The 57,013-nt window shown below is 56.2% G+C and carries 53 protein-coding genes (2 of these 53 cut by a window edge); 16 read left to right on the top strand and 37 right to left on the bottom strand.

What is annotated here, in order from left to right; translation table 11 throughout:
• Positions 1–1,639: the 3' portion of a DNA mismatch repair protein MutS gene (gene mutS, locus ACNQ0T_RS05390; RefSeq protein WP_048966184.1), read on the top strand. It extends 923 nt beyond the left edge of the window; 1,639 of the gene's 2,562 nt are visible here — the last part of the coding sequence; its start codon lies off the left edge, out of view; it ends in the stop codon at positions 1,637–1,639.
• 138 nt (positions 1,640–1,777) lie between these two features.
• Here mutS and ACNQ0T_RS05385 read toward each other — a convergent pair whose 3' ends face one another.
• The 3 genes from ACNQ0T_RS05385 to ACNQ0T_RS05375 are packed head-to-tail and all read right to left on the bottom strand — an operon-like array spanning position 1,778 to position 4,032.
• Positions 1,778–2,002 carry a non-oxidative hydroxyarylic acid decarboxylases subunit D gene (locus tag ACNQ0T_RS05385; RefSeq protein WP_171932414.1) on the bottom strand — a complete coding sequence of 75 codons (225 nt, stop codon included), beginning with the start codon at positions 2,000–2,002 and terminating at the stop codon, positions 1,778–1,780.
• Between the two features lie 10 nt (positions 2,003–2,012).
• The gene (locus tag ACNQ0T_RS05380; RefSeq protein ID WP_022649178.1) at positions 2,013–3,440 is read right to left on the bottom strand and encodes a non-oxidative hydroxyarylic acid decarboxylases subunit C; all 1,428 of its coding nucleotides are present in this window, start codon (positions 3,438–3,440) and stop codon (positions 2,013–2,015) included.
• On the bottom strand, positions 3,430–4,032 hold the full coding sequence (locus ACNQ0T_RS05375; protein ID WP_003862111.1) for a non-oxidative hydroxyarylic acid decarboxylases subunit B: 603 nt from the start codon (positions 4,030–4,032) through the stop codon (positions 3,430–3,432). Before ACNQ0T_RS05375 ends, ACNQ0T_RS05380 begins: the two co-directional genes overlap by 11 nt.
• A gap of 172 nt (positions 4,033–4,204) precedes the next feature.
• Between ACNQ0T_RS05375 and ACNQ0T_RS05370 the strand changes: the two genes are divergently transcribed.
• On the top strand, positions 4,205–4,612 hold the full coding sequence (locus tag ACNQ0T_RS05370) for a MarR family winged helix-turn-helix transcriptional regulator (protein ID WP_022651767.1): 408 nt from the start codon (positions 4,205–4,207) through the stop codon (positions 4,610–4,612).
• Here ACNQ0T_RS05370 and ACNQ0T_RS05365 read toward each other — a convergent pair.
• Positions 4,609–5,496, bottom strand: coding sequence for a LysR family transcriptional regulator (locus tag ACNQ0T_RS05365; RefSeq protein ID WP_063147453.1), 888 nt, complete (start codon positions 5,494–5,496; stop codon positions 4,609–4,611). The two genes, ACNQ0T_RS05370 and ACNQ0T_RS05365, sit on opposite strands and share 4 nt — an antisense overlap.
• Positions 5,497–5,605: 109 nt before the next feature.
• Between ACNQ0T_RS05365 and ACNQ0T_RS05360 the strand changes: the two genes are divergently transcribed.
• Both ACNQ0T_RS05360 and ACNQ0T_RS05355 read left to right on the top strand, forming a co-directional pair.
• Positions 5,606–6,808 (top strand): MFS transporter, encoded by a 1,203-nt coding sequence (locus tag ACNQ0T_RS05360; RefSeq protein WP_126502699.1) that lies wholly within the window; start codon positions 5,606–5,608, stop codon positions 6,806–6,808.
• Positions 6,805–7,182 (top strand): DUF4440 domain-containing protein, encoded by a 378-nt coding sequence (locus ACNQ0T_RS05355; protein ID WP_126502698.1) that lies wholly within the window; start codon positions 6,805–6,807, stop codon positions 7,180–7,182. Before ACNQ0T_RS05360 ends, ACNQ0T_RS05355 begins: the two co-directional genes overlap by 4 nt.
• A gap of 50 nt (positions 7,183–7,232) precedes the next feature.
• On the opposite strand, the gene rpoS is transcribed toward ACNQ0T_RS05355, so the two are convergent.
• Positions 7,233–8,225 carry an RNA polymerase sigma factor RpoS gene (gene rpoS / locus ACNQ0T_RS05350; RefSeq protein ID WP_417929719.1) on the bottom strand — a complete coding sequence of 331 codons (993 nt, stop codon included), beginning with the start codon at positions 8,223–8,225 and terminating at the stop codon, positions 7,233–7,235.
• Between the two features lie 60 nt (positions 8,226–8,285).
• Positions 8,286–9,359: a murein hydrolase activator NlpD gene (nlpD, locus tag ACNQ0T_RS05345; RefSeq protein WP_306307778.1), complete on the bottom strand. Its 1,074-nt coding sequence runs from the start codon at positions 9,357–9,359 to the stop codon at positions 8,286–8,288.
• Between nlpD and ACNQ0T_RS05340 the strand changes: the two genes are divergently transcribed.
• Positions 9,301–9,432, top strand: coding sequence for a peptidase (locus ACNQ0T_RS05340; protein ID WP_306173474.1), 132 nt, complete (start codon positions 9,301–9,303; stop codon positions 9,430–9,432). The two genes, nlpD and ACNQ0T_RS05340, sit on opposite strands and share 59 nt — an antisense overlap.
• Positions 9,433–9,526: 94 nt before the next feature.
• Here ACNQ0T_RS05340 and ACNQ0T_RS05335 read toward each other — a convergent pair whose 3' ends face one another.
• From ACNQ0T_RS05335 to cysG, 11 genes are all read right to left on the bottom strand, one after another.
• Positions 9,527–10,153 carry a protein-L-isoaspartate(D-aspartate) O-methyltransferase gene (locus tag ACNQ0T_RS05335; protein ID WP_022649184.1) on the bottom strand — a complete coding sequence of 209 codons (627 nt, stop codon included), beginning with the start codon at positions 10,151–10,153 and terminating at the stop codon, positions 9,527–9,529.
• The gene (surE, locus tag ACNQ0T_RS05330; RefSeq protein WP_017382816.1) at positions 10,147–10,908 is read right to left on the bottom strand and encodes a 5'/3'-nucleotidase SurE; all 762 of its coding nucleotides are present in this window, start codon (positions 10,906–10,908) and stop codon (positions 10,147–10,149) included. Before surE ends, ACNQ0T_RS05335 begins: the two co-directional genes overlap by 7 nt.
• Positions 10,889–11,938, bottom strand: coding sequence for a tRNA pseudouridine(13) synthase TruD (truD, locus tag ACNQ0T_RS05325; protein ID WP_417929718.1), 1,050 nt, complete (start codon positions 11,936–11,938; stop codon positions 10,889–10,891). The genes surE and truD overlap by 20 nt, the downstream gene beginning before the upstream one ends.
• Positions 11,935–12,414, bottom strand: a complete 480-nt coding sequence (gene ispF, locus ACNQ0T_RS05320) for a 2-C-methyl-D-erythritol 2,4-cyclodiphosphate synthase (RefSeq protein ID WP_003862097.1) — start codon at positions 12,412–12,414, stop codon at positions 11,935–11,937. The genes truD and ispF overlap by 4 nt, the downstream gene beginning before the upstream one ends.
• The gene (ispD, locus tag ACNQ0T_RS05315; RefSeq protein WP_000741569.1) at positions 12,414–13,124 is read right to left on the bottom strand and encodes a 2-C-methyl-D-erythritol 4-phosphate cytidylyltransferase; all 711 of its coding nucleotides are present in this window, start codon (positions 13,122–13,124) and stop codon (positions 12,414–12,416) included. Before ispD ends, ispF begins: the two co-directional genes overlap by 1 nt.
• Before the next feature lie 19 nt (positions 13,125–13,143).
• Positions 13,144–13,455: a cell division protein FtsB gene (gene ftsB, locus ACNQ0T_RS05310; RefSeq protein WP_003862095.1), complete on the bottom strand. Its 312-nt coding sequence runs from the start codon at positions 13,453–13,455 to the stop codon at positions 13,144–13,146.
• Positions 13,456–13,534: 79 nt separating this feature from the next.
• Positions 13,535–13,861, bottom strand: a complete 327-nt coding sequence (locus ACNQ0T_RS05305) for a DUF3561 family protein (protein ID WP_006811767.1) — start codon at positions 13,859–13,861, stop codon at positions 13,535–13,537.
• Between the two features lie 58 nt (positions 13,862–13,919).
• Positions 13,920–14,525, bottom strand: a complete 606-nt coding sequence (cysC, locus tag ACNQ0T_RS05300) for an adenylyl-sulfate kinase (RefSeq protein ID WP_022649188.1) — start codon at positions 14,523–14,525, stop codon at positions 13,920–13,922.
• On the bottom strand, positions 14,525–15,949 hold the full coding sequence (cysN, locus tag ACNQ0T_RS05295; RefSeq protein WP_417929716.1) for a sulfate adenylyltransferase subunit CysN: 1,425 nt from the start codon (positions 15,947–15,949) through the stop codon (positions 14,525–14,527). The genes cysC and cysN overlap by 1 nt, the downstream gene beginning before the upstream one ends.
• Before the next feature lie 9 nt (positions 15,950–15,958).
• Positions 15,959–16,867 carry a sulfate adenylyltransferase subunit CysD gene (gene cysD, locus ACNQ0T_RS05290; protein ID WP_006811770.1) on the bottom strand — a complete coding sequence of 303 codons (909 nt, stop codon included), beginning with the start codon at positions 16,865–16,867 and terminating at the stop codon, positions 15,959–15,961.
• A 9-nt stretch (positions 16,868–16,876) separates the two neighbouring features.
• Entirely contained in the window at positions 16,877–18,235 is a 1,359-nt protein-coding gene (cysG, locus tag ACNQ0T_RS05285; RefSeq protein ID WP_417929715.1) for a siroheme synthase CysG, read from the bottom strand.
• 237 nt (positions 18,236–18,472) lie between these two features.
• On the opposite strand from cysG, the gene ACNQ0T_RS05280 reads away from it, so the two are divergent.
• Positions 18,473–19,516: an aminopeptidase gene (locus tag ACNQ0T_RS05280; protein WP_023298484.1), complete on the top strand. Its 1,044-nt coding sequence runs from the start codon at positions 18,473–18,475 to the stop codon at positions 19,514–19,516.
• A 93-nt stretch (positions 19,517–19,609) separates the two neighbouring features.
• On the opposite strand, the gene cysH is transcribed toward ACNQ0T_RS05280, so the two are convergent.
• From cysH to cysJ, 3 genes are all read right to left on the bottom strand, one after another.
• On the bottom strand, positions 19,610–20,344 hold the full coding sequence (gene cysH / locus ACNQ0T_RS05275) for a phosphoadenosine phosphosulfate reductase (protein ID WP_063147446.1): 735 nt from the start codon (positions 20,342–20,344) through the stop codon (positions 19,610–19,612).
• 99 nt (positions 20,345–20,443) lie between these two features.
• Entirely contained in the window at positions 20,444–22,156 is a 1,713-nt protein-coding gene (gene cysI, locus ACNQ0T_RS05270; RefSeq protein ID WP_302215780.1) for an assimilatory sulfite reductase (NADPH) hemoprotein subunit, read from the bottom strand.
• Positions 22,156–23,961, bottom strand: coding sequence for an NADPH-dependent assimilatory sulfite reductase flavoprotein subunit (gene cysJ, locus ACNQ0T_RS05265; RefSeq protein WP_417929712.1), 1,806 nt, complete (start codon positions 23,959–23,961; stop codon positions 22,156–22,158). Before cysJ ends, cysI begins: the two co-directional genes overlap by 1 nt.
• A gap of 303 nt (positions 23,962–24,264) precedes the next feature.
• On the opposite strand from cysJ, the gene queD reads away from it, so the two are divergent.
• A complete protein-coding gene (queD, locus tag ACNQ0T_RS05260; protein ID WP_006811776.1) occupies positions 24,265–24,630 on the top strand; it encodes a 6-carboxytetrahydropterin synthase QueD in 366 nt (121 codons plus the stop codon).
• Here the strand turns inward: queD and ACNQ0T_RS05255 are convergent.
• Positions 24,615–26,969: a helix-turn-helix domain-containing protein gene (locus tag ACNQ0T_RS05255; RefSeq protein WP_417929710.1), complete on the bottom strand. Its 2,355-nt coding sequence runs from the start codon at positions 26,967–26,969 to the stop codon at positions 24,615–24,617. The genes queD and ACNQ0T_RS05255 overlap by 16 nt on opposite strands.
• Before the next feature lie 171 nt (positions 26,970–27,140).
• On the opposite strand from ACNQ0T_RS05255, the gene ACNQ0T_RS05250 reads away from it, so the two are divergent.
• Together ACNQ0T_RS05250 and ACNQ0T_RS05245 are read left to right on the top strand one after the other, a co-directional pair.
• Positions 27,141–28,310 carry a M20 aminoacylase family protein gene (locus ACNQ0T_RS05250; RefSeq protein WP_058676752.1) on the top strand — a complete coding sequence of 390 codons (1,170 nt, stop codon included), beginning with the start codon at positions 27,141–27,143 and terminating at the stop codon, positions 28,308–28,310.
• 27 nt (positions 28,311–28,337) lie between these two features.
• Entirely contained in the window at positions 28,338–29,735 is a 1,398-nt protein-coding gene (locus tag ACNQ0T_RS05245) for an MFS transporter (protein ID WP_032626005.1), read from the top strand.
• Positions 29,736–29,752: 17 nt separating this feature from the next.
• Here the strand turns inward: ACNQ0T_RS05245 and queE are convergent, their stop codons facing one another.
• The 3 genes from queE to ACNQ0T_RS05230 are packed head-to-tail and all read right to left on the bottom strand — an operon-like array spanning position 29,753 to position 32,745.
• Positions 29,753–30,424 carry a 7-carboxy-7-deazaguanine synthase QueE gene (queE, locus tag ACNQ0T_RS05240; protein ID WP_006811780.1) on the bottom strand — a complete coding sequence of 224 codons (672 nt, stop codon included), beginning with the start codon at positions 30,422–30,424 and terminating at the stop codon, positions 29,753–29,755.
• 54 nt (positions 30,425–30,478) lie between these two features.
• Positions 30,479–31,186, bottom strand: coding sequence for an N-acetylmannosamine-6-phosphate 2-epimerase (locus ACNQ0T_RS05235; RefSeq protein ID WP_063163539.1), 708 nt, complete (start codon positions 31,184–31,186; stop codon positions 30,479–30,481).
• Positions 31,186–32,745: a maltose/glucose-specific PTS transporter subunit IIC gene (locus ACNQ0T_RS05230; protein WP_126315138.1), complete on the bottom strand. Its 1,560-nt coding sequence runs from the start codon at positions 32,743–32,745 to the stop codon at positions 31,186–31,188. The genes ACNQ0T_RS05235 and ACNQ0T_RS05230 overlap by 1 nt, the downstream gene beginning before the upstream one ends.
• Before the next feature lie 166 nt (positions 32,746–32,911).
• Here ACNQ0T_RS05230 and ACNQ0T_RS05225 point away from each other — a divergent pair, with 166 nt between their 5' ends.
• Positions 32,912–33,736 (top strand): MurR/RpiR family transcriptional regulator, encoded by an 825-nt coding sequence (locus ACNQ0T_RS05225; protein ID WP_015571725.1) that lies wholly within the window; start codon positions 32,912–32,914, stop codon positions 33,734–33,736.
• Between the two features lie 52 nt (positions 33,737–33,788).
• Here the strand turns inward: ACNQ0T_RS05225 and eno are convergent, their stop codons facing one another.
• The 5 genes from eno to rlmD form a co-directional block, all read right to left on the bottom strand.
• A complete protein-coding gene (gene eno / locus ACNQ0T_RS05220) occupies positions 33,789–35,087 on the bottom strand; it encodes a phosphopyruvate hydratase (RefSeq protein ID WP_022649201.1) in 1,299 nt (432 codons plus the stop codon).
• Between the two features lie 82 nt (positions 35,088–35,169).
• Entirely contained in the window at positions 35,170–36,807 is a 1,638-nt protein-coding gene (gene pyrG / locus ACNQ0T_RS05215) for a glutamine hydrolyzing CTP synthase (protein ID WP_417929708.1), read from the bottom strand.
• Positions 36,808–37,030: 223 nt separating this feature from the next.
• Positions 37,031–37,822, bottom strand: coding sequence for a nucleoside triphosphate pyrophosphohydrolase (gene mazG, locus ACNQ0T_RS05210; protein WP_022649203.1), 792 nt, complete (start codon positions 37,820–37,822; stop codon positions 37,031–37,033).
• A gap of 66 nt (positions 37,823–37,888) precedes the next feature.
• Positions 37,889–40,120: a GTP diphosphokinase gene (relA, locus tag ACNQ0T_RS05205; protein ID WP_022649204.1), complete on the bottom strand. Its 2,232-nt coding sequence runs from the start codon at positions 40,118–40,120 to the stop codon at positions 37,889–37,891.
• A gap of 51 nt (positions 40,121–40,171) precedes the next feature.
• Positions 40,172–41,470 (bottom strand): 23S rRNA (uracil(1939)-C(5))-methyltransferase RlmD, encoded by a 1,299-nt coding sequence (gene rlmD, locus ACNQ0T_RS05200; protein WP_193543170.1) that lies wholly within the window; start codon positions 41,468–41,470, stop codon positions 40,172–40,174.
• 57 nt (positions 41,471–41,527) lie between these two features.
• Here rlmD and barA point away from each other — a divergent pair, with 57 nt between their 5' ends.
• A complete protein-coding gene (barA, locus tag ACNQ0T_RS05195) occupies positions 41,528–44,287 on the top strand; it encodes a two-component sensor histidine kinase BarA (RefSeq protein WP_022649206.1) in 2,760 nt (919 codons plus the stop codon).
• A 49-nt stretch (positions 44,288–44,336) separates the two neighbouring features.
• Here the strand turns inward: barA and ACNQ0T_RS05190 are convergent, their stop codons facing one another.
• The 7 genes from ACNQ0T_RS05190 to ACNQ0T_RS05160 form a co-directional block, all read right to left on the bottom strand.
• Positions 44,337–45,482 carry a glycerate kinase gene (locus ACNQ0T_RS05190; RefSeq protein ID WP_045308740.1) on the bottom strand — a complete coding sequence of 382 codons (1,146 nt, stop codon included), beginning with the start codon at positions 45,480–45,482 and terminating at the stop codon, positions 44,337–44,339.
• A gap of 77 nt (positions 45,483–45,559) precedes the next feature.
• The gene (gudD, locus tag ACNQ0T_RS05185; protein ID WP_417929705.1) at positions 45,560–46,897 is read right to left on the bottom strand and encodes a glucarate dehydratase; all 1,338 of its coding nucleotides are present in this window, start codon (positions 46,895–46,897) and stop codon (positions 45,560–45,562) included.
• 15 nt (positions 46,898–46,912) lie between these two features.
• The gene (locus ACNQ0T_RS05180) at positions 46,913–48,253 is read right to left on the bottom strand and encodes an enolase C-terminal domain-like protein (RefSeq protein ID WP_154849505.1); all 1,341 of its coding nucleotides are present in this window, start codon (positions 48,251–48,253) and stop codon (positions 46,913–46,915) included.
• A complete protein-coding gene (gene gudP, locus ACNQ0T_RS05175; RefSeq protein WP_003862734.1) occupies positions 48,253–49,608 on the bottom strand; it encodes a galactarate/glucarate/glycerate transporter GudP in 1,356 nt (451 codons plus the stop codon). The genes ACNQ0T_RS05180 and gudP overlap by 1 nt, the downstream gene beginning before the upstream one ends.
• A 308-nt stretch (positions 49,609–49,916) precedes the next feature.
• A complete protein-coding gene (locus ACNQ0T_RS05170) occupies positions 49,917–50,366 on the bottom strand; it encodes a flavodoxin (RefSeq protein WP_022649212.1) in 450 nt (149 codons plus the stop codon).
• Between the two features lie 15 nt (positions 50,367–50,381).
• Positions 50,382–51,167, bottom strand: coding sequence for a tRNA pseudouridine(65) synthase TruC (gene truC, locus ACNQ0T_RS05165; RefSeq protein ID WP_023298500.1), 786 nt, complete (start codon positions 51,165–51,167; stop codon positions 50,382–50,384).
• The gene (locus tag ACNQ0T_RS05160) at positions 51,164–51,493 is read right to left on the bottom strand and encodes a YqcC family protein (protein ID WP_022649214.1); all 330 of its coding nucleotides are present in this window, start codon (positions 51,491–51,493) and stop codon (positions 51,164–51,166) included. Before ACNQ0T_RS05160 ends, truC begins: the two co-directional genes overlap by 4 nt.
• A 321-nt stretch (positions 51,494–51,814) precedes the next feature.
• On the opposite strand from ACNQ0T_RS05160, the gene ACNQ0T_RS05155 reads away from it, so the two are divergent.
• Positions 51,815–51,991: a hypothetical protein gene (locus ACNQ0T_RS05155; protein WP_154816618.1), complete on the top strand. Its 177-nt coding sequence runs from the start codon at positions 51,815–51,817 to the stop codon at positions 51,989–51,991.
• Between the two features lie 134 nt (positions 51,992–52,125).
• Here the strand turns inward: ACNQ0T_RS05155 and syd are convergent, their stop codons facing one another.
• Positions 52,126–52,671, bottom strand: coding sequence for a SecY-interacting protein (gene syd, locus ACNQ0T_RS05150; protein ID WP_022649215.1), 546 nt, complete (start codon positions 52,669–52,671; stop codon positions 52,126–52,128).
• 69 nt (positions 52,672–52,740) lie between these two features.
• Between syd and queF the strand changes: the two genes are divergently transcribed.
• The 4 genes from queF to ACNQ0T_RS05130 form a co-directional block, all read left to right on the top strand.
• Complete coding sequence (queF, locus tag ACNQ0T_RS05145) at positions 52,741–53,583, top strand: NADPH-dependent 7-cyano-7-deazaguanine reductase QueF (RefSeq protein ID WP_023298501.1); 843 nt, start codon at positions 52,741–52,743, stop codon at positions 53,581–53,583.
• A gap of 116 nt (positions 53,584–53,699) precedes the next feature.
• The gene (ppnN, locus tag ACNQ0T_RS05140) at positions 53,700–55,064 is read left to right on the top strand and encodes a nucleotide 5'-monophosphate nucleosidase PpnN (RefSeq protein ID WP_023298502.1); all 1,365 of its coding nucleotides are present in this window, start codon (positions 53,700–53,702) and stop codon (positions 55,062–55,064) included.
• A 504-nt stretch (positions 55,065–55,568) separates the two neighbouring features.
• Entirely contained in the window at positions 55,569–56,858 is a 1,290-nt protein-coding gene (locus ACNQ0T_RS05135; protein ID WP_022649218.1) for an HAAAP family serine/threonine permease, read from the top strand.
• Between the two features lie 62 nt (positions 56,859–56,920).
• Positions 56,921–57,013, top strand: partial view of an L-serine ammonia-lyase gene (locus ACNQ0T_RS05130; protein WP_250116215.1) — the start only. It continues 1,275 nt past the right edge of the window; only the first 93 of its 1,368 coding nucleotides appear in the window; the start codon lies at positions 56,921–56,923; the stop codon falls past the right edge of the window.

Genomic DNA, 57,013 nt, shown 5'->3' with positions numbered 1-57,013 from the left:
ACGCTGGCTGCATATGCCGATCCGCAACACCGAAACGCTGATTGGCCGTCAGCAAACCATTGCCGCATTGCAGGATCGTTACACCGAATTGCAGCCGGTGCTGCGTCAGGTGGGTGACCTTGAGCGTATCCTGGCGCGCCTGGCATTGCGTACCGCGCGTCCACGCGATCTCGCCCGTATGCGTCACGCTTTCCAGCAGTTGCCGGAACTGCGCGCTCAGCTGGGAGAGATCGACAGCGCGCCAGTGCAAAAGCTGCGCGAAACCATGGGCGAATTTACCGAGCTTCGCGAACTGCTGGAACGCGCCATCATTGATGCGCCGCCTGTTCTGGTGCGGGATGGCGGGGTTATTGCTCCGGGTTATAACGAAGAGCTGGACGAATGGCGTGCGCTGGCCGATGGCGCGACGGATTATCTGGATAAGCTGGAAATCCGCGAGCGTGAACGTCTGGGGCTCGACACCCTGAAAGTCGGCTACAACGCCGTACACGGTTACTATATCCAGATCAGTCGTGGGCAGAGCCACCTGGCACCGATTCACTACGTTCGCCGCCAGACGCTGAAAAATGCCGAGCGCTACATTATTCCCGAGCTGAAAGAGTACGAAGACAAAGTGCTCACGTCGAAAGGTAAAGCGCTGGCGCTGGAGAAACAGCTGTATGACGAGCTGTTCGACATCCTGTTGCCGCATCTGGCTGACCTTCAAATGAGCGCCGCTGCGCTGGCCGAGCTGGATGTGCTGGTAAACCTGGCCGAGCGCGCCGAAACGCTGAACTACACCTGTCCAACCTTTACTGACAAGCCCGGCATTCGCATTACCGAAGGTCGCCATCCGGTGGTTGAGCAGGTGCTGAACGAGCCGTTTATTGCCAACCCGTTGAACCTGTCACCGCAGCGAAGAATGCTGATCATTACCGGCCCCAATATGGGCGGTAAAAGTACCTATATGCGCCAGACAGCCCTTATCGCGCTGCTCGCCTACATCGGCAGCTACGTTCCGGCGCAGAAGGTTGAGATTGGCCCTGTCGACCGTATCTTCACCCGTGTGGGTGCGGCGGACGATCTGGCGAGCGGTCGCTCTACCTTTATGGTCGAGATGACCGAAACCGCCAACATTCTGCATAACGCGACAGAGAACAGTCTGGTGTTGATGGACGAAGTAGGACGCGGTACCTCCACCTATGACGGCCTGTCCCTGGCCTGGGCGTGCGCGGAAAGTCTGGCGAATAAAATCAAGGCGCTGACGCTGTTCGCGACGCACTATTTCGAACTGACACAGCTGCCAGAGAAAATGGAAGGCGTGGCTAACGTCCACCTTGATGCGCTTGAGCACGGCGACACCATCGCCTTTATGCACACGGTGCAGGACGGCGCGGCAAGCAAGAGCTATGGCCTGGCCGTCGCCGCGCTGGCGGGTGTGCCGAAAGAGGTGATTAAGCGCGCGCGTCAGAAATTGCGTGAGCTGGAAAGTTTGTCACCGAATGCGGCAGCTACGCAGATAGATGGTACGCAGATGTCACTGCTGGCGGTGCCGGAAGAGACCTCTCCGGCTGTGGAAGCGCTGGAAAATCTCGATCCGGACTCGCTGACGCCGCGTCAGGCGCTGGAGTGGATTTATCGGTTGAAGAGTCTGGTTTAGTTCTCTGCGGTCTTTTTTGCCGGGTGGCGGCTTCGCCTTACCCGGCCTACAAAACCCGTAGGCCCGGTAAGCGTAGCGCCACCGGGCAAAAGACCGCACAATATTATCGCCCGGTAAGCGCAGCCGCCTCCGGGCTTTTTATAACAGCAGCGGCGGGATCGTCGGCACCTGCGGTGCCTCATCAATATCCTTCTGCGTCATGCGGAACGCTTCCGGGTAATGCTCGCGGCTGGTACGGCGCAGCGGTTCGGTATCGCGCCAGGTATACAGACAGTGCTGACACTGGTATACCGTCCAGACACCTTTCACCGGTGATGTTGCCATCACTTCAATATGTTCATCGGCACAACGTGGACAAATCATTTTTTCCTCCTTATTGACGTGCCGCCAGCATCGCGGTCAGTTTTTCGGCCCAGGCTTTGGTTTCAGGGAGATCCTGTACCGGCTGGCTGTAGTGACCACGGTTGTCCGGAGCGACAGGGGTGGTGGCATCAATGATCAGCTTGTCAGTGATCCCCGCCGGGCTGGAGCCGGGGTCAAGCTCCAGCACAGACATATTCGGTAGCTGCACCAGATCGCCTGCCGGATTGACCTTCGATGACAGCGCCCACATCACCTGCGGCAGGTTAAACGGATCGACGTCCTCATCCACCATAATCACCATTTTCACGTAACCCAGACCGTGTGGCGTGGTCATGGCGCGGAGCCCGACCGCACGGGCAAAACCGCCGTATCGTTTTTTGGTGGAGATAATCGCCAGCAGGCCGTGGGTGTACATGGCGTTTACCGCCTGCACTTCCGGGAATTCCGCCTTCAGCTGCTGATAGAGCGGCACGCAGGTAGCGGGCCCCATCAGATAATCAATCTCGGTCCACGGCATCCCCAGGTAGAGAGATTCGAAAATGGGTTTTGTGCGGTAAGAGACTTTATCAATGCGCACGACCGTCATGTTGCGCCCGCCGGAGTAGTGTCCGGTAAACTCACCGAATGGCCCTTCAATTTCACGTTTTCGGCCTTCAATCACCCCTTCGAGGATCACTTCCGACCCCCACGGCACATCGAAACCGGTCAGCGGAGCCGTCGCAATCGGATACGGGCTTTCGCGTAGCGCACCGGCCATCTCATACTCGGATTGATCGTATTTCAGCGGCGTGGCGCCCATCAGGGTGATGATCGGATCGTTACCCAGCGTAATGGCAATAGGCAGGTCTTCGCCGCGCTCTTCTGCCTTATGCAGATGCAGCGCGATATCATGCATCGGCACCGGTTGCAGGCCGAGCTTACGCTTGCCCTTCACTTCCATACGGTAAATCCCGACGTTCTGCTTGCCGAAGTGTTCGGGGTCGAGCGGATCGCGGGAGACAACGCACGCTTTATCGAGATAAAAGCCCCCGTCACCGTCGTTCAGGCGGAACAGCGGCAGAATGTCGAACAGGTTGATGTCTTCCCCGTCCACCGTGTTCTGCGCCCAGGCCGGATTTGCACGACGCTCTGGCGAGACGGGGAATTTGTCCCAGCGACGAATAAACTCGTCGATCTGTTTTTTCACCGGGGTATTTGCTGGCAGCCCCATCGAAATAGCGTGGTTTTGCCACGAGCCGATAGTGTTCATCACCACACGGGCATCGGTGAAGCCGCGAATATTATCGAACCACAGCGCAGGCGCACCATCGCCAATGCGTCCGGTAGCGTTGGCGGCGGCGGCTAAATCCGGCTCAGCGTTTACCTCTTCCTCAATTTTCAGCAGCTGCCCTTGCTCATCGAGCGCCTGCAAGAAGCTTCTCAAATCATCAAATGCCATCTTTATTCTCCTGTGAAAAATGTTTCGCTGCCTGCAAACCTTCCCAGCGTCGGGCTTTTTTATGCTCCAGACCAAACTGGTCGAGAACGCGGGTCACGATATGCTGGGTTATGTCATCGGCGGTTTGTGGGTGGTTGTAGTACGCAGGCATAGGCGGCACCATCGCCACGCCCATGCGGGAAAGGGCAAGCATGTTCTCAAGATGGATGGTGCTGAGCGGCGTCTCACGCGGAACCAGCACCAGCTTGCGTCCCTCTTTCAGCACCACGTCTGCCGCACGCCCTACCAGCCCTTCGGCGTAGCCCGCGCGGATACCCGCCAGCGTTTTCATGCTGCACGGAATGACGATCATGCCGTCGGTGCGAAACGAGCCGGAGGAGATGGTGGCAGCCTGATCGGCCGGGCTATGGACGACATCCGCCAGTGCAGCAACGTCATGCGCAGTGAAGGGCGTTTCCAGCTCAATCGTGGTTTTTGCCCACTTCGACATCACCAGATGCGTTTCCACCTCCGGCATTTCCCGCAGCGCTTGCAACAACGCCACGCCTAATGGCGCACCCGTCGCGCCCGTCATTCCCACAATCAATCTCATTCAGCACCTCAATTAGTTTGTTCGTATACGAACATATTAACTAAACTACGCCTCGATCCTGCTGCTGACAAGATCGTTCGTATACGATCACACTATTCGCTAAAAACTCTCGCGTTAAAATTCAGCCCGAGAGCGGCTATCATAGAGGGAGTATTTTTCCGTCGGAGTGTCCATGGAGTTAAGACAAGAAGCTTTTCACCTGCTACGTCAGCTTTTTCAACAGCATACCGCCCAGTGGCAACACGCATTGCCCGAACTGACCAAACCACAATATGCGGTGATGCGGTCAATTGCTGAAAATCCTGGCATTGAGCAGGTTGCCCTGACTGAAGTCGCGGTGAGCACCAAAGCGACGCTGGCAGAAATGCTGAGCCGCATGGAAGCACGCGGCCTGGTCAGGCGCGAGCACGATCCGGCGGACAAACGCCGTCGGTTTGTCTTTCTGACGGCCGAAGGTGAGGCCCTGCTTGAGAGCAGTAAACCGATTGGAAATGAGGTGGATGAGGCGTTTTTAGGGCGCCTTAACGGCGCGGAACGAGAGCAATTTTCAGCGCTCATTAAAAAGATGATGCAGGGTTAAGTAACCCTGACGCGCATAAAATCAATAAATGTACGCACTTTCGCGGGCACATGCCGGGCATCGGGATAAACAGCATAGATGCCCTGCTGAGCAAACGTGTACTCCGGTAACAGCGAGACCAGCTTCCCTGTATCCAGTGCGTTACGCACCAGCCACTCCGGCAACAGCGCCACGCCACATCCCGCGAGGGCAAAAGCCATCAACGCCTGGGCACTGTCTGCATACAGGCGCGGCGCTTTTCTGATCTCAAAGGAAACCGGATGCCGATCAACGCCTCTCACCTGCCAGCGCAGCGGCGACGTTAAACGCTCGTGAATGATCCAGTCCGCTTCCGCCAGCTGCTCCAGCGAGTCAACCGGATGGTTTGCCAGCCAGCATGGCGTCGCCACGGGCAGGATGGTGAAGGAGGTCATCAACGCGGCGTGGTAGCGCGAATCTGCAAGCGTGCCGAGCCGGATAGCGACATCGAAGCGCTCGGCGATAAGATCGGCATGCAAAGAGGACGAGACATGCCGCACGCGGAGATCAGGGTGCAGCTGGCTAAACTCAGCCAGCAAAGGCACTACTACCTGCGAGCCATACTCGGGCGTGGTGGTGATCCGCAGTTCTCCCGTCAGCCCGGCGTGGTTGGCGCGAACATCATCCTGCAATCGCTCTGCATCCCGTAACAGCATCACGCTTCGTTGATGAAAGAGCTTCCCCGCTTCGGTCAGCGTCAGGCGTCGGGTGGTTCGCAGCAACAGGGTGACGCCCAGCTCCTCTTCAAGCTGACGAATATGAAAGCTGACCACCGCTTTTGTCAGCCCCATCGCCTCCGCCGCGGCGGTGAAACTGCCGGTGTCCGCTACGGCGATAAACATCGCCGTACGCTGTAAATTAAGCATCGCTTGCCTGGTTAACTGTCAAAATAATGTTGACAGTATATCGTCCTTTGTCGCGTTTATCCGTAACGCGCGGGCCGATACGATACGCCACCTCACCGGAGGAACTTCCATGACGTATCGCAGCAAAATCGCCGTCGTCTTTCTGCTCGGCTTTTTCCTTGATTTGATAAACATGTTTATTGCCAGCGTCGCCTTTCCGGCGATGGCTCACGCATTCAATACCACACCTTCCGCGCTTGCCTGGGTAAGTAACGGATACATTGCCGGGCTGACGTTAGTCATCCCATTCAGCAGTATTCTGACGCGCCGCGTCGGGCCGAAGCGCGTTATTCTGCTCTCACTGCTTCTCTTTAGCGCGGCCTCCGTTGCGGCGGGTCTCTCATCTTCGCTGGAAAGTTTGATTGCCTGGCGCGTCGTGCAGGGCGCCGGAGGGGGTTTACTGATCCCGGTTGGTCAGGCGCTGACCTGGCAACAGTTTAAGCCTCATGAGCGGGCCAGACTTTCCTCGGTGGTGATGCTGGTCGCGCTGCTTGCCCCCGCCTGCTCACCGGCTGTGGGCGGCATGCTGGTTCAGACATTCAGCTGGCGCTGGATATTTTTTGCCACCCTGCCCGTCGCCATTGTCACCTTTGTTTTGGCCTGCGCGTGGCTTAAAACAGAACCGTCACCGATAAACACCACCAGAATAGTAAACCTGTCTTTGCTGACGGATCCGCTGTTGCGCTTATCCATGCTTATCTATGTGTGCGTACCCGGCATCTTTATTGGCGTGAACGTAACGGGCATGTATTACCTTCAGAGCGAGGCCAATATGACGCCCACCGCAACGGGCATGCTTATGCTGCCGTGGTCTGTGGCATCGTTTTTGGCTATCACCGCGACAGGACGCTATTTCAACCGTATCGGCCCGCGGCCGCTGGTGGTCATCGGTTGCCTTTTGCAGGCGACGGGCATTCTGCTTTTAATTAACGTCGGCCCGGCTATGCTGTTACCTGCCTTTGCGTTTGCGTTAATGGGTGCGGGGGGAAGCCTTTGCAGCAGTACGGCTCAGAGCAGCGCGTTTTTGACAATGCGGCGGGAAGATATGCCTGATGCCAGTGCGCTATGGAATCTGAATCGTCAGTTGAGCTTTTTTGCGGGTACCCTGCTGCTGGCGCAGGCGCTGAGCTTCATGCAAGCTTATCTTACGCCGCTGGTCGCCTGGCACGGGATGTTTATTTTTGCCGCAGTTATCACTCTACTGCCCGTACTGTACGTCTACCGTCTTAATAACACGCAGTTACTTGCGCAACTGCAACAGGAGCAACCATGACCCATTTCGAACAAGAGATCCTCGACATCCACGTCGCCCTTGAAAACTGGTTAGGTGCAGGCGAAGGCGATCGGGACGCCCTGCTCGCCCGTTTCCGTCCGGATTTTCTGATGGTTCCACCGAGTGGCACCCATTTAGATCATCACGCTCTGGCCCAATTTTTATATGCGCAGCGGGGAACCCGACCCGGGCTCAGGATCGGCATTGATGCGCTAACGACGCTTCAGACATGGGACAACGGCGCGGTGCTCCATTACCGGGAGACGCAAACCCGGCCTGGCCAGCCCGTCAACGTGCGCTGGTCAACCGCGGTGCTTAATCAGGAAGGGGATAACATCACCTGGCGTTTGCTGCACGAAACGGCGCAATCGTAAGGCATAAAAAAGGCCCGTCTCACGACGGGCCTTTTCTGACGAATGGTTGCTTACTCGCGGAACAGCGCTTCGATATTCAGACCTTGCCCTTGCAGGATTTCACGCAGGCGGCGTAGCCCTTCAACCTGAATCTGACGAACACGTTCACGGGTCAGGCCAATCTCACGGCCGACATCTTCCAGTGTCGCAGCTTCATACCCCAGTAAACCGAAACGACGTGCCAGCACTTCACGCTGTTTGGCGTTCAGTTCGAACAGCCATTTGACGATGCTCTGTTTCATGTCATCGTCCTGCGTGGTGTCTTCCGGGCCGTTGTCTTTTTCATCGGCCAGGATGTCCAGCAGCGCTTTTTCGGAGTCACCACCCAGCGGGGTGTCAACCGAGGTAATGCGCTCGTTGAGACGCAGCATACGGCTTACGTCATCAACCGGTTTGTCGAGTTGCTCTGCGATCTCTTCCGCACTTGGCTCGTGGTCCAGTTTATGGGACAACTCGCGCGCGGTACGCAGATAAACATTCAACTCTTTGACGATGTGGATCGGCAGTCGAATCGTACGGGTCTGGTTCATAATAGCCCGTTCGATGGTCTGACGAATCCACCAGGTCGCGTAGGTTGAGAAACGGAACCCGCGTTCCGGGTCAAACTTCTCAACTGCGCGGATGAGACCTAAGTTGCCCTCTTCAATCAGATCCAGCAGAGCCAGACCACGATTGCCGTAACGGCGGGCAATTTTCACGACCAGTCGCAGGTTACTTTCGATCATGCGACGACGCGAGGCAACATCACCACGCAAAGCACGACGTGCGAAATAGACTTCTTCTTCGGCCGTTAGCAGTGGGGAGTAACCAATCTCCCCAAGGTAAAGCTGAGTCGCGTCCAGCACACGCTGTGTGGCACCCTGCGATAACAGCTCTTCTTCAGCCAAATCGTTATCACTGGGTTCCTCTTCTACTAAGGCTTTTTCGTTAAAAGCCTCTGATCCGTTCTCATCAAATTCCGCGTCTTCATTTAAATCATGAACTTTCAGCGTATTCTGACTCATAAAGGTGGCTCCTACCCGTGATCCCTGGACGAGACACCCTGGCTGGCATGCCCCGTCAATTTATCGCTGCGGTAAATATTGCAGCGGGTTTACGGATTTCCCCTTGTAACGAATTTCAAAATGCAAGCGTGTAGAACTGGTTCCGGTGCTACCCATGGTAGCGATTTTTTGCCCCGCCTTAACTTCTTGTTGTTCCCGGACCAGCATAGTGTCGTTATGGGCGTAGGCACTCAGGTAATCATCGTTATGTTTGATGATAATAAGATTACCGTAACCGCGCAGTGCGTTACCGGCATAGACAACGCGTCCGTCTGCGGTCGCGATGATTGCCTGTCCTTTACTGCCTGCGATATCGATCCCTTTGTTGCCCCCCTCAGAGGTAGCGAAGTTCTCGATAATCTTGCCGTCAGTTGGCCAGCGCCAGGTGGTGATTGACGAGCTGGCATTCTGACTGCTTGCAGTCGGTACAGTAGAGCTAACCACAGGTGCCGTAGTCGGTGCTGTGACAACAGTCGCAGTACCTTTATTATTCGGCAACATTTTGTTAGCACTCTGATCACCTGAATCCTCAGAATACGTAATTACAGGTTGTGAAGCAACCACCGTGGTGGTTTTTTGTGCAGGAGTAACGCTGTTATTTTGTGCAGTTACGTCGGCTGCTGAAACGGTGTTGCCTGGCGTAAGCGGTGTCCCCGTCGCGTTGCCAACCTGAAGCGTTTGCCCGACTTCCAGAGCATACGGGGCCTGGACGTTGTTTCGCTGTGCAAGATCGCGGAAATCGTTCCCGGTGATCCAGGCAATATAGAACAGCGTATCGCCGCGCTTCACGGTATAGGTGCTGCCGCCGGTATAGCTACCTTTCGGAATGTTCCCATACTTACGGTTATACACTATACGGCCATTTTCAGTCTGAACAGGCTGTTCCACTGCCTGAATCTGCGTAGGCTGCGTAACTGGACGCTGAACCGGCTGGATCTGCGGAGTTTGCTGCGCCGTTGAGGTGCCCATTTTAGGCGGAGGGGTGATCAACATTCCGCTGGACGTGTTACCCGAGCCGCTGGTTCCATTAACGGAACTGACGGGCGCAGGCGCGTTATTTGAACTTGTACAGCCTGCCAGCCAGAGCGAAACCAGTGATAATGCCGCAACACGGCTGATGGTGAATTTTGGGCTTCCCGCGCTCATTTATCCCCCAGGAATGTGTTAACTACCAGTGACTTAAAAATAACCGAGATGGCACGAATCTATCGCGCCACACCATACGCTGAATTTGCCTTAATAACCCTGGAAAAATCCGAGTCTCAGGCCAGTTCGCCCTTAACCAGGGGCACAAAGCGCACGGCTTCCACGGTATCGATAATAAACTCGCCGCCGCGTCGACGAACGCGCTTCAAAAGCTGCTGCTCATCGCCGACGGGCAATACAAGAATGCCACCCTCGTCCAGCTGCGAAAGAAGCGCAGTGGGGATTTCAGGTGGCGCTGCCGTGACAATGATGGCGTCAAACGGGGCGCGAGCCTGCCAACCCTGCCATCCATCGCCGTGGCGTGTCGATACATTATGTAAATCAAGCTGTTTCAGGCGACGGCGCGCCTGCCACTGCAACCCTTTAATCCGTTCCACCGAACAGACATGGTGCACAAGGTGAGCCAGGATCGCGGTCTGATACCCTGAACCGGTACCAATTTCCAGCACCCGGGACTCTGGCGTTAACTCCAGAAGCTCCGTCATACGCGCCACCATGTAGGGCTGCGAAATCGTCTGGCCTTGCCCAATGGGCAGCGCCACGTTTTCCCACGCTTTGTGTTCAAACGCCTCATCTACAAACTTCTCACGGGGAACCTGGGCAAGCGCGTTCAGCACCTGCTCGTTGGCGATCCCCTGTGCGCGTAATTGTTCCAGAAGAGTTTGTACACGTTTACTTACCATTGCGCGTTCACTCCGACCCGATCTAACCAGTCCGACACCACATCATGCGCGCTATAAGCGGTTAAATCTACGTGCAACGGCGTAACGGAAACGTAACCCTCATCCACCGCAGCGAAGTCGGTGTCTGGCCCGGCATCGCATTTATCTCCCGGCGGGCCGATCCAGTACAGGGTATTGCCGCGCGGATCCTGCTGGGGAATAACCTGATCGGCAGGATGGCGACTGCCACAGCGCGTCACGCGGATCCCTTTGATCTCGTCCAGCGGGAGGTCCGGCACGTTAATATTGAGGATACGTCCGGTACGCAGCGGCTCGCGGCCAAGCGCACGGAGAATGGAGCAGGTCACCGCGGCGGCTGTGTCATAGTGGGTGTGACCGTTTAACGAGACCGCCAGCGCCGGAAACCCCAGGTGACGCCCTTCCATCGCCGCGGCCACGGTGCCGGAGTAAATCACATCATCGCCAAGATTTGGCCCGGCATTGATGCCGGAGACCACAACGTCCGGCCGCGGGCGCATCAGCGCGTTCACGCCCAGAAATACGCAGTCGGTCGGCGTCCCCATCTGGACGGCAATATCGCCATTCTCAAAGGTAAAGGTGCGAAGTGAAGACTCCAGCGTCAATGAGTTAGACGCGCCACTGCGGTTACGATCGGGAGCCACGACCTGCACATCCGCAAATTCGCGGAGGTGTTTCGCCAGCGTCTGAATACCTGGCGCATGGATCCCGTCATCGTTACTCAGCAATATTCGCATAATCACCCGACGTGTTGATAAGTTCCCTGACAACACTGGTGGCAAAGCTACCTGCCGGCAGCCAGAAGCGTAACTCGACGGTTACGTCATCCCACCAGTTCCAGCTCAGCTGTTGCGGGTAGAGGAGCATCGCACGACGTGCCGCCTCGACCTTTTCCCGCACCAGCAACGATTGTAATTCTGGCGCATCCGCCACCGCTGACTGCTCAGCGGCCAGCGCCTCGCCCTGGGTTCCCCAGTCGCCTGAACCCGGCAAGACGGCGGTAATCATCAGCGTTTTAGCGTCCACGCGCGACTGGACATCGGCCATCTCTTCGGCCGTTGCCACAAACCAGCTTCCGCGTCCCGCTAATTGTAGCGCATCGCCGACAACAACTTGATTCGCGTCCGGTTTTTTCAGCCGCTCGCTCACAATCTGATTAAACAACGCACTGCGGGCCGCCGACAACCAAAAACTGCGTTTATTACGATCGCGCACCGGTGCACCGCTTTGCGCCCAGCGCAGCGCGCCCAGCAGGTTGCTACCACCGATACCAAAGCGCTGAGCGCCGAAATAGTTTGGTACGCCGCGTTCGTTAATGGCCTTCAGGCGTTTTTCAACGTCCTCGCGTTCGGTCACTTCGCGCAACACCAGGGTAAAGGCATTGCCTTTCAGTGCGCCCAGACGCAATTTGCGTTTATGGCGGACATACTCCAGTACCTTACAGCCCTCAAGCTCAAATTTGCTTAAATCGGGCATGGCATTGCCGGGCACGCGGGCGCAAAGCCACTGTTCGGTCACGGCATGTTTATCTTTTTGACCGGCAAAGCTCACTTCGCGGGCGTGAATATTGAGGAATTTTGCCAGCGCGTCCGCCACGAAGCGGGTGTTGCAGCCGTTTTTCAGAATGCGCACCAGGATGTGCTCGCCTTCGCCGTCCGGCTCAAAACCCAGATCTTCCACTACCACGAAATCTTCAGGGTTGGCTTTCAGCAGACCCTTGCCCTGCGGTTTACCGTGCAGATACGTCAGATTGTCGAAATCCGTCATTTGGCCGCCTTCACCAGCAGCGCCACGGCTTCACAGGCAATGCCTTCGCCACGACCGGTAAAGCCCAGCTTCTCCGTGGTGGTCGCTTTGACGTTGACGTCGTCCATATGGCAACCCAGATCTTCAGCAATAAACACGCGCATCTGAGGGATGTGCGGCAGCATCTTCGGTGCCTGAGCAATGATCGTCACATCAACGTTGCCGAGGGTGTAGCCTTTGGCCTGAATACGACGCCAGGCTTCGCGCAGCAGTTCGCGGCTGTCTGCGCCTTTAAAAGCAGGATCGGTGTCCGGGAACAGTTTGCCAATGTCGCCCAGCGCGGCGGCACCCAGCAGCGCGTCGGTCAGCGCATGCAGCGCCACGTCGCCATCAGAATGCGCCAGCAGACCTTTTTCGTAAGGAATGCGCACGCCGCCAATGATAATTGGGCCAACGCCGCCAAAGGCGTGTACATCAAAACCGTGTCCAATACGCATTATGCCTTCTCCTGAGGGGTCGTACGGGTAAGATAAAATTCCGCGAGCTGTAAGTCTTCCGGGCGCGTCACTTTTATATTATCAGCGCGCCCTTCAACAAGCGTGGGGTGGAAACCGCAATACTCCAGCGCCGAGGCTTCGTCCGTAATGGTCGCACCTTCTTTAAGCGCTCGCGTTAAGCAGTCGTGGAGTAATTCGCGGGGAAAAAATTGTGGCGTCAGCGCGTGCCATAGATCGACGCGCTCGACGGTGTGGGCAATCGCTGGTTTACCCGGTTCGGCACGCTTCATGGTGTCACGCACCGGGGCGGCCAGAATGCCGCCCACTTTACTGGTTTCACTCAGGGCCAGCAGACGCGACAGATCGTCGTGATGCAGACAGGGACGCGCGGCATCGTGCACCAGCACCCACTGCGCGTTCCCGGCAGCCTGAATGCCCGCCAGAACGGAGTCAGCCCGCTCTGCGCCGCCGTCAACGACGGTAATCTGAGGATGATTCGCCAGCGGGAGCTGCGCAAAACGTGCATCGCCGGGGCTGATGGCAATAACAACGCGTTTCACCCGGGCATGCGCCAGCAGCGCCGCCACGGCGTGCTCGAGGATCGTTTTATCGCCAATTGAGAGATACTGCTTAGGACATTCTGTCTGCATACGCCGGCCAAAACCTGCGGCCGGCACCACGGCACAGACGTCCGAAAAAGTTGCTGCCATGTCGTAATCCTGGGCCTGATTATCGATTGTTTTGTGCGGAGCCCTGATTGCGTTTAGACGCATCCGGAACCAGGCGATAAAACGTTTCGCCCGGCTTAGTCATACTAAGTTCATTGCGTGCGCGCTCCTCAATCGCCTCCTGGCCGCCATTGAGGTCATCAATTTCAGCAAAAAGTTGATCGTTACGCGCTTTAAGTTTGGCGTTTGTCGCCTGCTGTGCCGCGACGTCATCGCTCACCCGGCTGTAGTCGTGCAGTCCGTTTTTGCCGAACCACAGCGAATATTGCAGCCAGACCAGCAAAGCCAGCAACAGCAGCGTTAGTTTACCCATCCTGCCCCCTGAAAAAACGGCATCATCATCCCATAACTTTCCGCTGGACTCTACTGCGGGGTTTTAATTATGCCGTAAGTTAGCCCATCAGCCATAAAAACAGCAGGCCAAAGATGACCACAACGGTGGCGATAGTGATGAGCGTACTATACAGGAGCTTGCCGTTGAAAAGGGAGTGCAGCGCCACGCCCACCACAACCGCAACGGGCATCAGCGCCAGGAAGAAAGGCCAGGTATAGAGGAAGAAAAAGAGGGTGTTTCCACCGTAGATCAAAAACGGGATACCCAGCGCCAGTAGCCACGACACAAAGCCGACAATCGCCCCAGGGAAGGACCAGGTCGTCTCGTCGTCGGTCGTTAACGGTTCCGACCCGGTGGTAATCATGTAGTTTTCACTGTTGCGCATAGCTAATCCTGTGACCGTGACTCATCGCTCGGGAAGACAGCTCCCGAACGATACCGTCTCAGGATCTGATAATATCGTCCCGTCTGAGCAGGTCTAATAATTGGCTTACTAAATTTGTTACCAATTGTTGACCTTCCAGATGAATCTCAGGGGATTCAGGCGCTTCGTAAACCGAGTCAATACCGGTGAAGTTTCGCAGCTCTCCCGCGCGGGCTTTTTTATACAGCCCTTTCGGATCGCGCGCTTCGCAGATTGCCAGCGGCGTATCCACAAACACTTCAATGAAGCGATTCCGGCCCACGCGCTCACGCACCATCTGACGTTCGGCGCGGTGCGGTGAGATAAACGCCGTCAGCACCACCAGCCCGGCATCCGCCATCAGGCTGGCGACTTCTCCCACCCGGCGAATGTTCTCTTTACGGTCTTCATCGCTGAACCCTAAATCGCTGCACAGGCCGTGACGCACGTTGTCGCCGTCCAGCAGGTAGGTGCTCACTCCCTGCTGATGCAGCGCTTCTTCCAGCGCGCCTGCCACCGTGGATTTACCGGAGCCAGACAGCCCGGTAAACCACAGCACAACCCCACGGTGACCGTGGAGCTGTTCGCGCTGGGCGACGGTGACCGGATGAGGATGCCAGACGACGTTCTCATCATGGGCAGCCATTACTTGCCTCCCAGCAAATCGCGTGCGCCCCAGTGCGGGAAGTGTTTACGCACCAGCGCATTCAGCTCAAGTTCAAACGCGCTGAACTCAGAGGCCACGGTAGCCTGCGTGTTTGGTTCACGGACCATCCCGGCGCCGACGGTGACGTTGGTCAGGCGGTCGATAAAGATCAGCCCGCCCGTCACCGGATTCTGCTGATACGGATCCAGCACCAGCGGCTCGTCGAAGGTCAGATCTACCAGACCGATGCCATTCAGCGGCAGCTCGCTCACGTCACGGTGGGTCAGGTTGTTGATGTCCACCTGGAACTGAATGCCGTCCACGCGAGCGCGGGTTTTCTTGCCGGCAATTTTAATGTCATAGCTCTGGCCTGCGGTCAGGGGCTGTTCCGCCATCCACACCACGTCCACGGATGCGCCCTGCACCGCCGCCAGCGTTTCCTGCGCGTCGACCAGCAGATCGCCGCGGCTGATGTCAATCTCGTCTTTTAGCATCAGGGTTACCGCTTCACCTGCCCCTGCTTCGTCCAGATCGCCATCAAAGGTGACGATACGGGCAATGGTCGATTCCACGCCGGACGGCAGCACCTTCACACGCTGGCCCACGTTGACCGAGCCGGACGCAAGGGTGCCGGAGAAGCCGCGGAAATCGAGGTTCGGACGGTTTACGTACTGCACCGGGAAGCGCATCGGCTGGGTCTCAACCACGCGCTGAATTTCAACGGTTTCCAGCACCTCCAGCAGCGTCGGGCCGCTGTACCACGGCATGTTCGCGCTCTGAGAGGCGACGTTATCCCCTTCCAGCGCCGACAGCGGCACAAAGCGAATATCGAGGTTGCCCGGCAGCTGTTCAGCAAAGGTCAGGTAGCTCTGGCGGATCTCGTCGAATCGCGCTTCGCTGTAGTCCACCAGATCCATTTTGTTCACCGCCACCACCAGGTGTTTGATCCCCAGCAGCGTAGAGATAAAGCTGTGACGACGCGTCTGATCCAGCACGCCTTTACGGGCGTCCATCAGCAGGATCGCCAGGTCACAGGTGGACGCGCCGGTCGCCATGTTACGGGTGTACTGCTCATGCCCCGGGGTGTCGGCGATAATAAATTTGCGCTTTTCGGTAGAGAAGTAGCGATAGGCGACATCAATGGTAATGCCCTGCTCGCGCTCCGCCTGCAAGCCGTCCACCAGCAGCGCCAGGTCGAGTTTTTCGCCCTGGGTGCCGTGGCGTTTACTGTCGTTGTGCAGGGAAGAGAGCTGATCTTCGTAAATTTGTCGCGTGTCGTGCAGCAGACGACCAATCAGGGTACTTTTCCCGTCATCAACGCTGCCGCAGGTCAGGAAACGCAGCAGACTTTTGTACTGCTGGGCGTGCAGATAAGCTTCTACGCCGCCTTCATCGGCAATTTGTTGGGCAATAGTCGTATTCATGGCGGCTCCTTAGAAATAACCCTGACGTTTCTTCAGCTCCATGGAGCCTGCCTGGTCGCGGTCAATCACGCGGCCCTGTCGCTCACTGGTGGTCGACACCAGCATCTCCTCGATGATCTCCGGCAGCGTCTGCGCACTGGATTCCACCGCGCCGGTCAACGGCCAGCAGCCGAGAGTACGGAAACGGACCATCTGTTTTTTGATCACTTCACCCGGCTGTAAATCAATGCGATCGTCGTCGATCATCATCAGCATGCCGTCGCGCTCCAGGACCGGGCGCTCTGCTGCCAGATACAGCGGAACGATCTCAATATTTTCCAGATAGATGTACTGCCAGATATCCAGCTCGGTCCAGTTGGAGAGCGGGAAGACGCGAATGCTTTCGCCCTTGTTGATCTGGCCGTTGTAGTTGTGCCACAGCTCCGGACGCTGGTTTTTCGGGTCCCAGCGGTGGAAGCGGTCGCGGAAAGAGTAGATACGCTCTTTGGCGCGGGATTTCTCTTCGTCACGCCGCGCGCCGCCGAAGGCCGCATCAAAACCGTATTTATTCAGCGCCTGCTTCAGCCCTTCGGTTTTCATGATATCGGTATGCTTGGCGCTGCCGTGCACGAACGGGTTGATGCCCATCGCCACCCCTTCCGGGTTTTTGTGCACCAGCAGCTCGCAGCCGTAGGCTTTGGCGGTACGGTCACGAAACTCGTACATCTCGCGGAATTTCCAGCCGGTATCCACATGCAGCAGCGGGAACGGCAGCGTCCCCGGATAAAACGCTTTACGCGCCAGGTGCAGCATGACGCTGGAATCTTTACCGATGGAGTACATCATCACCGGGTTAGAGAACTCGGCGGCCACTTCGCGGATAATATGGATACTTTCCGCTTCGAGCTGCCGCAGGTGAGTAAGTCGTTTTTGGTCCATAACCGTTCCTTAAGCCAAATTTATAACAGAAGAACCAAAGCCTTCCGTATCGGTTGTGTGTTGGAACCAGGCGAGCGAGCTGTGCAACTGCACCACTTCTCCCACCACGATCAGGGCGGGCATCGGGGCGTCTTTCGCCAGGGTTGCAAGGTCTTGTAAAGTGCCGATGGCGACATGCTGATCGACGCGTGTCCCGCGGGAGATCACCGCTATCGGCGTCGTCACATCGCGACCGTGCTGAATAAGCTGTTCGCTGATGTCTGCCGCTTTCATCGTGCCCATATAAATCGCCAGCGTTTGTCGGCTCTGGGCGAGATGCGACCAGTCAAACGGCGTGCTGTCGGCTTTATAATGCCCGGTCACAAAGGTCACGCTCTGGGCGTAATCACGATGGGTCAGCGGAATACCGGCGTAGGCCGTGACGGCAGACGCCGCCGTAATGCCGGGAACCACCTGGAACGGGACGCCCGCTTCGGCTGCCGCCTGCAACTCCTCGCCACCACGACCGAAGATAAACGGATCGCCCCCTTTCAGGCGCACCACGGTTTTGCCCGCTTTCGCGGCGGCAATCAGCATTTGATTGGTGTCGTGCTGCGGCACGGAGTGCTCGCCGGCACGTTTGCCGACGCAGATTTGCTCCGCGTCACGGCGGATCAGCTCGCGAATACCGTCGGTGACCAGGTGGTCGTAGAACACGACATCCGCATCCTGAAGAACCTGGAGGCCACGCAGCGTGAGCAGCCCGGCATCGCCCGGCCCGGCGCCCACTAGAATGATCTCCCCGCCCGTACTGCCGGGGTTATCCAGTTCGTCTTCAAGGATTTGTTGCGCCGCCGTCTCGTTACCGGCCTGCATCAGGCTGGCAAAGCGGCCGCGAAACACACGCTCCCAGAAGCGACGGCGTTCCGTCACGCTGCTCAGACGCGTTTTCAGATGGTTGCGCCAGTAGCTGGCCTTCTCCGCCATACGTCCGAGGCTGGTCGGCAGCAGCGCTTCGATTTTTTCTCTCAGCACGCGCGCCAGCACCGGGGCGGTGCCGCCGGAGGAGATCGCCACCAGCAGCGGCGAGCGGTCGACAATCGACGGGAAGATAAATGAACATAACGGCTGGTCGTCTACCACGTTCACCAGGCGGTGACGGGCCTGGGCTGCGGCGGAGATTCGGCTGTTGAGCGCCCGATCTTCGGTTGCCGCAATCACCAGTACCACGCTGTCGATCTGAGACTCTGCAAAATCCGCCTCTGCAACGATCTGCACCTGCGCCCCGGCGCGTTGCAGGAAGGCGATTTTGCGATCGGCAATTTCACCCGTCCCGACAACCAATACCGGTCGGTCTTTCAAGGCGGCAAAAAGGGGGAGATAGTCCACAGGCAACAACTCACTAACAACCAGGAATAAAGGGACTATAGGGGGCGGCTTAGATCGAATGAAATTACGAATTGGAATGAGTAGTTACTCAATGGAATAACGCCGTGGAAAAGCAAATATCAAAAAGTGCTTAACACGCGAAATTTCGGGCATTTAAGCGCAATTCAAATTGTGTCTACCCGATCACAGTTTCATACTATGCGGGTTAAAATTTTGCTCTGTTTTTAAGGACTCACTATGTTTTCCGCAATGCGCCACCGATTCGTTGCCCTGGCGCTCGGCGTTTGCTTTATCCTTCCGGCTCAGGCAAAAAATCAATCTTACGGTGAAATAGCCAGTATGCAGGCGCGGCATATTGCGACGGTCTTTCCGGGCCGCATGACCGGAACCCCAGCCGAAATGCTCTCGGCAGACTATATTCGTCAGCAATTTGCGGATATGGGCTATGAGAGCGACATTCGCGCTTTCCACAGCCGCTACATCTATACCTCACGCAATAAAACGCAGAACTGGCATAACGTAACCGGCAGCACGGTCATTGCGGCGCACGAAGGAAAGGCGGCTGAGCAGATTATTATTATGGCGCACCTTGATACCTACACGCCGATGAGCGACGCCGATGTCGATAATAACCTCGGCGGCCTGACGCTTCAGGGACTGGATGACAATGCGGCGGGGCTGGGCGTCATGCTTGAGCTGGCCGAACGCCTGAAGAATATTCCGACGAAATACAGCATTCGCTTTGTTGCGACCAGCGGTGAAGAAGAAGGAAAACTCGGCGCTGAGAATCTCCTTAAGCGCATGACCGCTGAGGAGAAGAAAAATACGTTGCTGGTGATTAACCTCGATAATCTGATCGTGGGAGATAAGCTCTATTTTAATAGCGGACAGAGCACGCCGAGCAGCGTACGTAAACTCACCCGCGACCGCGCGCTGGCGCTTGCCCGCACGCATGGCGTCTATGCCGCGACAAATCCGGGCGGTAACCCCGATTATCCCAAAGGCACGGGCTGCTGTAATGACGGTGAAGTGTTTGATAAGGCGGGCATTCCGGTGCTGTACGTCGAGGCGACTAACTGGGCGCTGGGCAAAAAAGATGGCTATCAGCAGCGCGCTAAATCGAAGGCGTTCCCAAACGGGACCAGCTGGCATGACGTGCGGCTGGATAATCAGCAGCACATTGATAAAACGCTGCCGCAGCGGATTGAGCACCGCAGCCGGGATGTCGTGAAAGTGATGCTGCCGCTGGTGAAGGAGCTGGCGAAAGCGGGGAAAGCCTGATGCAATTAAGCCCGGTGGCGCTGCGCTTACCGGGCCTACAACGGCACGAAACGTAGGCCCGGTAAGGCGTAGCCGCCACCGGGCGAAAAAACATTACCCTTCGTGCAGCCCGCACTCGCGCTTCAGCCCAAAGAATCGCGTCTCTTCTTCCGCCATTCCCGGTTCCCATTTACGCGTGGTATGGGTGTCGCCTACCGACAGGTAGCCCTGATCCCACAGCGGATGGTACTTCAGCCCGTGCTTTTGCAGATACTGGTACACCGTGCGGTTATCCCAGTCGATGATCGGCAGCACTTTGAACACGCCACGCTGCACCGCCAGCACCGGCAGCGTTGCCCGGCTCCCGGACTGCTCGCGGCGGAGCCCAGCAAACCACGTCTGCGCATGAAGTTCTTTCAGCGCGCGGTTCATCGGCTCGACCTTGTTGATCTCATTGTATTTCTCGATGCCCTCAACGCCCTGCTCCCACAGCTTGCCGTAACGCGCCTCCTGCCAGGCCGCGCTTTCGGTTGCGCGATAAACCTTCAGGTTCAGCTTGAGCTTGTCCGTCAGCTCGTCAATAAACTGATAGGTCTCCGGGAACAGATAGCCGGTATCGGTGAGGATCACCGGAATGTCCGGACGGATCTGATTCACCAGATGCAGACTGACCGCCGCCTGAATGCCAAAGCTCGACGAAAGCACATAGTCTCCCGGCAGGTTTTCCAGCGCCCACGCCACGCGCCCTTCGGCGTCGAGCTTTTCCAGTTGGGCGTTAGTTTCTGCCAGGGCCAGAATGCGTTCAACTTTTGGCAGGTCATTAAGGGCGTTTAGATCGAGTACGGACATAAGAACCTCGTTTGCCTGTTTCGCCGGGCGGCACTGCGTTTGCCCGGCCTACAAAACCCGTAGGCCCGGTAAGCGAAGCGCCACCGGGCAAAGGATGGATTACTCCCAGAAATCCCTTGCGGGATCGAGCACCGGGCGAATGATGCCCGCACGTACCGTAAAGTCGCCGAAGCCTTCACCCGCTTCGCGCTCTTTCGTCCAGCGTCCGATAAGCACGTCGAGGGAATCGAGAATTTCCGGCTCGGTGATGTTCTCGCGGAACATACGCGGAATACGTGTCCCGATACGGTTACCGCCCAGGTGCAGGTTATAGCGACCCGGCGCTTTCCCTACCAGACCGATTTCGGCCAGCATCGCGCGGCCGCAGCCGTTCGGACAGCCCGTCACGCGCATAACAATATGCTCGTCCGGAATACCGTGTTTTTCCAGAATCGCCTCCACTTTATCAGTGAAGGACGGCAGGAATCGCTCGGCTTCGGCCATCGCCAGCGGACAGGTCGGGAACGACACGCAGGCCATTGAGTTTTCACGCTGCGCGCTCACCGCATTCATCAACCCGTGCTCGCGGGCCAGCTCTTCAATTCTCGCCTTATCGCTTTCCGGCACGCTGGCGACGATCAGGTTCTGGTTGGCGGTAATACGGAACTCGCCTTTGTGGATCTTTGCGATTTCCAGCAGGCCGGTTTTCAGCGGACGGCCCGGATAATCAAGAATACGGCCGTTTTCGATAAACAGCGTCAGGTGCCAGTTATTGTCGATGCCTTTCACCCAGCCGATGCGATCGCCGCGACCGGTGAATTCGTAAGGGCGGATCGGCTCAAACTTGATGCCCGCGCGACGCTCCACTTCTTCTTTGAACGTCTCGACGCCTACGCGCTCAAGGGTATATTTGGTTTTCGCGTTTTTACGATCGGTACGGTTACCCCAGTCGCGCTGGGTCGTGACCACCGCCTCTGCCACGGCCAGCGTGTGCTCCAGCGGCAGGAAGCCGAACTCGCTCGCGGTGCGGGCGTAGGTTTTCTTATTACCGTGCTCGATGGACAAACCGCCGCCCACCAGCAGGTTAAAGCCGACCAGCTTGCCGTTTTCGGCAATCGCCACGAAGTTCATGTCGTTGGCGTGCAGGTCGATATCGTTCTGCGGCGGGATCACCACCGTGGTTTTAAACTTACGCGGCAGGTAGGTCTGGCCGAGGATCGGCTCTTCATCGGTGGTGGCGACTTTCTCCTGATCGAGCCAGATCTCCGCATAGGCGCGGGTACGTGGCAGCAGATGTTCGGAGATTTTTTTCGCCCACTCGTACGCTTCGGCGTGCAGCTCAGATTCGTACGGGTTCGAGGTGCAGAGCACGTTACGGTTCATGTCGTTGGCAGTCGCCAGCGCGTCCAGACCCACGGAGTGCAGCATCTGGTGCACCGGCTTGACGTTCTTCTTCAGAATGCCGTGGAACTGGAAGGTCTGACGGTTGGTCAGACGAATGCTGCCGTAGATTGTGTTTTCACCGGCAAACTTGTCGATCGCCTGCCACTGTTTCGTAGTGATTACCCCGCCCGGCAGACGACAGCGCAGCAGCATCGCGTGACGCGGCTCCAGCTTCTGTTCGGCACGCTCGGCGCGGATATCGCGGTCGTCCTGTTGGTACATACCGTGGAAACGGATCAGCAGGAAGTTGTCGCCTTTGAAACCGCCGGTCAGGCCGTCATTTAAATCTTCGGCAATGGTACCGCGCAGGTAGTTGCTCTCTACCTTCATGCGCTCGGCATCAGTCAGTTTGCCTTCGACCACCAGTGGGCCAGGATGTTTTTCGCTCATTAGTAGACATCTCGCTGATAACGGCGCTCTACGCGCAGCTCACTTAAAAATTCATCCGCCGTTTCGGCATCCATACCGCCGAATTCGGCAATCACTTCCAGCAGTGCCTGCTCAACGTCTTTCGCCATGCGATTGGCGTCGCCGCAGACATAAATGTGGGCGCCGTCATTGATCCAGCGCCACAGCTCTGCGCCCTGATCGCGCAGTTTGTCTTGTACGTATACTTTTTCTTTCTGATCGCGGGACCAGGCCAGATCGATGCGGGTCAGCACGCCCTCTTTGACGTAGCGCTGCCACTCAACCTGGTAGAGGAAATCTTCAGTAAAGTGCGGGTTGCCGAAGAACAGCCAGTTTTTACCCGGCGCGTCGTCTGCTGCACGCTGCTGCATAAAGGCGCGGAATGGCGCAATACCGGTGCCCGGGCCAATCATAATCACCGGCGTTTCGGGGTTCGCCGGCAGGCGGAAGTTGTCGTTGTGCTCGATAAAGACGCGAACTTCACCCTCTTCTTCCACGCGGTCTGCCAGGAAGCCTGACGCCCCACCCGCGCGCGCGCGGCCTTCGATGTCGTAACGCACCACGCCAACGGTGATGTGGACTTCGTTTTCCACTTCCGCCTGCGAGGAGGCGATGGAGTACAGGCGCGGGGTCAGCGGACGCAGCAGGCCGACCAGCGCGTCAGCATCCAGCTGTGCCGGAGAGAAACGCACCATATCGACAATCGGCGTTGTCGCCGCGTATTGCTGTAACTTCGCCTTATCCCCGACCAGCGGAAGGAGCGATTCGCTGCGGGTTAAGGTGGCGTAGTTTTCAACGATGTTGGCGGTGTTCACCGTCAGTTCGAAATGCGACTGGAGCGCCTCGGAGATCGAGAGCGTTTTGCCGTCCACGGTAACCGGTTCATCGCCTTTCAACCACAGCAGCTCGACCAGCTCTTTCACCAGCGCCGGATCGTTCTGATACCAGACGCCCAGCGCATCGCCAGGCTGGTAACGCAGGCCAGAGTCACCGAGATCGATTTCGATATGGCGCACGTCTTTTTCTGAATCACGGCCGGTGATTTTCTGGTTTACCGACAGGCTCGCCGTCAGCGGCGCCTCTTTCGTGTAAGGGCTGGTGTGGATTTCGTTAACGGTGCCGGCTACGGTAACGGCGGCCTGCGCTGGCGTCTCTTTCGGGACGCGGGCCTTCAGCACCTCAACGATGCGCGCCCGCCATTCGGCAGCAGCAGCCTGGTATTCCACGTCAGCGTCTACGCGATCCAGCAGGCGCTCTGCGCCCAGCTCCGCCAGCTTGCTGTCGAAATCTTTACCGGACTGGCAGAAAAATTCATAGGACGTATCACCGAGGCCGAAGACGGCAAAGGCGGTGCCCTCGAGCTTTGGCGCTTTTTTCGAGAACAGGAACTTATGCAGCGCGACGGCTTCTTCAGCAGGCTCACCTTCCCCCTGCGTTGACGCCACCACCACCAGCAGTTTTTCTGACGCGATCTGTTTGAATTTATAATCCCCGGCGTTGACCAGGTTAACGTTCAGCTTCGCGGCGAGCAGGTCATCACGCAGCGCTTCGGCCACACGACGGGCATTACCCGTTTGCGAAGCGGAGATAAGCGTGATGGCAGGAATTTCAACGGCCGTTGGCGGTACGCCTGCCACAGCACCCGGCTGCTGGTTCAGCATTCCCCAGAAATAGCCGGAGACCCAGGCAAGCTGGGTGGGTGAAAAATCGGAAGTCGCGGCCTGGAGGCGCGCCAGTTGCTCCGGGTTAAGGGGAAGCAAATTTGAAGGTGGGGCCTGTGTTGTCATGCGTCGTTATGTTCCAGTAGCAAAGCGGACTTTAAGCGAATAAATCCAAACTGAAGATAAGGTTAACGGCGGGGATAATAACAATTAAAGAAGGGATGGAAATAATAAATAACCAAATGGACTAACCTGTTTTAGTTATCGTTCTTAACGATAAAAGCGATTAAATAACTATATGAAATAAAACAACAAAAGTCGATAAACACCATGAATACGAGGCGGTGACCGTTCAGAGCCGTTTTAGTTAATGATAAAAATTGTGCTTTCCGGTACTATGCGGCGGTTTTTTCCGCATTCCTGAGAGCTATGATGTCCACCACACTGTTTAAAGATTTCACCTTCGAAGCCGCACACCACCTTCCACACGTTCCTGCCGGGCACAAATGTGGCCGCCTGCATGGACACTCGTTTATGGTGCGTCTTGAAATCACCGGTGAAGTCGATCCCCATACGGGCTGGATCATGGACTTTGCCGAACTGAAGGCCGCGTTTAAGCCGACCTACGATCGTCTCGATCACTACTATCTGAATGATATCCCGGGCCTTGAAAACCCGACCAGCGAAGTGCTGGCGAAATGGATTTGGGATCAGATGAAACCGCTTGTGCCGCTGCTGAGCGCGGTGATGATCAAAGAGACCTGCACGGCAGGCTGCGTCTACCGCGGGGAGTGAATCTCCTCCGTTTCGGCCTCAAGAGGCACGAGCGGCGTAAACTCATAGAGCACCAGCGCATTACTCTCCAGTGATTCTGTCAGTTGCCAGCCGTCATCAATGCGTTCATCGTATAGGGAAAGCGTTGGACGCGCTTTGTGCGCTATCCAGCGCCACATCTCTTCGTCAGGGCCGCTTTCGCTGCCTACCCCTTCAAGCAACGGATAGAGCGCGCCGTTATGCTGATCGAAAAGATGGCGTTTAATTCGCCAAATACCGCGCATTCCCTTCAGGTGTAAATGATACTGCTGGTGAAAACGCTGGATGAATGCTTCTTCACTGGAAAGGAGCGGATTAAAAACCACCACATTACGCAGCAGCAACTGGTAACCATTGTGATGGCGCATGAGCAGAACACGCCCGTCGTTTACCAGCACCTCGCCCCGCAGGCGTTGCCAGAGCCAGAGTACCCAATAAACCGGCCGTGGGAGACCATGGTTGTACTGTAGCGCAAGGCTTGACGTATCGATGGTATTGTTCGCACGAGCTTCACCCTGAAGGCCCGAATTGAGCCAGAATCCCCCTAGCCAGACCTGCTCCGATAGCCCGAGCAGGCTTTGCATCAGCAGCGCCCCACGAAAAAACCAGCCGTTTGTCGCCCGCGTGTTCCCGGTGAGGGTATTCCAGGAGAGAAGCCAGACGGGAAGCGAACATTTGCGCAGACGAAGGGCGGCGATAATCTGGCGGATCTTCTGTACCGGATAATTTTCTGTAGAAGAGAGTTGGGCTGGCTCCCGCTGCGCAGGATCGAGAAGTTCATTGGCATCGGCTGAACAGGCAAGAAAATCGGCCTGCATCAGGATGGCTGAGCTGAACAGGGTATTGTCGCTCACGCCCGCGCTGTCGGGTGAAAATCGATGCCATAAACCAAACTTTGCCTGTGGCAGATAGTTGCGTATGACGTTTTGTTGCGCCAGCCAGACCTGCTCCCGGGTCTCCTCACTCGCCTGTGTTGACCAGTGCATGACAAAGTGCCAGCCCGCGGTGATCTCGGGCGAAAAATGATTGACCGACCGTTGTAAAAAACGGGCAAGTAGATCGCGACGGGTCGTTACGCCGGTGTGCAGCAGCACCGTCCATTGCTTTTTTGCCAGCCAGGTGAAGAGCTGATGCAGATTGTACCAGCAGGCGTAGCCCGCCATCTGGGGGTCATCCCACCCGGTGGCAAACAGACGGCTGCTGAGAAAAGGTTCGGCGATATCAATTCCCTCTATGGGAATGGCCTCATTTATCGCTTCAAGATTCTGACGAATGTCCTCACGCAGCAAATCGTCGAGCTCACGCAGGGTAATGACCACCCGCATACGGCGCAGCGAGGTGGAGAGAGGATTAAGCTGCTCAAGATCCAGTGTCTGCTCCTGCTGCGGTCGATCGATAAGCGGGGAGGCTCCCCAGCCGCGCGCCACCGGTTCATTGAGCAGGCTAAACAGCTTATCCATGGCCACCGGATAGCGCTGCTCACACCTGTCCGTACGAACACGTGTGGCCTCCGGGTGCTGGCGTCGGGACTTACGAAACTCACCCGGGGACATATTGTGAACACGCCGAAACCGATCGGTCATCATACGCGTGCTGGCGAAACCCTGCTCAAGCGCAATCTGATGCAGCGGTCGGTTCGTCAGACGGAGCGCGTCAGCCGCCTTTTCCAGCCGCAGGGTAGTGATGTACTGCATGAAACTGATCCCCACTTCCTTTCTAAAGAGACGAGAGAGCCAGGCTTCAGAGACATATTCACTCGCGGCGATTTCCGCAAGCGTAATACGGCGAGAATAACTGGCATTGATCCGCTCTATCACCCGGGCAATGCGTTTGCTGTGCGCTGGGGAAAGTTCACGGGACAAAAACCGGGCGGGCTGCTGAAAGCGGCTGGTCAGCAACAGCAATATCTCGCTCAGCCAGCGGTACGCCTCCAGCCGGTAGCGGTGTGGGTCGTTGATGAGGGTGACCACAAGAAGCTGGCGCAGCAGATCGCGAAGCGCATCGCATTGGGGCCAGACGCCTCCGGCTTCTGCCGGTATAGCGTAATCATGGACAAAAAAATCATTGCAGAGCTGGACCACCCAGCGCCCGGAAAGGGACACGCGCAGGGTGATATTTGCCGTTTCGCTCGTGAACTGCCAGCGCCGATGACGGTTGATGATGGCAAGGGTATTGGCCTCCAGGATGTCACGTCCCACATCGGTATTCAGCTCAGCCCGCCCTTCCAGCACCCAGAGCAACGTTAGCGTATCGCCTTCATCCTCCACGCAGTGGCGAATGTCCTGGATCTCCACCCAAAATTCATCTCCCCGCTGATTCATCTTTCCCCTCATCAAAGACAAATAATGACCGGCTCTTTTTTGTCATAACGGAATTGTATGAAAAACAATCAAAACAAAACCGTCGCTTTACAACAAAAAAATGCATTTTCTGGCAGTGCGATCGTCATAGACTCGAAATTATCACCGTTTGGCATAAAAAGGATAACAAAAATGACACATCCAATTATCGAAGCTCTGCGCGGCAAAGAGGCCCAGTTCACTGAATTACGTCGCTATTTTCATCAGCATCCTGAAATTGGTTTTGAGGAGCACAATACGAGCGATCGCGTTGCGGCGTTGCTTGAGGAATGGGGATATGAGGTTCATCGCGGCCTGGCGAAAACCGGTGTGGTCGGCACGCTGAAGGTGGGTAACGGGCCTAAACGCCTGGGTCTGCGCGCCGATATGGATGCGCTGCCTATGCAGGAAAACAACGGCAAGGCCTGGAGCAGTACCGTTGAGGGTAAATTCCACGGCTGCGGTCATGACGGCCACACCACAACGCTCCTGTATGCAGCGGAGTACCTGGCACGCACCCGCAATTTTAACGGCACGCTGCACCTTATTTTTCAGCCTGCGGAAGAACTTCTGTATGGCGGACGCGTTATGGTAGAGGACGGTTTGTTTGACCTGTTCCCCTGCGACCACATTTTTGGTCTGCACAATATGCCGTCACAGCCCGTCGGAAAAATTGGTCTGCGCGATGGCGCCATGATGGCCTCTTCTGACACCCTTCATATTGAGGTTAACGGCGTGGGGGGTCACGGTGCGGTGCCAGAACATACCGTAGATGCCACCCTGGTTGCCTGTCATATCACTATCGCTTTGCAGTCCATTGTTTCGCGCAATATCACCCCTTTTCAGCCTGCCGTCGTTACCGTAGGCAGCATTCAGGCTGGACATGCCCCCAACATCATCAACGACAAAGTATTGATGAAACTTACCGTGCGCACGCTGGATGAAAGCGTGCGGCAAACCGTGCTACAGCGCATCCATGATATCGCCGTTGCGCAGGCGGAAAGTTTCAATGCCACGGCTACCATTCGACACATTAATGGCAGCCCGGTACTGAAAAACAATCCGCAAGCCAATGAGATGGTGCGCAACGTCGCCACCGATCTGTTCGGTCAGGATTCCGTCGCGGAGGTGAATGCGTTTATGGGCAGCGAGGACTTTGCGTTCATGCTCGAGAAAAATCCCAATGGCTGTTATTTCACCCTTGGCGCTGGCGATGAGCCTGACCGCTGCATGGTGCATAACCCGGGCTACGACTTTAACGACACTATTCTCCTCACCGGCGCGGCGCTGTGGGCCGCACTGACCGAACACTATCTGCGCTGATTCGCACCTTCCCGGGAGGGCTGCATTATGAGTACCGTTTCCCTGACAGACGCATCCGCCTACGCCGGTAACGATCGGCTGCTGGCGGGTATCGTCATGAGCGTTCTGACCTTCTGGCTGTTTGCCCAGTCGGTTATCAACGTGGTTCCGGCCATGCAGAATAGCCTCGACATTGCCCTCGAAACCCTTACGCTGGCCGTCAGCCTGAGCGCGTTGTTTAGCGGCTGTTTTGTCGTAGCCTGCGGTGGGTTTGCCGATAAGTTTGGGCGCATGCGCCTGACCATGACAGGCCTGATTTTGAGCATGATCGGAAGCGGTCTGCTGTTCATTTCATGGGAGCCCGTCCTGTTTCTGTTGGGAAGAGCGATACAGGGGCTATCCGCGGCCTGCATCATGCCCGCCACGCTGGCGCTGATTAAGACCTGGTATGAAGGGAAAGCACGCCAGCGCGCAATCAGCTTCTGGGTTATTGGTTCATGGGGCGGGAGTGGCCTGAGCTCGTTTGTGGGAGGCGCCATCGCCACCACGCTGGGCTGGCGCTGGATTTTTATTTTGTCGATAGTGGTGGCTCTGGTCGCGCTATTGCTTATCCGCGCCACGCCGGAAAGCCGCAGCCCTGATGCGTGTCGACACAAGCTGGATATCAGCGGCCTGGTGAGTTTTGTCCTTATGCTGGTGCTGTTCAATCTGTTTATCAGCAAAGGACACAGCTGGGGCTGGAGCAGCAGTTTATCGCTTCTTGTACTGTGTGGAGCCGTGATTGCACTGATGTGCTTTGTCGTTACCGGGCGGCGGAAGGGCGATGCGGCATTGATCGATTTCGCCCTGTTTAAAAACCGTGCCTATAGCGCCTCGGTATTCTCAAATTTCCTGCTCAACGGCTGCATTGGCACCATGATGATCGCCAGCATCTGGTTGCAGCAAGGCCATCATCTGTCACCGCTACAGACCGGTATGATGACGCTGGGGTATCTGGTTACCGTACTGGCGATGATCCGGGTGGGTGAAAAACTGCTTCAGCGCTATGGCGCCAGGCTGCCGATGATGACCGGCCCGCTGCTGACCGCAACAGGTATTACGCTGATTTCATGCACCTTCTTAAGCAAAGAGGTCTACATTGTCACCGTCTTTCTGAGCAATATTTTATTCGGGCTGGGGCTCGGATGTTACGCCACGCCCTCAACGGACACGGCGGTAATGAATGCCCCTGAAAACAAAGTGGGGGTGGCTTCAGGGATCTATAAGATGGGCAGTTCCCTGGGCGGCGCAATGGGGATCGCGGTCACCGCATCGCTATACGCCCTATGGCTGCCGATGGGAACGGCCAGTGCCGCGCAGTATGCCTTGCTGTTCAACAGTGCGATTTGCCTTGGGTCGGCAGTCGTGACCTGGGCTTTACTGCCAACAACAAAAGCCCCGCGTTAAGCGGGGCCACACAAGTATCAGGCAATGTTCAGATATTTGTGCGTCTGCATCGACAGGCGCCAGTTGCGGGCGATACAGGTTTCAATGCACAGACGGGTTGCATCGTCTTTCTGGCTGATAGGCTGTAGCGCGATCACGCGCTGCTTTTCGTCCGTCAGCGTCGCCAGCAGTTCGTCCAGCGCTTCGATGTCACGCACGCGCCCCACCGGATGTTTGATCTCATCCGCACGCTCAAGCGCCTGCGACAACACGTCATAACCGCCACGCATATTCACTTTCGGTGAAACCGTTACCCACGTTGAATGGGAGCAGCGCACTTCATGGGTACCGCTGGTTTCGATCTGACAGCTATAGCCGTTCTTCTCGAGCAGTTCGGTGAGGGGCATCAGATCGTGAATGCAGGGTTCCCCGCCGGTGATCACCACATGCCGCGCCGTCCAGCCCTGACGACCAATAATGGCAAGCAGATCTTCCGCGCTGCCCGCGCCCCATTTATCGCTCTCTTTGGTTTTAGCCAGAATGCTGAACAGCGACACTTCCCGATCTGCGAGCTTATCCCACGTATGTTTGGTATCACACCAGGCGCAGCCAACCGGGCATCCCTGTAAACGAATAAAGATAGCGGGAACGCCGGTAAAGTAACCCTCGCCTTGCAGGGTCTGGAACATCTCGTTAATCGGGTACTGCATAGTCAACTCTGTTAAGGGAATAAACGATAAGTATCGCAGATCCCCGTCAGATGATCATGCTCCATCGGTGCTTTGCGCGCCAATTGCCGCCATAAACCGTTCCGTAATTTGCTGCGGTCGGGTGATCGCCCCGCCGACGACAACCGTATGCGCACCCAACTCCAGACACCTGGCCGCGCGATCGGGGGTATCCACGTTACCTTCGGCAATCACGGGGATCGTGACGGCAGACAGCACCTCTTTCAAAAACGCGCAGTCATTTTCCGGTAGCGAATGGCCCGCGGTCTCTGCCGTATAACCGTAAAGGGTGGTTCCGACACAATCAAACCCCAGCGCCTGCGCGGTCACGGCCTCCTGCACGGTGGCAATATCCGCCATCAGCAGCAGCGAAGGGTAACGGGTGCGGATCTGCGCGATCAGCATGCCTAGCGATACGCCACCGGGCCGTTTCCGGGCGGTCGCATCCAGCGCAACGATGTCCGGGGCGACCGCCATCAGCTCATCCACTTCTTTGAGCGTCGCGGTGATAAACACCTCGCTATCCGGATAGTCCCGTTTGATGATGCCGATGACCGGCAGTGAGACCAGCCCTTTGATAGCCTTGATATCCACCACGCTATTGGCGCGGATCGCAGCGGCACCGCCCTGGGCTGCCGCCAGCGCCATTCGCGACATAATAAACGGGCTGTGCAGCGGTTCATTTTCCAGCGCCTGGCAGGAGACGACCAGTTTTCCTTTCAGGTTATCCAGTACAGTTTTCATTACGATAAGATCTCTTCCACTTCGTTTTTGATAAGGGTGACGTGCGGGCCATAGATGACCTGGACACCGTTGCCGCGGACGATAACGCCGCGCGCGCCGGTCGCTTTCAGTGCTGCTTCATTAACTTTGCTACCGTCTTTCACCGTGACGCGAAGACGCGTGGCGCAGCAGTCAACGTCATCCAGATTGTCTCTTCCACCCAATCCGGCGATCACCGCCGCGGCACGCTCGCTTTGCGGCAGGGTAGCCTCGTCAGCCAACGCCTCCTTTTCACGGCCCGGCGTGGCAAAATCAAAACGTTTAATCAGATAGCGGAAAGTACAGTAGTAAAGGAAGAACCACGGTACGCCTACCAGCGGGACGAACATCCAGTTAGTTTTCGCTTCACCCTGCAAAATGCCGAACAGCACGAAATCTATAAACCCGCCGGAGAAAGTTTGCCCGATGGTGATATGCAGCATGTGCGCGAGCATAAACGCCAGCCCGTCAAACAGCGCATGAATGACGTACAGCACCGGCGCAATAAACAGGAATGAGAACTCGATGGGCTCGGTAATGCCCGTCAGGAAAGAGGTTAACGCCGCTGACAGCAGCAGCCCGGCTACGCGCTTCTTGTTCTCGGGTTTAGCCGTGTGGTACATCGCCAGGCAGGCGCCCAGCAGGCCAAACATCATCGTAATAAAGCGCCCGGACATGAAGCGCGACGTGCCCTCATAGAAGTGCTGGGTGTTCGGGTCCGCGAGCTGGGCAAAGAAGATCCGCTGCGTGCCCTCAACCAGGTGACCGTTAACAATTTCACTGCCGCCAAGCGCGGTGGTCCAGAACGGCAGATAAAAGATGTGGTGCAGGCCAAACGGGCCAAGCATGCGCAGGATGAAGCCGTACAGCAATGTCCCCAGATAGCCGGTGGCATCCACCAGACCGCCAAGGCCAAAGATCAGCTTCTGAAAATGCGGCCAGACCACGGTCATCAGCGCGCCGACGAGTATCGCCGCCAGCGAGCTGATAATGGGAACGAAGCGTGAGCCGCCAAAAAAGCCCAGAAATTGCGGAAGCGCGATTTTATTAAACCGATGATGCAGTGCGCAGGTCACAAGCCCAATAACGACCCCACCAAACACGCCCGTTTCAAGCGTCTGAATACCCAGCGTCATGCCCTGCCCTACGGCGCCCGGGTTCTCATGCGCCAGTTTTCCGGTCAGGATCAGCAGTGCATTGATAGTGGCATTCATCACCAGATAAGCGAGTAATGCCGCCAGCCCTGCCGTACCTTTATCATTTTTTGCCAGCCCAACGGCGACCCCAACAGCAAACAGTACCGACAGGTTTGCGAACACAATCGAGCCTGCACTGCTCATGATGGTAAAGATGGCCTGTAGCCAGCCAACGTCTAAAAATGGATACGCGGTTAGCGTATTCGGATTCGATAGCGCCCCGCCGATCCCCAGCAACAGACCTGCTGCGGGCAGTATGGCGATGGGTAACATAAAGGATTTGCCAAAGCGCTGCGCTTTTTCAAACCATCCGCCGGAAGACGCTCCGCTGAACATTTGCATCATTTTTTTATCCCCCTGGTTGTTGATGAAAATTTTTACCACATATAATTTTAATTGTGAAAATTACCACCAAAAACCAGGACGCCGATCATACTTTTTCGAAATGACTGGCATCTCTCCCCCGCTTTCCGCCACACTAGTTGGCAGAGAAACGCATTAAGGATCTAGCATGTCGGACCATGAAAACCTGCTGCTGAAGCTACGCCAGGAGGCTTCCGGGTACAGCCCAACGCAACAAAAACTGGGGGAGTTTGTTCTCAACGATCCTGCCAGGGTGCTCTACCTGACGATCACCGAGCTGGCGCGTGAAAGCGGCACCAGCGAGGCCAGCGTCACACGCCTTTGCCGCACGCTGGGCTGTAAGGGATATAACGAATTTAAAATGGCGCTTGCGCTGGATATTCAGCAGGGTTTGCCAGAGCGTCAGGCAGGAGATGCGATAGATAACGTGGTGGATGAGTCTGTCCAGGCGCTGCAAGATACCGCAAAACTCCTCGACCGGGCCCAGCTTGAACAGGCGACACTGGCCCTGCATCAGGCGCAATCAGTGCAAATTTACGGGGTGGCGGCCAGCGCGATTCTGGGGGAGTATTTGCATTACAAGCTGCTGCGACTCGGCAAACCTGCACAGCTGTTTAGCGATATGCATCGCGCCGCCATGAATGCGACGACGCTCTCGAAAGAGACGCTGGTGGTGGCCATCTCAAGTTCTGGCTCTACACGGGATCTGCTTCACGTGGTGAAACTCGCCCGCAAGCGTGGCGTTAAGGTACTGGCGCTCAGCAATACACCCCGCAGCCCGCTGGCCTCCCTGAGCGATTTACAGCTGGTTGCAGCCAAGCCCGAGGGACCGCTGAGCGCGGGTGCGCTCAATGCCAAGGTTGGCGTGATGCTGCTGGTTGAACTGCTTACCACTTCCCTTATTGCAGTAGACAGCCATTACGGTGACGTAAGCCAGCAAACGGCCAGCGCCACGCTGCCGCTTCTGCTATAGAAAACAAAAAACCCGCCGAAGCGGGTTTTTTCATAAGAACGAAAGTTCAGGCTTATGCCTGGCCTTTGATCTCTTTACGACCGTTGTAAGGTGCTTTTTCGCCCAGCGCTTCTTCGATACGAATCAGCTGGTTGTATTTAGCAACACGGTCAGAACGGCTCATAGAACCGGTTTTGATCTGGCCAGCAGCGGTACCCACAGCCAGGTCAGCGATGGTAGCGTCTTCAGTTTCGCCAGAACGGTGAGAGATAACAGCGGTGTAGCCAGCGTCTTTCGCCATTTTGATCGCAGCCAGCGTTTCGGTCAGAGAACCGATCTGGTTGAATTTGATCAGGATGGAGTTAACGATGCCTTTCTCGATGCCTTCTTTCAGGATCTTGGTGTTGGTTACGAACAGATCGTCACCAACCAGCTGGATTTTGTCGCCCAGTACTTTGGTCTGGTATGCGAAACCATCCCAGTCAGACTCGTCCAGACCGTCTTCGATAGAAACGATTGGGTACTGTTTGGTCAGGTCTTCCAGGAAGTGGGTGAACTCTTCGGAGGTGAATGCTTTGTTGCCTTCGCCAGCCAGAACGTATTTACCGTCTTTGTAGAATTCAGATGCTGCACAGTCCATCGCCAGGGTGATGTCTTTGCCCAGCTCGTAGCCTGCTGCTTTAACCGCTTCAGCGATAACAGCCAGCGCTTCTGCGTTAGAACCCAGGTTTGGCGCGTAGCCACCTTCGTCACCAACAGCAGTGTTCATACCTTTAGCTTTCAGAACTTTAGCCAGGTTGTGGAACACTTCAGAACCCATACGCACCGCTTCTTTCAGGGATTTCGCGCCAACAGGCTGAATCATGAATTCCTGAATATCAACGTTGTTGTCTGCGTGCTCACCACCGTTGATGATGTTCATCATTGGTACAGGCATGGAGTATTTGCCTGGGGTGCCGTTCAGTTCAGCGATGTGCTCGAACAGTGGCATACCTTTAGCAGCAGCTGCTGCTTTGGCGTTCGCCAGGGAAACTGCCAGGATTGCGTTCGCACCGAAGTTAGATTTGTTTTCAGTACCGTCCAGATCGATCATGATCTTATCGATGCCAGCCTGATCTTTGGCATCTTTGCCAACGATAGCCTGAGCAATAGGACCGTTAACAGCGCCAACCGCTTTCAGTACGCCTTTGCCCATGAAACGGGATTTGTCGCCATCACGCAGTTCCAGCGCTTCGCGGGAACCTGTAGATGCGCCTGATGGAGCAGCAGCCATACCGACGAAACCACCTTCCAGATGAACTTCGGCTTCAACGGTCGGGTTACCACGGGAGTCGATGATTTCACGACCGATGACTTTAACGATTTTGGACATTAGATTTTCCTCAGTACAAGTTAAACTAAAACTCCAGACAAACAACGCGTACCAGGGGTACGCGTTGCCGTTCTAACTTTTTTTACTTCGCCTGACGCTTCTGGTACTCGCTGGCGGCTTTCACGAAGCCTGCAAACAGCGGATGCCCGTCACGCGGCGTTGAAGTAAATTCCGGGTGGAATTGGCAGGCCACAAACCACGGATGGTTTGGCACTTCGATGATCTCGACTAACTGATCATCCCCGGAACGGCCTGCAACACGCAGACCTGCAGCTTCAATTTGTTTCAACAACATGTTGTTGACTTCATAGCGGTGACGATGGCGCTCGGTAATCACCGGCTCGCCGTACAGCTTGCGAACCACGCTATTGTCTGACAGCTGGCAGGCCTGTGCGCCAAGACGCATGGTGCCACCCAGATCGCTCTTCTCGGTACGGACTTCGACGTTACCGTCTTCGTCGCGCCATTCCGTAATCAGCGCCACGACAGGGTACTTACAGTCTGGCACAAATTCCGTAGAGTTCGCGTTTTCCATTCCCGCTACGTTGCGCGCAAATTCAATCAGCGCAACCTGCATACCCAGGCAGATGCCGAGGTATGGAATATTGTTTTCACGCGCATAGCGTGCAGTGGCGATCTTGCCTTCAACACCACGGTAGCCGAAGCCGCCAGGGATGAGAATCGCATCCAGATCTTTGAGAATTTCAACGCCGCGCGTTTCAACATCCTGCGAATCAATCAGCTTGATGTTGACGGAGACGCGATTCTTCAGACCACCGTGCTTCAGCGCCTCGATAACTGACTTATAGGCATCCGGCAGTTCAATATACTTGCCGACCATACCGATAGTCACTTCGCCGCCCGGATTGGCTTCTTCGTAAATCACCTGCTCCCATTCAGACAGGTTAGCTTCCGGACAGTTCAAGCTGAATCGTTTACAAATATAATCGTCCAGACCCTGTGATTTCAACAGGCCCGGGATTTTATAAATGGAATCGACGTCTTTCATTGAAATAACGGCTTTTTCAGGCACGTTACAGAACAATGCAATTTTCGCGCGTTCGTTCGCTGGAATCGCACGATCGGAACGGCAAACCAGGATATCAGGCTGAATACCGATGGAGAGCAGCTCTTTAACAGAGTGCTGAGTCGGTTTGGTTTTCACTTCACCTGCTGCCGCCATGTAAGGCACCAGCGTCAGGTGCATGAACAGCGCGTTCTCACGACCAATATCTACCGCCAGCTGACGAATCGCTTCGAGGAACGGCAGGGATTCGATATCCCCTACGGTACCGCCGATTTCAACCAGCACAACGTCATGCCCTTCGCCACCGGCAAGGACACGCTCTTTGATGGCGTTAGTGATGTGTGGGATGACCTGCACGGTCGCGCCCAGGTAGTCACCACGGCGCTCTTTACGCAGAACGTCAGAGTAGATACGGCCAGTCGTAAAGTTGTTACGACGGGTCATTTTGGTACGGATGAAACGCTCGTAGTGGCCAAGATCCAGATCGGTTTCAGCGCCGTCTTCAGTAACGAACACTTCCCCGTGTTGGGTTGGGCTCATGGTGCCTGGATCGACGTTGATGTACGGATCCAGTTTCATCATGGTCACATTGAGGCCACGGGCTTCAAGAATGGCTGCGAGGGAGGCTGCGGCAATGCCTTTACCCAGAGAGGATACGACCCCGCCGGTCACAAAAATATAGTTCGTTGTCATGCTGAACCTGAGAAGTTAGGGTGAAACGATGGAATAACCAGGACGGGAAAGTAGTATACCCGAACACGACGAGCGCCACAAACTTTCATTCTCCGTCTCCTTCCCAGGCCATGACAAACATAAGGAGTGAGAAAATAGCCCCTTTTGGGTAAATGTTTTTGACGCAAATCAAGCGCTTGTCATTTAAAAAATCACACAAATTGCGCTTGATCGCAAAATTTCGTTAGAGATCATGTTCCTGGCGTTTTACTTCCTGCCAGACTTCTTCCATCGCCTCGAGGTCAATGCCGCTCATTTCCAGGCCGCGCGAGGCCACAATCCGCTCAACTTCGCGGAAGCGACGTTCGAATTTAATGTTCGCTTTTTGCAGGGCGGTTTCCGCTTTTACACCGAGGTGGCGAGAAAGGTTGACGGTCGCGAACAGCAGATCGCCCATCTCCTCTTCCAGCTTTGCTTCATCCACAACGGCCTGCTGCGCTTCATGCATCACTTCGTCGATCTCTTCGTGCACTTTTTCCAGCACCGGGCCGAGAGAGGTCCAGTCAAACCCTACCGCCGAGCAGCGCTTTTGAATTTTGTGCGCGCGCATCAGCGCAGGAAGGTTCAGGGGAATGTCGTCCAGCGCCGAGTGCTGGGATTTTTCAGCGCGTTCGGCGCTTTTGATCTGCTCCCAGCGCGCCAGCACTTCCGCACTGTTGCCTGCGGAGGCATCGCCAAAGATATGCGGATGACGGCGCTCCAGCTTGTCGCTGATAGCGGCGCAGATGTCGTCAAAGTTAAAGCGCCCCTCTTCCTGCGCCATCTGTGCGTAGAACACCACCTGGAACAGCAGGTCGCCCAGCTCACCGCGCAGGTCGTCGAAATCTTCGCGCGAAATCGCATCCAGCACTTCGTAGGTTTCTTCCAGCGTGTAAGGCGCAATGGTGGCGAAAGTCTGCTCTTTATCCCACGGGCAGCCGTTTTCCGGGTCGCGCAGGCGTTTCATGATGCCAAGCAGGCGGTCGATTTGAGTCATAGTTCTGTCCTGATGTCAAAATGCCGGGTGGCAGCGTTGCCTTACCCGGCCTACAGAAGAGGATGTTCAGCCGCCGTGCAGACGACGCGCGTCAATCACATCCGGCACCTGGTTCAGTTTACCGAGCACCCGGCCCAGCACCTGCAGGTTATAGATTTCGATGGTCATATCGATGGTGGCAAGCTGCTCGCGGGTATCGCTGCGGCTGGCAACGCCCAGCACGTTGACCTTCTCGTTGGCGAGAATGGTGGTGATGTCGCGCAGCAGGCCACTGCGGTCGTTGGCAGTGACGCGCACCACCAGCGAGTAGCCAGCGGAGTAGCTTTCACCCCAGACGGCTTCCACGATACGTTCCGGCGCATGCGATTGCAGCTCAGCAAGCTGATCACAGTCGGAGCGGTGAATTGAGATCCCGCGCCCCTGGGTGATAAAGCCGACAATATCGTCACCCGGTATCGGCTGGCAGCAGCGGGCAATATGGTGCATGAGGTTACCCACCCCTTCAACCACCACGCGGCCATTGTCCTTGCTGCGCTGCTGCGGAGCGTAGGTTTTCTGCTGGAGCTGTTTCAGCGCTGCCGCATCCTGCTCTGCCGCGCTTGGCTTGTTGAACTGCGCTTGCAGGAAGTTCACCATCTGGTTCAGGCGGATATCGCCGCCGCCAATCGCCGCTAACAGTTCGTCGAGCTCGTTGAAGTTGTAGCGCGGCAGCAGGAACTTCTCCGCCTCTTTCAGGTTTATCCCGATATGCTCCAGCTCGTCGTCAAGGATCTGACGACCGGCAAGGATATTCTTGTCACGATCCTGCTTGCGGAACCAGGCGTGAATTTTAGAGCGCCCGCGGCTGGTGGTCACGTAACCGAGGTTTGGATTCAGCCAGTCGCGGCTTGGGTTTGGCTGCTTCTGGGTGATGATTTCAATCTGGTCACCCATCTGTAGCTGGTAGGTAAACGGTACGATACGTCCGCCGATCTTCGCCCCGATGCAACGGTGCCCCACGTCGCTGTGAATGTGGTAGGCGAAATCGAGCGGCGTAGAGCCTGCCGGCAGATCAACCACATCCCCTTTCGGGGTAAAGACGTAGACGCGATCGTCGAAGACCTGACTGCGCACTTCGTCGAGCATTTCGCCGGAGTCGGCCATCTCTTCCTGCCACGCAATCAGCTTACGCAGCCAGGCGATACGGTCCTCGTGTCCGGAGCGCGCGCCGCCGGAAGTGCCTTCTTTGTACTTCCAGTGCGCGGCGACGCCCAGTTCGGCGTCTTCGTGCATCTGTTTAGTACGGATCTGAATTTCCACAGTTTTGCCGCCGGGGCCAAGCACCACGGTGTGGATGGACTGATAGCCATTCGGTTTGGGGTTCGCGACGTAGTCATCGAACTCATCCGGCAGATGGCGGAAGTGAGTATGTACTATCCCCAGCGCGGCGTAGCAATCCTGGAGACGCTCCGCCACGATACGCACGGCGCGCACGTCAAACAGCTCGTCAAAGGCGAGATGTTTCTTCTGCATTTTGCGCCAGATGCTGTAGATGTGCTTCGGACGCCCGTAGACCTCGGCGCGCACATTCTCCTCTTTCATCGACTGGCGCAGCCCGCTGACAAATTCCTCGATATAGTGTTCGCGGTCGATGCGGCGTTCGTGCAGCAATTTTGCAATGCGTTTGTATTCCGCCGGATGCAGATAGCGGAAGCAGTAATCTTCCAGCTCCCACTTCAGTTGCCCGATACCCAGACGGTTCGCCAGCGGCGCATAGATATTCGTACACTCTTTGGCGGCCAGGACGCGCTCGTCTTCCGGCGCATCCTTCACTTCGCGCAGATGGGCAACCCGTTCGGCCAGCTTGATCACCACGCAGCGAAAATCATCCACCATCGCCAGCAGCATGCGGCGGACGTTATCCACCTGCTCGGAAGAGACAGAATCCGTTTGCGCGGCTTTCAGTTGACGGATGGCGGCCATATCACGCACGCCGTGGATGAGCGCCACGACGGACTGGCCGACGCTTTCACGCAGCACGTCTTCCGTCACCACGTTAGCATCTGCCAGTGGGAACAGCAGCGCGGCCTGTAGCGTTTCGATATCCATGTTAAGCATGGAGAGAATTTCAACCATCTCCACGCCGCGCCACAACAGCAGTTCAGCGTCCGGATGCCCCTGCGTTGTGCGTAAACAATAGGCCCAGGTTTCGGTTAAGCGTTCACACGACTGCTGGCTGGAAATCCCCAGACTTGCGATCCATTTTTGAGGGTCAAACTCACCAGCTTTATTTAAATGTGCACTTCTTACCGCAACCATCGTCCTCTCCTTTAGGGACAAGGGCCTGTCGAAGTCGACAAGCCAAACTCATTAGATGTGCTCGAACAACACCATTGATTCCAGATGTCCAGTGTGCGGGAACATGTCCAGCATTGCCAGACGCCGAATCTGGTAACCCCCGCTCAATAATGCTTCGCTGTCACGGGCCAGCGTCGCCGGGTTACAGGAAACATAGACCACGCGTTCAGGCGCGAGTTTAATTATATGCTGCATCACGCCCGGCGCACCTGCGCGCGCCGGATCGAGCAGGATCTTATCAAAGCCCTGCTTAGCCCACGGTTGCTGAGTAACATCATCCTCAAGATTTTGATGAAAGAATGTCACATTTTGCAAGCCGTTCTGTTGGGCGTTCTCCTGGCCTTTCGCCACCAGCGCCTCAACGCCTTCCACCCCGACCACGCTTGCTGCTTTGCGGGCCAGCGGCAGGGTAAAGTTACCCATACCGCAGAACAGATCGAGCACCCGATCGGTGGGCTGAACGTCAAGCCACGCCAGCGCGTTCGCCACCATCTGCTGGTTCACGCCGTCGTTGACCTGGATAAAATCCCGCGGGCTGAACGTTAAGCGTAGCCCGTCTGACGCATACCAGGGCGCGTCTCCGCTAACCTGCTCAAGTATCTCGCTTTGCGGCGCGAGGAAAAGCGCAAGCTCATGAGAATGCGAAAAGCGTTCCAGTTTTTCGCGATCTGTCCTGGACAGCGGTGCGGTGTGGCGCAGCACCATCAGCGGGCCGCCGTTGGCCAGCACCAGTTCGACATGGCCAAGCGAACGCACACCATCCAGCGATGCAAGACAGTGGTGCACGGCCGGGAGCAGTGCCTCAAGTTGGGGCACCAAAACAGGGCATTGCGTGATGGAGACGATATCGCTGGAGCTGGCTTTGCGAAAACCCATCTCCAGCCGTTCAGTTTTTGGCTGGTAGCTTAGACTCAGGCGAGCGCGGCGACGGTAGCCCCACGGCTGGTCAGCAACGATGTCACTGACGTCATGTTTTAGCAGGCGGGCCAGCGCGTTGCTTTTACTTTTTTGCTGTAATTCTGTGCTGGCATGCTGTTGCTGACAGCCTCCGCAAACGCCAAAATGGGGGCAGCGAGGCGTCACGCGCTCCGGGCTATCATTAAGACGGCGCTTGACCTGGCCGCGCGCATACTGGCGTTTGTCTTCCGTCAGCGTAATATCTGCGCGTTCTCCTGGCAGCAAACCTGTGATAAACAGTGTCTTACCCTTGTGACGCGCTACCCCCTGTCCAAAAGGATCGAGGTCAGAGGCTTCAACAGTTATGATCTGACGCGTCGTCACGCGTCGTTTTGCAGAGTAGAATTGCGCCATCGCCGAGATTGTTCTCAAATAAACATAATTAGCCTGATTGTCCCATAACGGAACTCCATGACCAACTACAGCCTGCGCGCGCGCATGATGATTTTGATCCTCGCTCCTACCGTTCTCATCGGTTTGCTGCTGAGCATTTTCTTTGTGGTGCATCGCTATAACGATTTGCAGAGACAGCTTGAAGATGCCGGGGCCAGCATTATCGAACCGCTGGCCGTCTCCAGCGAGTACGGTATGAACCTGCAAAACCGTGAATCCATTGGTCAGTTAATCAGCGTGCTGCACCGCCGTCATTCAGAGATTGTGCGCGCCATTTCCGTTTACGATGAGCATAACCGTCTTTTCGTCACCTCGAATTTCCATCTGGATCCCACGTCGCTGAAAATCCCGGAAGGTACCCCTTTCCCGCGTCATCTCACGGTCCTGCGGCGCGGCGATATCATGATCCTGCGCACGCCGATTATCTCAGAAAGCTATTCACCCGACGAATCCGCCCAGTCCGATGCGAAGTCCAGCAATAATATGCTGGGATATGTGGCGCTGGAGCTGGATCTCAAGTCGGTGCGGCTCCAGCAGTACAAAGAAATATTCATCTCCGGCGTGATGATGCTGTTCTGTATCGGCATCGCGTTGATCTTCGGCTGGCGGCTGATGCGCGACGTCACGGGGCCTATCCGTAACATGGTGAATACCGTTGACCGGATCCGCCGGGGTCAGCTGGACAGCCGCGTGGAAGGCTTCATGCTCGGCGAGCTGGATATGCTGAAAAACGGCATCAACTCAATGGCGATGTCGCTGGCGGCTTATCACGAAGAGATGCAGCACAACGTTGACCAGGCCACCTCTGACCTGCGCGAAACGCTGGAGCAGATGGAGATTCAGAACGTGGAGCTGGATCTGGCGAAAAAACGCGCTCAGGAGGCGGCCCGTATTAAGTCTGAGTTTCTGGCGAACATGTCGCATGAGCTGCGCACGCCGCTGAACGGGGTGATTGGCTTCACCCGTCTGACGCTCAAAAGCGAGCTCAACCCGACCCAGCGTGACCACCTGCATACCATTGAACGCTCAGCCAACAACCTGCTGACCATTATTAACGACGTACTGGACTTCTCGAAGCTGGAAGCGGGCAAGTTGATTCTGGAGAGTATCCCCTTCCCGCTGCGCAGCACACTGGATGACGTGGTCACGCTTCTCGCCCACTCCTCGCATGATAAGGGGCTGGAACTGACGCTCAATATCAAAAATGACGTACCGGATAACGTCATTGGCGACCCGCTGCGCCTGCAACAGGTCATCACCAATCTGGTGGGCAACGCGATTAAGTTCACCGAGAGCGGCAACATCGACATTCTGGTCGAAAAAAGGGCGCTCAGTAATAATAAGGTCCAGATTGAAGTTCAGATCCGGGATACCGGCATCGGCATTCCGGAGCGCGATCAGTCGCGTCTGTTCCAGGCGTTCCGCCAGGCCGATGCGAGCATTTCCCGTCGGCACGGCGGAACGGGCCTGGGTCTGGTGATCACCCAAAAGCTGGTGAAAGAGATGGGAGGCGATATCTCCTTCCACAGCCAGCCTAACCGGGGCTCGACCTTCTGGTTCCATATCAATCTTGATCTTAATCCGAACGTGCAAACCGACGGTCCGGTCACCGACTGCCTGAAAGGGATGCGTCTGGCCTATGTGGAACCGAACGCCGCCGCGGCGCAGTGTACGCTGGATGTATTAAGCAGCACGCCGCTGGAGGTGGTCTACAGCCCGACCTTCTCCGCGCTGGCGAACGATCATTACGATATTCTTTTGCTGGGGATTCCGGTGACGTTTACCGGAGAACTGACCATGCAGCAGGAACGGCTGGCGAAGGCGGCCTCAATGACGGACTACCTGCTGCTGGCTCTGCCGTGCCACGCCCAAATCAACGCCGAAGAGCTTAAAAACGACGGGGCGGCGGCATGTCTGCTGAAACCCCTCACCGCCACACGGCTGTTACCTGCGTTGACCGAATATTGCCGTCTGACGCATCAGTCCCTGCCGCTGGAAAACGACGAACATAAGCTGCCGATGACGGTGATGGCCGTGGATGATAACCCGGCAAACCTTAAGCTGATTGGCGTGCTGCTTGAGGATCAGGTTCAGCACGTTGAACTGTGTACCAGCGGCGCCGAAGCCGTAGAACAAGCCAAACAGATGCAGTTTGACCTGATCCTAATGGATATTCAGATGCCGGGCATGGATGGCATCCGCGCCTGCGAATTAATTCGTCAGCTTCCGCACCAGCAGCAGACGCCGGTGATTGCCGTGACGGCGCACGCGATGGCGGGACAAAAAGAGAAACTGCTGGGTGCGGGCATGAACGATTATCTGGCGAAACCGATTGATGAAGAGAAGCTGCACAGCCTGCTGCTGCGCTACAAACCGGGGCACATTGGCGGGACGTACACCATTTCAGCTGAATCGCCGGAAATCAGCGTTAACCAGAATGCCACGTTTGACTGGCAACTGGCGCTGCGCCAGGCAGCAGGCAAAGCCGATCTGGCCCGCGATATGCTGCAAATGCTGGTGGACTTCCTGCCTGAGATCCGTAACAAGGTTGAAGAACAGCTGGTGGGCGAAAACCCTGAAGGGCTGCTGGAGGCCATCCATAAACTGCACGGTAGCTGCGGCTACAGCGGCGTGCCGCGGTTGAAAAATCTCTGCCAGTTGCTTGAACAGCAGCTCCGCGCGGGTACGCCAGAATCCGATCTTGAGCCGGAGTTTCTGGAGCTGCTGGACGAGATGGACAACGTGACGCGGGAAGCGATGAAGGTGTTGGGAAGCTAAGAAAAAGCCCGGTGGCGCTTCGCTTACCGGGCCTACAGGAGCACGAACGTTAACGCGACATCCCCTGCCCCACCTTTATGGCCGCCGCAATATTCCTTGCGGCCATCTGTACATTCTGTTGCGCATTTTCCAGCGCATCCTCCAGCGAGCAGATGGTGTAAATCACGCTGAATACCGCATCCAGTCCGTGCTCGTGCACCACGCCAACATCCGCCGTCAGGCTGCCGGCAATGCCGATAACCGGTTTGTTATAGCGTTTCGCGACTCTCGCCACGCCAACGGGCACTTTGCCGTGGATCGTCTGGCTGTCGATACGCCCTTCGCCCGTGATCACCAGATCGGCGTCCGCGACCTGTTCATCGAGATGCAGGGCATCGGTGACAATCTCAATTCCCCGACGAAGCTGCGCCCCGCAAAATGCATACAGCGCCGCCCCCATTCCGCCAGCTGCTCCGCCCCCCGCCAGGTTTAAGACGTCAATGTCCAGATCCCTGGCGATAATGTTTGCGTAATGCGCAAGCGCGTTGTCCAGCGTCCTGACCATCTCCGGCGTCGCCCCTTTCTGCGGACCGAATACCGCAGAAGCGCCAGTCTCGCCGATCAGGGGGTTGGTCACATCGCAGGCCACTTCAATTCGACAGTCTGCCAGCCGCTCATCCAGCCCACTAAGATCGATATGCGCAAGGCTTGCCAGTTCGCCGCCGCCCGGCCCAACGGGCTGTGCTTTCGCATCCAGCAGTTTTACGCCCAGCGCCTGCACCATGCCTGCGCCACCGTCATTGGTCGCGCTGCCTCCAATGCCAATAATGATATGCTTAACGCCCGCATCCAGCGCATGACGGATCAGTTCCCCGGTCCCCCACGAGGTGGTGATTAACGGGTTACGCTTTGCAGGAGCAACAAGCTCCAGACCGCTCGCGGCCGCCATCTCGATAAACGCGCTTTTCCCGTCTCCGGATAACCCGAAAAACCCTTCCACGCGTTCTCCCAAAGGCCCGGTAACGGGAACATGGACAAGACGCCCATGGGTGGCTGCAACCATAGCTTCCACCGTCCCTTCGCCACCATCGGCAACCGGTAATTTGACGTACTCCGCTGAGGGGAAAATTTCGCGAAAACCGATCTCTATCGCTGTCGCCACCTCCAGCGCGCTCAAGCTTTCCTTATACGAGTCCGGAGCGATAACAATTTTCATAAGCCATCCTTACGCATGTTAGTTACGTTAAGCATACACCACGTAAGGGACCGCTCATGGGAGCGGTCCCAGTTGGCTTATCGTACCATGCACGGACGTTTATTGTCGAATGACCACTCTGGGATCAGGTACTGCATCGCCAGCGCATCATCACGTGCGCCCAGCCCGTGTTTCTGGTAAAGCTCGTGCGCTTTCATGACCTGATCCATATCCAGTTCAACGCCCAGCCCCGGCGTAGCTGGAACCTGCACCATCCCCCCCTTGATCTCAAACGGCTGTTTGGTCAGGCGCTGATTGCCCTCCTGCCAGATCCAGTGGGTGTCGATAGCGGTAATGTTGCCCGGCGCAGCAGCCGCTACGTGGGTGAACATCGCCAGCGAGATGTCGAAGTGGTTGTTGGAGTGCGAGCCCCAGGTCAGGCCGAACTCATGGCACATCTGCGCCACGCGAACCGAGCCCTGCATCGTCCAGAAGTGCGGGTCTGCCAGCGGAATATCCACCGATTGCAGCGAGAGCGTGTGCCCCATCTGGCGCCAGTCGGTCGCGATCATGTTGGTGGCGGTTGGCAGCCCGGTGGCGCGACGGAACTCCGCCATCACTTCACGTCCAGAGAACCCCTGCTCTGCGCCGCACGGATCTTCCGCGTAGGCCAGCACGCCTTTGAGCTGCTTACCGATTTTGATCGCCTCATCAAGGGACCAGGCACCGTTCGGATCCAGCGTGACGCGCGCCTGCCGGAAGCGCTTCGCCAGCGCGGCAATCGCCTCAGCTTCTTCTTCACCCGCCAGTACGCCGCCTTTCAGCTTGAAGTCATTAAAGCCATATTTTTCATACGCGGCTTCAGCCAGGCGCACCACCGCATCCGGGGTCATCGCTTCATCGTGACGCACACGATACCAGTCGCATTTTTCGTCCGGCTGGCTCTGGTACGGCAGCGGGGTGAGTTTGCGGTTGCCGATAAAGAACAGGTAGCCGAGCATTTCCACTTCGCTGCGCTGCTGGCCGTCGCCCAGCAGGGAGGCGACATTGACGCCCAGATGCTGGCCTAACAGATCCAGCATCGCGGCTTCAATGCCCGTGACCACATGGATAGTGGTACGCAGATCAAACGTTTGCAGACCACGGCCACCCGCATCACGATCGGCAAAGGTCGTACGCACGCTGGTCAGTACATTTTTGTACTCGCCCAGCGTTTTACCCACCACCAGCGGAATGGCGTCCTCCAGCGTTTTACGGATCTTCTCCCCGCCCGGGATTTCACCGACACCGGTATGCCCTGAGTTGTCCTTGATCACCACAATATTACGGGTGAAGAACGGCGCATGGGCGCCGCTCAGGTTCATCAGCATGCTGTCATGTCCCGCGACAGGAATGATCTGCATGGAGGTGACTACAGGGGTAGAAAATGTGCTCATCGTTCGATCCTTTTATCAGTGACGTCCAAATACAGGGCGCTTACGGTCAAATGTCCAGCCGGGGATAAGGTACTGCATCGGGCCTGCGTCGTTGCGCGCGCCGCCCGGCAGTTTTTTATACGCTTCATGCGCCTTGTGGATCTGATCCCAGTCAAGCTCTACGCCCAGCCCCGGCGCATCCGGTACGGCAATGGTGCCGTTTTTGATTTCAAGTGGATTTTTGGTCAGGCGCGCTTCGCCTTCCTGCCAGATCCAGTGCGTATCGATGGCGGTCGGGTTACCCGGCGCCGCCGCGCCAACGTGGGTAAACATCGCCAGCGAAATGTCGAAATGGTTATTGGAGTGGCAGCCCCAGGTGAGCCCCCAGTCATCGCACAGCTGCGCCACGCGCACCGCGCCGGAAAGGGTCCAGAAGTGCGGATCAGCCAGCGGTATGTCCACCGCATTCAGCATCACCGCGTGGCCCATTTCGCGCCAGTTAGTGGCGATCATGTTGGTCGCAACCGGCAGCCCGGTAGCGCGGCGGAATTCGGCCATCACCTCGCGACCAGAAAAGCCCTGCTCGGCGCCGCACGGATCTTCCGCGTAGGTCAGCACGTCGCCCAGTCCTTTGCACAGCGCGATAGCTTCATCCAGCCGCCAGGCGCCGTTCGGATCGACGGTGATGCGTGCCTCCGGGAAGCATTTTTTCAACGCGCGCACGCTGTCAATCTCCTGTTCGCCCGGCAGAACGCCGCCTTTCAGCTTGAAGTCTTTAAAGCCGTAGCGATCCTGCGCCGCCTCTGCCAGGCGTACCACCGCCTCGCCAGAGAGCGCTTCCTGATGACGCAGGTGATACCACGCGTGGCTGCCCGGCGAGCGTTCCAGATACGGAAGATCGGTTTTCGTCCGGTCGCCAACGTAGAACAGATAGCCCAGCACCGTTACCGCATCACGCTGTTTGCCTGGCCCCAGCAGTTCGCAGACCGGCACATTCAGCGCTTTGCCCAGTAAATCAAGGAGAGCCGCCTCCAGCGCCGCCACCGCGTTAACGCGCAGTTCAAACGTCCAGGCGCCTTTGCCGAAGGTATCAAAATCAGCCGACTGGTTGCCCTTATGCACCCGCTGAACCACCTTGTTCAGGCGGGCGACCTCCTGCCCAACCACCTGCGGGATGGCGTCGACCAGCGTCTGGTAAATCACCTCTCCGCCAGGCGCTTCCCCGACGCCGATATTCCCTGCGCTGTCGGTCAGCACCACGATGTTGCGGGTGAACCAGGCGTTATGCGCGCCGCCAATGTTGAGCAGCATGCTGTCCTGACCCGCCACCGGGATGACTTTCATTTCCGTCACGATCGGGCTTGATTGCGTTGTCATCATCCGCGCTCCCCAACAGGTTTCAGTTCGATTCGTTTGATGTCCCCCACCAGCACCAGGTAACTGAGTACCGCCACCAGCGCATGGACGCCTACATAAATCAGCGCACCATTGAAGGAGCCGGTGGTGCCGACGATGTAACCGATAGCGATTGGGGTGACAATGCCGGAAATGTTGCCAAACATGTTGAACAGACCGCCGCTCAGGCCGCTGATCTCTTTCGGCGCGGTATCTGCCATCACCGCCCAGCCCAGCGCGCCGATGCCTTTACCGAAGAAGGCCATCGCCATAAAGCCGATAATCATCCACTCCGCGCTGACGTAGTTACAGAACACCATGGTCATGGAGAGCAGCATGCCGAGCACGATTGGCGTTTTACGCGCAATATTCAGCGAACCGGTGCGACGCATCAGCCAGTCGGAGATGACCCCGCCGAGCACCCCGCCCACGAAGCCGCAGATGGCTGGCACAGAGGCGACAAAACCCGCCTTCAGAATCGACATCCCGCGCGCCTGCACCAGGTAAACCGGGAACCAGGTGATGAAGAAGTAGGTTAAGGCGTTAATGCAGTACTGGCCGAGATAGATACCGATCATCATCCGTGAGCCGACGAGCTGTTTGATCTGCCCCCATTTCTGGCTGAACGGGACTTTTGCTTTCTGGGTTTTCTGATCCATGTTGATCAGCGCCCCGCCTTCAGCAATGTAGTCCAGCTCTTTCTTGTTCACGCCCGGGTGCTGGTTTGGTTCGTGGATCACTTTCAGCCAGATAAAGCTGATGACGATCCCCAGCCCGCCCATGAAGAAGAAGACGTGCGACCAGCCCACTTCGTGCGTCAGCCAGCCCATAATTGGCGCGAAAATAACCGTCGCAAAGTATTGCGCCGAGTTAAAGATTGCTACCGCCGTTCCCCTCTCCTGCGCCGGGAACCAGGCGGCCACAATGCGGCTGTTGCCCGGGAAAGATGGCGCTTCCGCTAAACCCACCAGGAAGCGGAGGGTAAAGAGCGCAATGATAATGCCGAAGCCGCTGAAGATATCCACGAAGCCCTGTAACAGGGTAAACATCGACCAGATGAAAATGGACCAGAAATAGACCCGTTTTGAGCCGAAGCGGTCCAGCAGCCAGCCGCCAGGGATTTGGCCGATTACGTAGGCCCATGAAAATGCGGAGAAAACATAACCCATACCCACCGGATCAAGTCCGATGTCCTTTGCCATCTCAGAGCCGGCAATGGATAACGTGGCACGGTCGCCGTAGTTGAAAGAGGTGACGATAAACAGCATCACCACTATCCAGTATCGGGCGTTGGTGCGCTTCTCAGCGCTGCTCGCCGCGTGGCTTAATGTACTCATTGTTGCACTCCTGAAACATAGCTTTCGCCTGGTTCATTCTGTACAGCACCTGTAGGGTAATCAGAATGAGAGATTTGTGTTTGGTTTTGGTACGGCCCGAAGCCGTTTTATAGTGACGGGAAAAGTATATGAAGGAGTGACCGGTTCTCTCACCGTGCAGGAACACAACATTGACGGGCGTGGGGAACGTGGTTTGGGGCATAAGCCCAAAGTGGTGGAAGATACTTCACGGAATTGAGGATATGGTGCAGCTTCGTTGCCGGGTGGCGGCTACGCCCTACCCGGCCTACAGCTCGTATAGTACAGGGTTAGTTCAGGAGCGTGGCCCAATGTTCAACCCAGGGATTTGACTCGCTTTCCGGTTCGGGGTGCTCGCCAGCATCAATCAGTAACATCTCGCCGACCCGCTGAGCGTGCTGTTCCTGCAACAGCGCGTCGAACTGCTTACCGCCGCCGCAGAAATTGGCGTAAGAGCTATCGCCGAGGGCGATGATGCCATAGTGAACATCTGGCTGATAGCCAAGCTGGTCTTTAATGCCCTGGAAAAGCGGGACGATGCTGTCCGGGAGATCGCCCTGCCCGGTGGTGGAGGTCACCACCAGAATGTATTTATCTTTATACTTTTCCCAGTCCGCCAGCTCCGGGTCTTCATAGACCGTTGCTTTATGGCCCTGATTGACGAGGATTGCTTCTGCTTCCTCCGCAACCAGCAGCGAGTTGCCGTACATCGTGCCGACAAAAATACCTACTTCAGCCATGCTTTGCTCCCGTAATTATTGCGCTTGCTGTTCATCCTGAACGTTGCCTGCGGCAAACTCAACCCTTTCATTTTCGGGGAGTTGTCCCAGCCAGCCAAACTGTGACAGCGCCTGCATCCAGACCTCGTCCAGCCCCGCGCGAATAGTCAGCGGTTCGCCGGTAAACGGGTGCGTCAGGCTTAGCTCGCTGGCGTGCAGCATCAGTCGGTTACAGCCAAAGTGCTCTGCCGCGCTGCGGTTCTGCCGCAGATCGCCGTGCTTGCTGTCGCCGATAATTGGGTGGCGCAGATGTGCAAGGTGGCGGCGAAGCTGGTGCTTGCGCCCCGTTTTGGGCAAAAGCTCAACCAGACTGTATCGCGTAGTGGGAAATTTGCTGGTCGCCACCGGCAGTTCTGTGGTCGCCATACCGCGATAGTCGGTCACCGCAGGCTGCGGACCTTTATCTTCGCGGGCAAATTTATCGGCGATTTTATCCAGTTCCTCCACTAGCGGATAATCCAGCGTGGCGGAATCCGTCAGCCAGCCGCGCACAATGGCGTGGTAGCGCTTCTGGATCTGGTGCTGTTCAAACTGCTGCGACAGCAGGCGCCCGGCCTCACTGGAAAGCCCCATCAGCAGAACGCCAGAGGTTGGCCGATCCAGACGGTGGGCAGTAAAGACGTGCTGACCGATTTGGTCGCGCACGGTTTGCATAACAACCACTTTCTCATCGCGATCGAGCCAGCTTCGGTGTACCAGCCAGCCGGACGGTTTATTCACCGCCACCAGCCACTCATCCTGATACAGGATCTCAAGCGTCATGCATCGTCACCGGCGAAAAGCGTATCCAGCTTTTCCAGCTCAACCAACATAACGTCGCGCGCCGGGTGGGTCGCCTCCAGCGCCATTTCGTAATAGGGAGAGACGGCAAACGCCTGGGGCAACGCGTGTCCCCCTTCCAGCAGCGCGTGCATGCGCGGAATTAATACCCACTGGAGCCATTCGAATGGAGACAGCGTATCCAGACAAAACGGCTGGGTGCTGGCGAACGCGTCTGGCTGCGGCGCACTTTCCTGCCACAGCTGATGCTGGCGCATAAGGGCTTCGATGGCGTGCAACTGCGCACGAACGCTATCGTGATGCGTCATAGTAACCTCAACTGAAAAACGGAATGGCGCGAAGCATAGCATTGCGGAAGACAGAAATAAAAAAAGGGAGCACTGTAAAAACAGTGCTCCCGGTTCGTTTCGCAGCATTCCAGCTACAATACGTGCTCCCTGCTCATCCGTGACAACTTTTCCTGATGCCCGAAGGCCTGGTCATCCCTTTACCTTTTGCTTCCTGCTCACATCATCCTGACGTGTAGGTTTCGTCCTGAAACGTCCTGGCCATCCTGACCCACCGACCATCCTGACCGGCTCACGTTCTCCTTCCTGGAGGTGTCCCTTACGCATCCTGCGTGATCCACTTTGCTTCATCCTGAAGCCTTCCTGCGGCGTCGTCCTGACGTGTTCCTGGTGAGAAACGCCATCATCCTGATGTTCGTTTCTCGCGTCGGCATCCTGTCGACACAGATAGAATCCGCTATTCTGCCTCGTCTTACAACCCACCCTGTGAGCAAGGTAAGCCTGGCGAAACGGGGATAATCGTTTCAGGAAATCGCTAACCTGTTGAAAGGGAAACTAATATTAATCTGAAATCTCTAAGACAATGCTAATTGTTTCGGCGATGTCTCACAGTGCGTGTAAGAGATCTCTCACACGTCCAGTAGCATCATAGATTACAGAAGCGGCTCAAGTCGGGTAAGAAAATCCGCAAGAGAAGGCGCGAGAACGTCGCGATTGCGGGTGCCGAGCGTCTCTTTAATGACCTCGCCAGAAAGGTTGCAGACTGAAATGACGTCCAGTTCACTGTCGAGCGTCGCAATAAAGAGAGTCGGGGAGAGCTTAAGGCGTTTTTGCGTGACCAGGTGACCAATGAGGTTTTCCTGAACGCGTTGAAGATCGTCTTCGCTCCAGGTTTGCAGCAGCGTCAGCGGCTGTCCTGCAAAACATGCAGTCATATCCCCGGCAAACTGCGTGGTATAAATTGCATGAAGCGCAGGTTGTATCACAATGTCCATTGCGCGTTCAACCGCATTTACATTCTGCTCGCCCGTGAACGGTTTCGGTTGCCAGATAACGTAATCATCCTGCGAAGCGATAATGCACGGTGACGGCACGCCATATAAGTCAGTACTTTGCGGCCACGTCCCCCGCTTTTCATGCCAGGCATCGCAATAGCGGGTCGTGAAGGACGTCAGGGCATTTGCAGTTTCGATATCCACCGATTTCTCTCTTCTTGTAAGACAGGATAAACTCAGCCCCTAAGTGTACCTGTAAAGTGGCTATGAAACATGTCTTACGAAAATCATCAGGCGTTAACGGGCTTAACGCTGGGTAAATCGACCGATTACCGCGACACCTACGACGCAAGCCTGCTTCAGGGTGTGCCGCGCAGCCTGAACCGCGATCCGCTTGGCCTTCATGCCGACGCGCTGCCGTTCGTCGGCGGCGACATCTGGACGCTGTACGAACTCTCCTGGCTGAATGCGCGCGGTCTGCCGCAGGTGGCCGTGGGCCATGTCGAGCTGGATTACGCCAGCGTAAACCTGGTTGAATCCAAGAGCTTTAAGCTCTATCTCAACAGCTTTAACCAGACCAAATTTAACAGCTGGGACGAGGTACAACAGACGCTTGAACGTGATTTAAGCGCGTGCGCGCAGGGGAACGTAACCGTCTCGTTATACCGTCTGCATGAGCTGGAAGGTCAGCCCATCGCCCATTTCCACGGCACCTGCATCGACGATCAGGACATTGATGTGGAGAGCTACGAATTTAGCACCGACTATCTGGAAAACGCGGCGGGCGGAAAAGTGGTCGACGAAACGCTGGTCAGCCATCTGCTGAAATCCAACTGCCTTATCACCCATCAGCCGGACTGGGGCTCGGTACAGATCCAGTATCGCGGCCCGCAGATTGACCGGGAAAAGCTGCTTCGTTACCTGGTGTCATTCCGTCATCACAACGAATTCCACGAGCAGTGCGTGGAACGCATCTTCAATGACATACAGCGTTTCTGCCAGCCCGAAAAGCTGAGCGTTTATGCCCGCTATACCCGTCGCGGCGGCCTGGACATTAACCCATGGCGCACCAATACCGATTTTGTGCCTGCCACCGGACGGCTGGTGCGCCAGTAAGATAAATATTTTCACAATATGCGGGCGGTATTCCGCCCGAAGTGTTGTGAAACGTCATAAGCCAGGGCTATTGTAATCAACAGGGAAAGACGATAATCGTCCCATAAGGAGCTCACTTGATTACACATATTAGCCCGCTTGGCTCTATGGATATGTTGTCGCAACTGGAAGTGGACATGCTTAAACGCACCGCCAGTAGCGACCTGTATCAACTGTTTCGTAACTGTTCACTTGCTGTACTGAACTCCGGAAGCCTGACCGACAACAGTAAAGAGCTGCTGTCCCGCTTCGAAAGTTTTGATATCAATGTGCTGCGCCGCGAGCGCGGGGTGAAGCTGGAAGTGATCAACCCGCCGGAAGAGGCGTTTGTCGATGGGCGTATTATTCGCTCACTTCAGGCCAACCTTTTTGCCGTGCTGCGCGACATCCTGTTTGTTAACGGACAGATCAGCAACGCCGGTCGTTTCCAGCATCTCGATCTGGAAAGCTCCGTTCATATCACCAACCTGGTTTTCTCCATTCTGCGTAACGCCCGCGCCCTGCACGTTGGCGAAGCGCCGAACATGGTCGTCTGCTGGGGTGGTCACTCTATTAACGAAACCGAATACCTGTACGCCCGCCGCGTGGGTAATCAGCTCGGCCTGCGCGAGCTGAACATCTGTACCGGCTGCGGTCCTGGCGCGATGGAAGCGCCGATGAAAGGCGCGGCAGTAGGACACGCGCAGCAACGCTATAAAGAAGGCCGTTTTATCGGCATGACCGAGCCGTCGATCATCGCCGCTGAGCCGCCTAACCCGCTGGTTAACGAACTGATTATTATGCCGGATATCGAAAAACGTCTTGAGGCGTTTGTCCGTATCGCGCACGGCATTATCATCTTCCCGGGCGGCGTAGGTACGGCGGAAGAACTGCTTTATCTGCTCGGGATCCTGATGAACCCGGCCAACAAAAATCAGGTTCTGCCGCTGATCCTGACCGGCCCGAAAGAGAGCGCCGACTACTTCCGCGTGCTGGACGAATTTATCGTGCATACGCTGGGGGAAGACGCGCGCCGTCACTACCGCATTATTATTGACGATGCCGCAGAAGTGGCCCGTCAGATGAAAAAAGCGATGCCGCTGGTGAAAGAGAACCGTCGTGATACCGGGGATGCCTACAGCTTTAACTGGTCCATCCGTATCGCACCGGATCTCCAGATCCCCTTCGAGCCGTCGCATGAGAACATGGCGAACCTCAAACTCTATCCGGATCAGCCGGTGGAAGTACTGGCAGCTGACCTGCGTCGCGCCTTCTCTGGCATCGTGGCGGGGAACGTGAAGGAGGTGGGGATCCGCGCGATTGAGGAGTTCGGGCCGTATAAAATCCACGGTGACCCGGAGATGATGCGCCGCATGGATGACATGCTGCAGGGCTTTGTGGCTCAGCACCGCATGAAACTTCCGGGTTCTGCCTATATTCCCTGTTACGAAATCATCAAATAAAGCGTCCTTTCCCTCCTCTCAAGCCGGATTGTCATCCGGCTTTTTTATTAGTGATGTAATTCATAGCGATCTTCAATGTTATTAACAAATCTGGCGCCCGCGCAAACGATTACCTCGTTTTTGAAACCGTAAATAATCAGCCTTAATCGAAATTACCTGCCAGAAAATCCTAAAATCCTATTTCTTTACAGCGAAAGACACCTATCTCGCGGGTCAGCCTTTTCGAAAACATGTCGTTAATGGTAGCCTTCGCGCCCGTAAATCCTCTTTGATGTTTTTTTAACAGATAAATGGTCTAAATATGCCCACATCATAAGTGGATTATTGCATTTGGGATCGCGATCACTGATAGATTCATAACGAGAATGTATCTTTCCGCCCGCCAATAGTTACGGGCAAAAATTATTAAAAAACCGTCACTGAACGAATTTCATATTACCGTCAGGCACTTTTTCATCGGATTTGACTAAAAACCTGACAATTTGCTTCCTCCAGGAGATACAGATGGAAACCACTCAAACCAGCACCGTTGCTTCGATTGAATCCCGAAGCGGTTGGCGCAAAACGGATACCATGTGGATGCTTGGCCTGTACGGCACGGCAATCGGCGCTGGTGTACTGTTCCTTCCTATCAACGCAGGTGTCGGCGGTCTGATCCCGCTGATCATCATGGCCATCATCGCCTTTCCGATGACCTTCTTTGCACACCGCGGCCTGACCCGCTTCGTGCTGTCCGGTAAAAACCCGGGCGAAGACATTACTGAAGTCGTTGAAGAACACTTCGGCGTCGGCGCAGGTAAGCTGATTACCCTGCTCTACTTCTTCGCGATTTACCCGATTCTGCTGGTGTATAGCGTTGCTATCACCAACACCGTTGAAAGCTTCATGATGCACCAGCTGCAGATGACCCCGCCGCCGCGTGCGATCCTGTCCCTGATCCTGATCGTCGGTATGATGACCATCGTGCGCTTTGGCGAGCAGATGATTGTCAAAGCGATGAGCGTGCTGGTATTCCCGTTTGTTGCAGCCCTGATGGTGCTGGCGCTGTACCTGATCCCACAGTGGAACGGCGCTGCGCTGGAAACTCTGTCTCTGAGCAGCGCATCCGCAACCGGTAACGGCCTGCTACTGACCCTGTGGCTGGCGATCCCGGTAATGGTGTTCTCCTTCAACCACTCGCCAATCATCTCCTCCTTCGCGGTGGCGAAGCGTGAAGAGTACGGCAATGGTGCAGAGAAGAAGTGCTCCAGCATCCTGGCTCGCGCACACATCATGATGGTACTGACAGTTATGTTCTTCGTGTTCAGCTGCGTGCTGAGCCTCTCCCCGGCGGATCTGGCGGCGGCGAAAGAGCAGAACATCTCTATTCTGTCCTATCTGGCAAACCACTTTAACGCACCGCTGATTGCGTGGATGGCACCGATCATCGCGATTATCGCCATCACCAAATCCTTCCTGGGCCACTACCTGGGCGCACGTGAAGGCTTCAACGGTATGGTGATTAAATCTCTGCGCGGTAAAGGCAAGAGCATTGAAATCAACCGTCTGAACAAAATCACCGCGCTGTTCATGCTGGTGACCACCTGGGCGGTAGCCACCCTGAACCCAAGCATTCTGGGCATGATTGAAACCCTGGGCGGCCCGATTATCGCGATGATTCTGTTCCTGATGCCGATGTACGCGATTCAGAAAGTGCCAGCGATGCGTAAATACAGCGGCCATATCAGCAACGTGTTCGTTGTTGTGATGGGTCTGATTGCCATCTCCGCTATTTTCTACTCGCTGTTCAGCTAATACCTCCTGCGCCGTCTTCGGATGGCGCACTCCTCCCCTCTGACTGAAGCAATGGACGCATCATGATTAGCGTATTCGATATCTTCAAAATCGGTATTGGTCCTTCCAGCTCTCACACCGTCGGACCAATGAAAGCCGGTAAACAATTCACGGAT

The organism is Enterobacter cloacae complex sp.6700776 (genome assembly GCF_048284255.1).
GTDB lineage: Bacteria > Pseudomonadota > Gammaproteobacteria > Enterobacterales > Enterobacteriaceae > Enterobacter > Enterobacter intestinihominis.
Note: the sequence above shows the minus strand (reverse complement) of the source record. Positions and strands in the feature narration are given on the sequence as shown.

Bases quoted from the DNA above. Each gene is read 5' to 3' on its own strand.
- ACNQ0T_RS05135 (WP_022649218.1), top strand. From the start codon at position 55,569: ATGGAAACCACTCAAACCAGCACCGTTGCTTCGATTGAATCCCGAAGC.
- rpoS (WP_417929719.1), bottom strand. From the start codon at position 8,225: ATGAGTCAGAATACGCTGAAAGTTCATGATTTAAATGAAGACGCGGAA.
- ACNQ0T_RS05245 (WP_032626005.1), top strand. From the start codon at position 28,338: ATGAGTACCGTTTCCCTGACAGACGCATCCGCCTACGCCGGTAACGAT.
- ACNQ0T_RS05280 (WP_023298484.1), top strand. From the start codon at position 18,473: ATGTTTTCCGCAATGCGCCACCGATTCGTTGCCCTGGCGCTCGGCGTT.
- ACNQ0T_RS05255 (WP_417929710.1), bottom strand. From the start codon at position 26,969: ATGAATCAGCGGGGAGATGAATTTTGGGTGGAGATCCAGGACATTCGC.
- ACNQ0T_RS05365 (WP_063147453.1), bottom strand. From the start codon at position 5,496: ATGCTTAATTTACAGCGTACGGCGATGTTTATCGCCGTAGCGGACACC.
- ACNQ0T_RS05230 (WP_126315138.1), bottom strand. From the start codon at position 32,745: ATGATGCAAATGTTCAGCGGAGCGTCTTCCGGCGGATGGTTTGAAAAA.
- barA (WP_022649206.1), top strand. From the start codon at position 41,528: ATGACCAACTACAGCCTGCGCGCGCGCATGATGATTTTGATCCTCGCT.
- ACNQ0T_RS05170 (WP_022649212.1), bottom strand. From the start codon at position 50,366: ATGGCTGAAGTAGGTATTTTTGTCGGCACGATGTACGGCAACTCGCTG.
- ACNQ0T_RS05190 (WP_045308740.1), bottom strand. From the start codon at position 45,482: ATGAAAATTGTTATCGCTCCGGACTCGTATAAGGAAAGCTTGAGCGCG.
- queD (WP_006811776.1), top strand. From the start codon at position 24,265: ATGATGTCCACCACACTGTTTAAAGATTTCACCTTCGAAGCCGCACAC.
- ACNQ0T_RS05180 (WP_154849505.1), bottom strand. From the start codon at position 48,253: ATGACAACGCAATCAAGCCCGATCGTGACGGAAATGAAAGTCATCCCG.
- ACNQ0T_RS05385 (WP_171932414.1), bottom strand. From the start codon at position 2,002: ATGATTTGTCCACGTTGTGCCGATGAACATATTGAAGTGATGGCAACA.
- eno (WP_022649201.1), bottom strand. From the start codon at position 35,087: ATGTCCAAAATCGTTAAAGTCATCGGTCGTGAAATCATCGACTCCCGT.
- cysI (WP_302215780.1), bottom strand. From the start codon at position 22,156: ATGAGCGAAAAACATCCTGGCCCACTGGTGGTCGAAGGCAAACTGACT.
- ftsB (WP_003862095.1), bottom strand. From the start codon at position 13,455: ATGGGTAAACTAACGCTGCTGTTGCTGGCTTTGCTGGTCTGGCTGCAA.
- ACNQ0T_RS05250 (WP_058676752.1), top strand. From the start codon at position 27,141: ATGACACATCCAATTATCGAAGCTCTGCGCGGCAAAGAGGCCCAGTTC.
- ACNQ0T_RS05355 (WP_126502698.1), top strand. From the start codon at position 6,805: ATGACCCATTTCGAACAAGAGATCCTCGACATCCACGTCGCCCTTGAA.
- ACNQ0T_RS05305 (WP_006811767.1), bottom strand. From the start codon at position 13,861: ATGCGCAACAGTGAAAACTACATGATTACCACCGGGTCGGAACCGTTA.
- queE (WP_006811780.1), bottom strand. From the start codon at position 30,424: ATGCAGTACCCGATTAACGAGATGTTCCAGACCCTGCAAGGCGAGGGT.
- ACNQ0T_RS05380 (WP_022649178.1), bottom strand. From the start codon at position 3,440: ATGGCATTTGATGATTTGAGAAGCTTCTTGCAGGCGCTCGATGAGCAA.
- rlmD (WP_193543170.1), bottom strand. From the start codon at position 41,470: ATGGCGCAATTCTACTCTGCAAAACGACGCGTGACGACGCGTCAGATC.
- queF (WP_023298501.1), top strand. From the start codon at position 52,741: ATGTCTTACGAAAATCATCAGGCGTTAACGGGCTTAACGCTGGGTAAA.
- truD (WP_417929718.1), bottom strand. From the start codon at position 11,938: ATGACGGATTTCGACAATCTGACGTATCTGCACGGTAAACCGCAGGGC.
- pyrG (WP_417929708.1), bottom strand. From the start codon at position 36,807: ATGACAACGAACTATATTTTTGTGACCGGCGGGGTCGTATCCTCTCTG.
- ACNQ0T_RS05370 (WP_022651767.1), top strand. From the start codon at position 4,205: ATGGAGTTAAGACAAGAAGCTTTTCACCTGCTACGTCAGCTTTTTCAA.
- surE (WP_017382816.1), bottom strand. From the start codon at position 10,908: ATGCGAATATTGCTGAGTAACGATGACGGGATCCATGCGCCAGGTATT.
- ACNQ0T_RS05235 (WP_063163539.1), bottom strand. From the start codon at position 31,186: ATGAAAACTGTACTGGATAACCTGAAAGGAAAACTGGTCGTCTCCTGC.
- gudD (WP_417929705.1), bottom strand. From the start codon at position 46,897: ATGAGCACATTTTCTACCCCTGTAGTCACCTCCATGCAGATCATTCCT.
- mazG (WP_022649203.1), bottom strand. From the start codon at position 37,822: ATGACTCAAATCGACCGCCTGCTTGGCATCATGAAACGCCTGCGCGAC.
- ACNQ0T_RS05360 (WP_126502699.1), top strand. From the start codon at position 5,606: ATGACGTATCGCAGCAAAATCGCCGTCGTCTTTCTGCTCGGCTTTTTC.
- relA (WP_022649204.1), bottom strand. From the start codon at position 40,120: ATGGTTGCGGTAAGAAGTGCACATTTAAATAAAGCTGGTGAGTTTGAC.
- truC (WP_023298500.1), bottom strand. From the start codon at position 51,167: ATGACGCTTGAGATCCTGTATCAGGATGAGTGGCTGGTGGCGGTGAAT.
- cysN (WP_417929716.1), bottom strand. From the start codon at position 15,949: ATGAATACGACTATTGCCCAACAAATTGCCGATGAAGGCGGCGTAGAA.
- cysD (WP_006811770.1), bottom strand. From the start codon at position 16,867: ATGGACCAAAAACGACTTACTCACCTGCGGCAGCTCGAAGCGGAAAGT.
- cysH (WP_063147446.1), bottom strand. From the start codon at position 20,344: ATGTCCGTACTCGATCTAAACGCCCTTAATGACCTGCCAAAAGTTGAA.
- ACNQ0T_RS05160 (WP_022649214.1), bottom strand. From the start codon at position 51,493: ATGACGCATCACGATAGCGTTCGTGCGCAGTTGCACGCCATCGAAGCC.
- gudP (WP_003862734.1), bottom strand. From the start codon at position 49,608: ATGAGTACATTAAGCCACGCGGCGAGCAGCGCTGAGAAGCGCACCAAC.
- ispF (WP_003862097.1), bottom strand. From the start codon at position 12,414: ATGCGTATTGGACACGGTTTTGATGTACACGCCTTTGGCGGCGTTGGC.
- cysJ (WP_417929712.1), bottom strand. From the start codon at position 23,961: ATGACAACACAGGCCCCACCTTCAAATTTGCTTCCCCTTAACCCGGAG.
- ACNQ0T_RS05375 (WP_003862111.1), bottom strand. From the start codon at position 4,032: ATGAGATTGATTGTGGGAATGACGGGCGCGACGGGTGCGCCATTAGGC.
- ispD (WP_000741569.1), bottom strand. From the start codon at position 13,124: ATGGCAGCAACTTTTTCGGACGTCTGTGCCGTGGTGCCGGCCGCAGGT.
- cysC (WP_022649188.1), bottom strand. From the start codon at position 14,525: ATGGCTGCCCATGATGAGAACGTCGTCTGGCATCCTCATCCGGTCACC.
- ACNQ0T_RS05225 (WP_015571725.1), top strand. From the start codon at position 32,912: ATGTCGGACCATGAAAACCTGCTGCTGAAGCTACGCCAGGAGGCTTCC.
- ACNQ0T_RS05335 (WP_022649184.1), bottom strand. From the start codon at position 10,153: ATGGTAAGTAAACGTGTACAAACTCTTCTGGAACAATTACGCGCACAG.